This window comes from Enterobacter cloacae complex sp. SHL022 (assembly GCF_049237785.1).
GTDB lineage: Bacteria > Pseudomonadota > Gammaproteobacteria > Enterobacterales > Enterobacteriaceae > Enterobacter > Enterobacter hormaechei_C.
Genome location: NZ_JBMKJH010000006.1, coordinates 56,045 through 113,715, shown reverse-complemented (window position 1 = coordinate 113,715; position 57,671 = coordinate 56,045). Strand labels below are relative to the sequence as shown.

Annotated in this window: 40 protein-coding genes (1 of these 40 cut by a window edge); 18 read left to right on the top strand and 22 right to left on the bottom strand. The window is 56.9% G+C overall.

The genetic code is table 11. The features are described from left to right. From ACOTZD_RS13880 to ACOTZD_RS13870, 3 genes are all read right to left on the bottom strand, one after another. A protein-coding gene (locus ACOTZD_RS13880; protein WP_023324628.1) for a methyl-accepting chemotaxis protein crosses the window boundary here: on the bottom strand, positions 1–466 show its 5' portion. 1,226 nt of this gene lie to the left of the window's left edge; the window shows 466 of its 1,692 coding nt (coding positions 1–466); the start codon lies at positions 464–466; its stop codon lies off the left edge, out of view. 159 nt (positions 467–625) lie between these two features. Further along, the gene (locus tag ACOTZD_RS13875; RefSeq protein WP_174402324.1) at positions 626–1,744 is read right to left on the bottom strand and encodes an S-(hydroxymethyl)glutathione dehydrogenase/class III alcohol dehydrogenase; all 1,119 of its coding nucleotides are present in this window, start codon (positions 1,742–1,744) and stop codon (positions 626–628) included. 32 nt (positions 1,745–1,776) lie between these two features. Next, entirely contained in the window at positions 1,777–2,052 is a 276-nt protein-coding gene (locus ACOTZD_RS13870; protein WP_003857256.1) for a metal/formaldehyde-sensitive transcriptional repressor, read from the bottom strand. Between the two features lie 340 nt (positions 2,053–2,392). Here ACOTZD_RS13870 and ACOTZD_RS13865 point away from each other — a divergent pair, with 340 nt between their 5' ends. The 6 genes from ACOTZD_RS13865 (at position 2,393) to ACOTZD_RS13840 (ending at position 5,635) form a co-directional block, all read left to right on the top strand. Further along, positions 2,393–2,935: a hypothetical protein gene (locus ACOTZD_RS13865; RefSeq protein WP_126296783.1), complete on the top strand. Its 543-nt coding sequence runs from the start codon at positions 2,393–2,395 to the stop codon at positions 2,933–2,935. 487 nt (positions 2,936–3,422) lie between these two features. Next, on the top strand, positions 3,423–4,028 hold the full coding sequence (locus ACOTZD_RS13860; RefSeq protein WP_022651169.1) for a hypothetical protein: 606 nt from the start codon (positions 3,423–3,425) through the stop codon (positions 4,026–4,028). Between the two features lie 184 nt (positions 4,029–4,212). After that, on the top strand, positions 4,213–4,485 hold the full coding sequence (locus ACOTZD_RS13855) for a DUF883 family protein (RefSeq protein ID WP_003857263.1): 273 nt from the start codon (positions 4,213–4,215) through the stop codon (positions 4,483–4,485). Positions 4,486–4,675: 190 nt separating this feature from the next. After that, positions 4,676–4,915, top strand: coding sequence for a regulatory protein YcgZ (ycgZ, locus tag ACOTZD_RS13850; RefSeq protein ID WP_003857265.1), 240 nt, complete (start codon positions 4,676–4,678; stop codon positions 4,913–4,915). A gap of 118 nt (positions 4,916–5,033) precedes the next feature. Beyond that, positions 5,034–5,333 carry a hypothetical protein gene (locus ACOTZD_RS13845; protein WP_003857266.1) on the top strand — a complete coding sequence of 100 codons (300 nt, stop codon included), beginning with the start codon at positions 5,034–5,036 and terminating at the stop codon, positions 5,331–5,333. A gap of 23 nt (positions 5,334–5,356) precedes the next feature. Beyond that, entirely contained in the window at positions 5,357–5,635 is a 279-nt protein-coding gene (locus ACOTZD_RS13840) for a biofilm development regulator YmgB/AriR family protein (RefSeq protein ID WP_421636314.1), read from the top strand. An 83-nt stretch (positions 5,636–5,718) separates the two neighbouring features. Here the strand turns inward: ACOTZD_RS13840 and ACOTZD_RS13835 are convergent, their stop codons facing one another. Next, on the bottom strand, positions 5,719–7,176 hold the full coding sequence (locus ACOTZD_RS13835; protein WP_174402323.1) for an EAL domain-containing protein: 1,458 nt from the start codon (positions 7,174–7,176) through the stop codon (positions 5,719–5,721). Positions 7,177–7,461: 285 nt separating this feature from the next. Here ACOTZD_RS13835 and ACOTZD_RS13830 point away from each other — a divergent pair, with 285 nt between their 5' ends. After that, a complete protein-coding gene (locus ACOTZD_RS13830; RefSeq protein ID WP_045343007.1) occupies positions 7,462–8,346 on the top strand; it encodes a hypothetical protein in 885 nt (294 codons plus the stop codon). A gap of 33 nt (positions 8,347–8,379) precedes the next feature. Here the strand turns inward: ACOTZD_RS13830 and ACOTZD_RS13825 are convergent, their stop codons facing one another. From ACOTZD_RS13825 to ACOTZD_RS13810, 4 genes are all read right to left on the bottom strand, one after another. After that, positions 8,380–9,555, bottom strand: coding sequence for an HlyD family type I secretion periplasmic adaptor subunit (locus ACOTZD_RS13825; RefSeq protein WP_174402322.1), 1,176 nt, complete (start codon positions 9,553–9,555; stop codon positions 8,380–8,382). Beyond that, a complete protein-coding gene (locus ACOTZD_RS13820; RefSeq protein WP_045336224.1) occupies positions 9,552–11,717 on the bottom strand; it encodes a type I secretion system permease/ATPase in 2,166 nt (721 codons plus the stop codon). The genes ACOTZD_RS13825 and ACOTZD_RS13820 overlap by 4 nt, the downstream gene beginning before the upstream one ends. A gap of 176 nt (positions 11,718–11,893) precedes the next feature. After that, the gene (locus tag ACOTZD_RS13815; protein WP_174402321.1) at positions 11,894–29,947 is read right to left on the bottom strand and encodes an Ig-like domain-containing protein; all 18,054 of its coding nucleotides are present in this window, start codon (positions 29,945–29,947) and stop codon (positions 11,894–11,896) included. Positions 29,948–30,067: 120 nt separating this feature from the next. Continuing rightward, positions 30,068–31,405, bottom strand: coding sequence for a TolC family outer membrane protein (locus tag ACOTZD_RS13810; RefSeq protein ID WP_023324619.1), 1,338 nt, complete (start codon positions 31,403–31,405; stop codon positions 30,068–30,070). 733 nt (positions 31,406–32,138) lie between these two features. Here ACOTZD_RS13810 and ACOTZD_RS13805 point away from each other — a divergent pair. Beyond that, complete coding sequence (locus tag ACOTZD_RS13805; RefSeq protein WP_022651161.1) at positions 32,139–32,882, top strand: DeoR/GlpR family DNA-binding transcription regulator; 744 nt, start codon at positions 32,139–32,141, stop codon at positions 32,880–32,882. A 13-nt stretch (positions 32,883–32,895) separates the two neighbouring features. Then, the gene (locus tag ACOTZD_RS13800) at positions 32,896–33,963 is read left to right on the top strand and encodes an oxidoreductase (RefSeq protein ID WP_023314112.1); all 1,068 of its coding nucleotides are present in this window, start codon (positions 32,896–32,898) and stop codon (positions 33,961–33,963) included. A 41-nt stretch (positions 33,964–34,004) separates the two neighbouring features. On the opposite strand, the gene cybB is transcribed toward ACOTZD_RS13800, so the two are convergent. The 3 genes from cybB to ACOTZD_RS13785 form a co-directional block, all read right to left on the bottom strand. Then, a complete protein-coding gene (cybB, locus tag ACOTZD_RS13795; protein ID WP_003857288.1) occupies positions 34,005–34,535 on the bottom strand; it encodes a cytochrome b561 in 531 nt (176 codons plus the stop codon). Between the two features lie 87 nt (positions 34,536–34,622). Beyond that, entirely contained in the window at positions 34,623–36,062 is a 1,440-nt protein-coding gene (aldA, locus tag ACOTZD_RS13790) for an aldehyde dehydrogenase (RefSeq protein ID WP_174402348.1), read from the bottom strand. Positions 36,063–36,261: 199 nt separating this feature from the next. Then, positions 36,262–37,056, bottom strand: a complete 795-nt coding sequence (locus ACOTZD_RS13785; protein ID WP_421636313.1) for a YdcF family protein — start codon at positions 37,054–37,056, stop codon at positions 36,262–36,264. A gap of 214 nt (positions 37,057–37,270) precedes the next feature. Here ACOTZD_RS13785 and ACOTZD_RS13780 point away from each other — a divergent pair, with 214 nt between their 5' ends. Genes ACOTZD_RS13780 through ACOTZD_RS13770 form a run of 3 tightly spaced genes read left to right on the top strand, consistent with a single transcriptional unit; the run spans position 37,271 to position 41,404 of the window. Continuing rightward, entirely contained in the window at positions 37,271–38,923 is a 1,653-nt protein-coding gene (locus ACOTZD_RS13780) for an MFS transporter (RefSeq protein WP_003857293.1), read from the top strand. A gap of 22 nt (positions 38,924–38,945) precedes the next feature. Beyond that, positions 38,946–40,028, top strand: coding sequence for an HlyD family secretion protein (locus ACOTZD_RS13775; protein ID WP_003857294.1), 1,083 nt, complete (start codon positions 38,946–38,948; stop codon positions 40,026–40,028). Then, complete coding sequence (locus ACOTZD_RS13770; RefSeq protein WP_174402347.1) at positions 40,025–41,404, top strand: efflux transporter outer membrane subunit; 1,380 nt, start codon at positions 40,025–40,027, stop codon at positions 41,402–41,404. Before ACOTZD_RS13775 ends, ACOTZD_RS13770 begins: the two co-directional genes overlap by 4 nt. 84 nt (positions 41,405–41,488) lie before the next feature. Here ACOTZD_RS13770 and hrpA read toward each other — a convergent pair whose 3' ends face one another. Then, on the bottom strand, positions 41,489–45,391 hold the full coding sequence (gene hrpA, locus ACOTZD_RS13765) for an ATP-dependent RNA helicase HrpA (protein WP_174402346.1): 3,903 nt from the start codon (positions 45,389–45,391) through the stop codon (positions 41,489–41,491). 203 nt (positions 45,392–45,594) lie between these two features. Between hrpA and azoR the strand changes: the two genes are divergently transcribed. Both azoR and ACOTZD_RS13755 read left to right on the top strand, forming a co-directional pair. Beyond that, positions 45,595–46,200, top strand: a complete 606-nt coding sequence (azoR, locus tag ACOTZD_RS13760) for an FMN-dependent NADH-azoreductase (RefSeq protein ID WP_174402345.1) — start codon at positions 45,595–45,597, stop codon at positions 46,198–46,200. Between the two features lie 90 nt (positions 46,201–46,290). Beyond that, complete coding sequence (locus ACOTZD_RS13755) at positions 46,291–46,977, top strand: RluA family pseudouridine synthase (RefSeq protein WP_421636312.1); 687 nt, start codon at positions 46,291–46,293, stop codon at positions 46,975–46,977. A gap of 7 nt (positions 46,978–46,984) precedes the next feature. Here ACOTZD_RS13755 and ACOTZD_RS13750 read toward each other — a convergent pair whose 3' ends face one another. After that, the gene (locus ACOTZD_RS13750; RefSeq protein WP_003857300.1) at positions 46,985–47,524 is read right to left on the bottom strand and encodes a DUF2058 domain-containing protein; all 540 of its coding nucleotides are present in this window, start codon (positions 47,522–47,524) and stop codon (positions 46,985–46,987) included. Positions 47,525–47,692: 168 nt separating this feature from the next. On the opposite strand from ACOTZD_RS13750, the gene ACOTZD_RS13745 reads away from it, so the two are divergent. Both ACOTZD_RS13745 and ACOTZD_RS13740 read left to right on the top strand, forming a co-directional pair. Beyond that, positions 47,693–48,697 (top strand): DUF1852 domain-containing protein, encoded by a 1,005-nt coding sequence (locus ACOTZD_RS13745; protein WP_022651153.1) that lies wholly within the window; start codon positions 47,693–47,695, stop codon positions 48,695–48,697. Beyond that, positions 48,694–49,722, top strand: coding sequence for a methionine synthase (locus ACOTZD_RS13740; protein WP_003857302.1), 1,029 nt, complete (start codon positions 48,694–48,696; stop codon positions 49,720–49,722). Before ACOTZD_RS13745 ends, ACOTZD_RS13740 begins: the two co-directional genes overlap by 4 nt. A gap of 3 nt (positions 49,723–49,725) precedes the next feature. On the opposite strand, the gene ACOTZD_RS13735 is transcribed toward ACOTZD_RS13740, so the two are convergent. Continuing rightward, positions 49,726–50,658 carry a LysR family transcriptional regulator gene (locus tag ACOTZD_RS13735; protein ID WP_023324609.1) on the bottom strand — a complete coding sequence of 311 codons (933 nt, stop codon included), beginning with the start codon at positions 50,656–50,658 and terminating at the stop codon, positions 49,726–49,728. 98 nt (positions 50,659–50,756) lie between these two features. Here ACOTZD_RS13735 and ACOTZD_RS13730 point away from each other — a divergent pair, with 98 nt between their 5' ends. Both ACOTZD_RS13730 and ACOTZD_RS13725 read left to right on the top strand, forming a co-directional pair. After that, positions 50,757–51,191 carry a DMT family transporter gene (locus ACOTZD_RS13730; protein ID WP_003857304.1) on the top strand — a complete coding sequence of 145 codons (435 nt, stop codon included), beginning with the start codon at positions 50,757–50,759 and terminating at the stop codon, positions 51,189–51,191. A 4-nt stretch (positions 51,192–51,195) separates the two neighbouring features. Next, complete coding sequence (locus ACOTZD_RS13725; protein WP_045333015.1) at positions 51,196–51,654, top strand: DMT family transporter; 459 nt, start codon at positions 51,196–51,198, stop codon at positions 51,652–51,654. Here the strand turns inward: ACOTZD_RS13725 and ACOTZD_RS13720 are convergent. The 8 genes from ACOTZD_RS13720 to ACOTZD_RS13685 are packed head-to-tail and all read right to left on the bottom strand — an operon-like array spanning position 51,651 to position 57,531. Then, a complete protein-coding gene (locus tag ACOTZD_RS13720; protein WP_023314103.1) occupies positions 51,651–52,184 on the bottom strand; it encodes a DUF3833 domain-containing protein in 534 nt (177 codons plus the stop codon). The genes ACOTZD_RS13725 and ACOTZD_RS13720 overlap by 4 nt on opposite strands. Next, positions 52,181–52,705: a hypothetical protein gene (locus tag ACOTZD_RS13715; RefSeq protein WP_023314102.1), complete on the bottom strand. Its 525-nt coding sequence runs from the start codon at positions 52,703–52,705 to the stop codon at positions 52,181–52,183. Before ACOTZD_RS13715 ends, ACOTZD_RS13720 begins: the two co-directional genes overlap by 4 nt. Continuing rightward, positions 52,702–53,187: a DUF2878 domain-containing protein gene (locus ACOTZD_RS13710; protein WP_003857308.1), complete on the bottom strand. Its 486-nt coding sequence runs from the start codon at positions 53,185–53,187 to the stop codon at positions 52,702–52,704. Before ACOTZD_RS13710 ends, ACOTZD_RS13715 begins: the two co-directional genes overlap by 4 nt. Continuing rightward, complete coding sequence (locus tag ACOTZD_RS13705) at positions 53,184–54,404, bottom strand: SAM-dependent methyltransferase (protein ID WP_003857310.1); 1,221 nt, start codon at positions 54,402–54,404, stop codon at positions 53,184–53,186. Before ACOTZD_RS13705 ends, ACOTZD_RS13710 begins: the two co-directional genes overlap by 4 nt. Continuing rightward, positions 54,401–55,123 (bottom strand): DUF1365 domain-containing protein, encoded by a 723-nt coding sequence (locus ACOTZD_RS13700; RefSeq protein ID WP_032609137.1) that lies wholly within the window; start codon positions 55,121–55,123, stop codon positions 54,401–54,403. The genes ACOTZD_RS13705 and ACOTZD_RS13700 overlap by 4 nt, the downstream gene beginning before the upstream one ends. Before the next feature lies 1 nt (position 55,124). Next, positions 55,125–56,384, bottom strand: a complete 1,260-nt coding sequence (locus tag ACOTZD_RS13695) for an NAD(P)/FAD-dependent oxidoreductase (protein WP_174402344.1) — start codon at positions 56,382–56,384, stop codon at positions 55,125–55,127. Continuing rightward, positions 56,381–57,100: an SDR family NAD(P)-dependent oxidoreductase gene (locus tag ACOTZD_RS13690; RefSeq protein ID WP_023324604.1), complete on the bottom strand. Its 720-nt coding sequence runs from the start codon at positions 57,098–57,100 to the stop codon at positions 56,381–56,383. Before ACOTZD_RS13690 ends, ACOTZD_RS13695 begins: the two co-directional genes overlap by 4 nt. Next, entirely contained in the window at positions 57,097–57,531 is a 435-nt protein-coding gene (locus ACOTZD_RS13685; protein ID WP_032609132.1) for a nuclear transport factor 2 family protein, read from the bottom strand. The genes ACOTZD_RS13690 and ACOTZD_RS13685 overlap by 4 nt, the downstream gene beginning before the upstream one ends. Positions 57,532–57,671: the final 140 nt, after the last annotated feature.

Here is a 57,671-nt window from a genome sequence, read left to right as displayed (position 1 = left end):
TGCCGTTTTTGGCATATTTCAGCATCGGCTGCATACCGGCGATGTAGGCGTCATAGCGGGCTTTCAGATCGCCGTCCAGCGCTTCATCAGCCGGTGTGCGAATAGTGCGCTTCATATAGGCGGCAAATCCATCCTGCGACTGCCTGATGCGGGTCTCAGCCTCAGCGATGTTTTGTTTCATCGCCTCCATCTCCGCGATACGGCTCGCCGCCCCCGCGTGGATCATGTTGATACGGGCGGTGCGTAAATGGTTGGAACTGTTTGACAGCCCGGTGCGCACCTGGATTTCTGCCGTAACATCCTGCTGATCGTTATCGGCCTGGAGCAGGAAATAGCCTGCCAGACCCGAGCTCAATGCAAACAGGAGAATAATGCCACCGAGAATGGAGGAAAACAGCGGAACCAGCCGGATGTGGTGCAAGAAACTCAGCTTATGCTGCGCCTGCATCGATGTTGTGTTGTCCATGACCGTCGACTCTCTTATAGGTAAGATGCGTAAAAACACGCCTGTAAAAGAGTCATCGGCACGGCGTAGAATTAGATTACGGTTAAAAGCGCCAGACAGGTCACACTTTAGAAAAGATCAGGGAAGAAATGCCAGCGGAAAAAACCGCTGGCAGAATAATCAGTTGTCGCCGAAATGGATAACGGTACGAATAGATTTTCCTTCGTGCATCAGATCGAAGGCTTCGTTGATCTGCTCCAGCGGCAGGCGGTGCGTAATGAACGGGTCGAGCTGAATTTTATCGACCATCGCATCTTCAACCATGCCCGGCAGCTGGGTACGGCCTTTCACGCCGCCAAATGCCGACCCGCGCCATACGCGCCCTGTCACCAGCTGGAAGGGACGGGTTTTGATCTCCTGACCCGCGCCGGCCACACCGATAATGATGCTCTCGCCCCAGCCTTTGTGGCAGCACTCAAGCGCTGAGCGCATCACATCGACGTTGCCGATACATTCGAAGCTGAAGTCCACGCCGCCGTCGGTCAGCTCAACGATCACCTCCTGAACCGGTTTGTCGTAGTCTTTCGGGTTGATGAAATCGGTCGCGCCCATCTCACCTGCGAGCTTAAATTTTTCCGGGTTGGTATCCACAGCAATGATGCGGCCAGCTTTCGCCTGTACCGCGCCCTGGATGACTGCCAGACCGATCCCGCCGAGGCCGAACACCGCCACGGTGTCACCCTCTTTCACTTTCGCCGTGTTATGCACCGCGCCGATACCGGTGGTGACACCGCAGCCGAGCAGACAGACTTTATCCAGCGGGGCCTGCGGATTCACTTTCGCCAGTGAGATCTCGGCGCACACCGTGTATTCGCTAAAGGTGCTGGTCCCCATGTAGTGATAAATGGGCTCGCCGTTATAGGAGAAACGGGTGGTGCCGTCCGGCATAAGACCTTTACCCTGCGTGGCGCGCACGGCCTGGCAGAGGTTAGTTTTGCCGGATTTGCAGAACTTACACTCACCGCACTCTGCGGTGTAGAGCGGGATCACATGGTCGCCGGGCTTCAGGCTGGTGACGCCTTCACCCACTTCCACCACCACACCGCCCCCTTCGTGGCCGAGCACCGCCGGGAATACGCCTTCCGGATCGTCACCGGACAGGGTAAACGCATCGGTATGGCAAACGCCGGTGTGGGTAATTTTGATCAGCACTTCGCCTTTCTTCGGCGGAGCAACATCAATTTCAACGATTTTCAGCGGCTGGCCTGGGCCGAACGCGACAGCTGCGCGAGATTTCATGATGTCTTTCCCTTGTTGTGAGGTGTGTGGATTTATTTTAGATAAGAGCGCAGTAAATGGCCGACTTCCGCCATCCGCACAGCCCGCTGATCCGGGGTGGTCTCCCCCGTCACCAGCTCATCTTTGAGGTGAATTTCAACCATTTCCCCCATCAGGCCATTGGCAGCGCCGCGCACGGCGGCGATTTGCTGCAAAATGGCGAGACAGGGATCGCCCGATTCCAGGGCGCGTTCAAGGGCATCAACCTGGCCCCGAATGCGGCGGACGCGGGTCAGAATACGTTTTTTATCTTCGGGTGAATGCGGCATACGCCCTCCTGATACTATAGGGGGGTATTGTATCCTTCATGGGAAGTTAATGTAAACATTAAGTTTTATGAGGGTATCAGGTATCATGTAATTTATAGTGTGTTTCTTTTCTTAACTCGAACATCTGAACTAAGCTATGACACATTCTGTAAAAACATAGTTGTAATAAATACCGTCGTATCCGCATTTTTGAAGGTTTCTGCATTCACGCAAATTCCCGTCCCCACCAAAGACTGTAGGTTTCTTAAGAATACAATGAGGAATAGACTAATAGGCGATAGTTAACATTTTTAAATGTCAAATGCTTTTTATGAATGAAAACTTTTATTAAGGGCTTTTAATGAGCATTTTCTTAAGACGAAGTATAAATGCATTATGCAAAGATAGTTTATTTTTCTTTCTTCTTAGTCTGGTTGTATTGATACCTTTCAATTTCCTTAGTGATAAATATACTCAGGAGATAGAAACTATCATTGAAGAACATATGGCCCCTCATTCTCTTGCAGCAATGCTTGTAATAGCAACGTCTATTACGTCTCTGACACTTCGATTTGTCGGCAGCATAAATGTCAAGAAAAAATATAATAAACTCATATATACACTCATTATTTTCCCTGTTATCAAAGTAGGGAAAGCATATGCTTCTACGATGGTCGGCATGATGACAGGGTTAACCTTAATATTATCCTTCTCTGAAGGTATATCAAAAACAATAATGCCTTTATTTTTCATTGTTTGTATTTCTATGTACTGGTTTCTTTTTGAAGCGATATTGTATGTTAGTAAAAATGGCCTGCCATCAAACGTCAGTAAAAAAACAACAAATATTTTATTGCTAATAATAGTAATTATAATACCCGCAGTGTATTTCTACATTGTATGAAGTAGCTATCAATGAATTCAAAACCAGATGGCCATACCTAAAAATTGCGGCCAGTTTTAAACTCAAGTTAAGATCCGTATTGAGCAGGCAAAGGAGATCACTATAGCCTGTCTGTACAACTGCGGCCGCGGTGTTATTGGCCTTGCGGCATTTAGCACTTATACACGTGCTGGTCACCAGCTGCTGACTTAGCCACTCTTTCTTCGCCTGCCAGCTCGGGTGTGGAGAAGCGGAAATGCTGTATCTGGTATATTCGACCTGCTTCAACGAGTTCTATGTTGAGCAGCTACAGCTGTTTAACGAGCGGTTGGGGTTTACCCTTAACGTCTCTCTCAGAGATGGTGCAACCATATTTAGGGTTTACCCCCACCTCGACCAACCCTATTTAGCTCAAAATGTTAAAAATCCGCACTTATATGGCACATTGTGAACAGAAATAACATTCTCGTCACCTAACATACCCGCTACAAACAAAATGGTGGTGTTAATGATTGTACTAAAGAGCTTTTTATTCTTCGTTGGCGCGGCGGCCGCTTGCGCACTTATTGTACTGTGTCTTTGGGTTGATATGCGGTTTGTCGGCCATGATATTCCGGAATTATCACTGACCGAAATTATGCAGGAAACGGTATTAGCGAGTATTGTCTTTCTCCATTTTCGTCTGGCGAAAATGTACGAATCCATGCGTTACTGTAATATTCTGGTGGGCGGATTTTTCCTGACAATGCTAATTCGTGAGCTGGACGCGCTTTTTGATCTCATTTCTCATGGGAGTTGGGTGTGGTTCGCGCTGATTACCGCTGTGCTGGCGTTAATTCGCCCCGTTATGCATTTTCGTGCTACCCTGGAACAGCTGGCAAAATATACCCAATCCCCCTGGTACGGTATTCTGTTGAGCGGCCTGCTGGCTGTACTGGTCTTCTCCCGCCTCTTTGGAATGCAGGTGCTGTGGCACGCCATCCTGGAGCATGGCTATATGCGTGTCGTGAAAAACGCCGTGGAGGAAGGTTCGGAATCGTTCGGTTATATGCTGTGCCTGGCCGCATCCCTTGGTTATTACGTTACCTTTCCCGCTCACGCACGACAAAAATAATCTCTTCGCACTGCGTAGAGAGACGGCGAGGGAAATAGTGATCAACAACATCCTAAGGACGTTAGGGTTGTCATGTAAGAAAGACATATCCTAAAAAGGGGCAATCAGGCGTCGATTTCAGCGAATTCTCGCTCACGCCTGAAATCAGCGTCTATCCTTAGACTATCAACAAAAGGAGGCTGGAATGTCTGATTTCGACACTGATAAAAATGCACAATACGCTGGCGATAAAGCCAAAAACAAACTTGATGAATTATCCGGCTCTGCGCAGCAGCAGTTTGGTGAATTCGTTGACTCCCCTAAACACCAGGTGAAAGGTGCAGCGAAAAAATATGCTGCCCAGGCCAGTGATGCCGTCTCGGATGTTACTGAAGCCGTCAGAAATAACCCGTTAACGGGCTTAATCGCTGCGGGTGCGGTAGGTATCGTTCTGGGACTTCTGTTGGGACGTAAATAATTTCAGGCCCTCCGGGGCCTTTTCTTTTCCCCCTCTTTCCTTCTCTTCCCCCCCCCTAATCTTGATAGTTCTCCTGATAAAAGCTCAATCCATACGAAAAAGTTGTACAATTTTGATGTACAGATTTGACCATATAGTATAAATTCGATGCCAGTGATGTTACAAAATTGTTTGTTAACGGTGGAAAATTATGCGTCGCAACCATGCTCCCTCTACAGCAGAAAGCGCTATAACCTTGTATTTTAACAAGGATAACGTCCCAACACAGCAGGAAACCCTTGGTGCCATCGTCAGTGAGATCATCAAAGAAAATGTACAACTGAGCAGAATGACAATTTGTACAAAGCTGTTGCGCAGAATTGAAGAATCCACGTCTGACGTTGAGAAAGCGCACTACAACGGTTTGATAGCCCTCTTCTTCGAGCGTTAACCTGAACACTGTTTTTTAACTTACTAAGTTAGTCATGCTGAGTGAGAATAGAGCTTCTGAATGCGATGACTAACCCCATGCTACAGCCTGCCGCGTGTAGCAGAGTGAGATTGAAGGTATGCATAGAACTAAATTTGAACGACTTAAGGATGACCTTATCGGTGAGGCCGTATTATCCATACTGAAAGAGAACGGACCTATTACCTTTGTGTCTCTTGCTAATCGCCTGCGGGCGATGGCTAACGTTGAATCAAATGATGAACGTAAAAATGCATTGATTGCCGCTGAAGATGAAGTGCGCCAGCGTGTAACCGGCGTCTCGCACGACCGGGGAAGAGTGATGGGCAATTATGACATGGGTCGCATGCGATCTCTCTTTACTCACAACACGCTTTTGACCCCAGACAAGAAACACTAATTTTAACCGAAACGGTGACCACCATGAGTAAAGCGATTATGCAGCAGACGTATAATTTTGAAGCCTTGCACGATAAAGGACTGGCGGAACATTTTCTTAATGTAGGAAAACATCTCAGTGGTGAGGTTGAAGTGTTGGGCTCGGCAATACGCTGTATTATGCTGACCGGTGACAATCTCTCTAATAAAGAGATTATCCTGCAACTGATTCACGCCCTCGAAATTACCGAGGAGCCCGAAGCCTGCGATGTCATTCGAAATACGCTTGAAATTGTTGTCGGTTTTACGCGCGATGATATCTGATAACAGATTATTGCGCTGGTGAGTGACTGTTTTTGCTGGTGGTAGAAAAGTTTCTCTGTCGTACCACCAGCATAGTGAACCCATTAACTAAATAGCCGTACCATTCGATCAAGCTCTTCTTCTTTAACCGCCCGGGAAAGATAATATCCCTGAAAGCGTTTAACACCTAACGCGACAAGTTTTTCAAATTTTTCTTCGCTATCGACGCCTTCCGCAACGCATTCCCTTCCCGTCATGTCGCTGTATATCTGTATCGCTTTAATAATGCTATAGTCATTGTCGTTAGCAACAAAGTGCTCAACTATATCGCGGTCAAGCTTCAATCCGTCAACATTAATCTGTCGGATGGGTAACATAGCGTAATCTCTGGAAAAGCAATCATCCAGAAACAGCCGACACCCCTCGGCGCGTAAACGCTGAAGAGTGACAGGAATATTTGGATCCTTTGTCACATCAATCGCTTCAGCTAATTCAAAGACAAGTTTCCCGGCCCACTGCGGCTTCAGTAACATCTCAACGGCTTTTTTCGCCATTCCCGGCAGCGCGTTCCCGGTAGCCAGTGGAGGCGGAATATTAACCGAAAAATAATATTTCCCATTGTATCTGTTGATACCTGACACGGCCGCGTGGATGACTAACGCCGTCAGCTTGAGCCATATTTCGCCATTTTTCACCCCACCCAGAAATTGGGCAGCCTTCAGAACCTGACCGTTTTTATGCCAGCGCAGCAGAATTTCAAAGCCTACTCCTTTTTTATCGCCATCGGTAATAATTTGATAAGCCGCAAAGATTTCCCGCTTATGTAACGCCTGCAAAATATCAATTTCCGCATCCGAAAACCCCTGCGGATTATTTTTTACTGCACAGACTTTATCTCTGAAAACACGTGCATCGCTAAACCACACCCTGATAAGATATAATTTATCCAACCCCACTTTTCTATGGGTATAAATGGTTTTATCTGACAACCCTAACCTCGCAGACTGCTCTTTTATCGAAATACCCCGATAAAAATTCAGCAATACGGTTAATTCGCGCTTTGTTAAACCATTCAGACTTTCTTTACCTTCTTTCTCGGGTCCATCACGCAATATGCGTGACGAATCGGTATGCACGTCATAAATGTTGTCTGCACAGTCCATTACGTCTGAAATATTCGCTATCCTGATCATCGATAACGATTTGGTATTATTAACGAGACTACACAACGTGGCATAAAGCCATCTCTCTGGTATTGCGCCATACAGCGTCACGCTACAAATAACCGGCAGCGCATTCAGCACCGATACCAACTGCTTCAGGCTTTCAAGAAAGGCAGCGACGTCGCGACCAAGAAAAACAGCAACTTCAGGTGATTGATTTTGCATCATTTTATGAACATCACCTGAGCAAACTTCATCCTCTTCAAAATGGAGCCGCGTGGCGTTTACGCCACGTGACTTCAGAAGCAGGCTATACCCCTCGAAGGTGAAACCGCAGGCTGAAATAACAAACCGTTGCTTGTAGCACGTACCTTGTATAAAAGGTAAATTTTGAGACATAACCTGCTCCTGAGAATGCAAATAGTATTCCCATCTGTAATTAAAGCCAATACTCTTTGTCGCATTGAATAATTTTACCGCACCCTGTTTGGTTAATAAACCGTTATCAATGTTATGCACAGGAACATTTTTGCGTTAATCAACCGACTCATCCATATGCAGCATAAATATTACTTTCTTTTCATATAACGACAGTAAATATGCATTTCTCGAGGTATAATGAAAATTCCGAAAAAGAAGACCGGACACTTCATCTTATCGGCCCAGACAAAAAGAGAAAATGCTATGGATAATCACATCTCATCCAGGGCTTTGCTACATCGAAGGGATGTCATTAAAAACAACCCGCGATTTGGTAAAGCTATAACAGAACACTACAGAATTAATGATGCCATTTATAAAAAACAACCCTTGTTCTACAAAACGATGCTTCAGGAATCACGCTTCAACATAATACTGTCCATGTGTTGTTTTGTTTTTGGCAATCAGGCTGAGTCAGTTTCAGAGATTAAGGCGCTATGCACCCGTTATAATATCGCCAGCCCTAACAGTGTTATCGCGATCATTACCATACTTAAAACTACCGGGCGAATTAAGACCTGGCGCTGTAGTGAAGATCGCCGAAAAACAAAAATTGCGCCGACGGAAAAAGGACTCGATGAGCTTAAACGCTATATGTCCGGGGCGTTTACGCCTGTCAGCATTCTTTATCCGGCATTCAACATTAATGTTAACCTTCTGGACAATGACATTCTGAGGCACAACTTTTTCCGGCGCGCCGCAGAGTACCTTTTCCGCGGATTAACATTCAGGAAAGTGCTTCCGGAGGTGGGTTTATTTATTGATAAGGATGGTGGACGAATGATTATGCTCTATCTCTATTTGCAGGCCATTAAAAACAAAACAGCACACGGTGCCATAATAGCGTATTCAGCCAGCACGCTGGCAAAAGAATTTTTCGTCTCGCGTATTCACGTCAACCGCATTATCAAATCGGCGCAGGAGGCAGGTTATCTTAAAGATCGCGGCGATGGCCGGATGTCAATTTATCCGGCCTTTATCGAGCTTGTCGAAAATTATGCCGGATTATATTTTGCGTATGTCACACATTACATCAATGTGGTACCAAAAGAACGACGCCATGCTGTCAACATGACGCCTACACTCTGATCTGACGGGCGTTCGGTTTGCTGAACGCCTTTTTTACCGCTCGCGCAGCGCCTCTTTTGCCTTATTCAACGGTTTCAGCAGATAATCAATGACGGATTTACTGCCGGTTTTGATATCAACTGTGGCTATCATGCCCGGGAACACCGGGAACGCCTTGCCCTGCCTGTTGGTCAGATGGTTACTGTCTGTACGAATATAAACGCGATAATAATAAACATCCCGTTTCACCTCGTCCTGAAGGGTATCCGGGGAAATCATCGTCACCTCCCCTTCCAGCCCGCCGTAGATCGAGTAATCATAGGCGGTGATTTTCACCAGCGCTTTTTGCCCGGGATGGATAAACGCGACATCGCGCGGCGAGATTTTCGCTTCTATCACCATCTGGTCATCAAGCGGTACCAGGCTCATCAGTTTGCCGTTCGGCGGGATCACCCCGCCCACCGTCGTCACGTCAATATCCTTCACGATGCCACGCACCGGCGCATTAAACGTTAAGCGGGTGAGTGAATCTTCGCGTCCTTTCATGACCGAACGCTGCGCCTCTATTTCTGCGTTCGCTTTCGCCAGTTCTTCGCGGGCGCGAACGTAGTACTGGTTTTTCATCTCGGTGATTTTGCTCTCCAGCTCATTTTTTTGACGTTCAAGGCGTAAGACTTCGACCTTACTGGCCGCCCCCTGCGTCACCAGCGGGCGCGTTAATGCCAGTTCACGCTGCACGAGATCCGCTCCCTGGCGTAAACCCGCCAGCCCTTTTTCAAGGCTTTCGCGACGTGACTGATAAAGCGCCGTTTCCTGTTTGACCAGCTCAACGTCGTCATCCAGCTCTGCCGGGAATGTCAGCCCGGTGTCGTTCACCTCAGCATTCAGACGCGCGGCCGTCGCCATTGCAGCGTTTAATCGAGACTCGCTCTCCAGCACGCTGGACTCGGTTTTCGTCCGGTCCAGTTGGGCAAGCTGTTGACCACGCTCGACGATGTCGCCTTCGCGCACCATCAGACTGTGAATAATCCCCCCTTCCAGGGACTGGATCACCTGCTCGTGGGAGGACGGGATCACCTTGCCACTGCCCGTCGTGACCTCATCCAGCTGGAACAGGCTGGCCCAGGTAATAAACACCACCAGCAGGGCAAACAGCGACCATGCCACCAGCGACGAACGCGGCAGGCGGGGCTCCTTCAGTTGGCTATTAAAGCGGGAGAAATCATTCATGCCACGCCCTCCGTTTTCAGTTTAACCGTACGCTGCGGCGCCTGCTGCGGGGCCATTCCGTGCTGGCGTAAAATGGCATCACGAGGGCCATCCATCACCACTTTGCCGTTTTCCAGGACGATGATGCGGTCAACCAGGTCCAGAATCGGCAGGCGATGCGTCGCCACCACCAGCGTCCGGCGCTTACCGAGCCACTGGTGCAGATGCTGGATAAACTGCTTCTCGCTGACCTCATCCAGCCAGGCGGTGGGTTCATCCAGCAGCAGAATATTCGGCGAGGTGATCAGCGCGCGCGCCAGCAGCAGCGCCTGACGTTGCCCGCCGGAAAGCCCCGTTCCGCCCTCGTTGATGATGGTGTTTAGCCCCATTTTCTGCTTGCGCACAAACTCCAGCGCGCCGCTGTTGACCAGCGCCTGATGGATTTCCTCGTCTGTCGCCAGCGGATTACCCATCAGGATGTTGTCGCGTACGGAGCCGAAGAACAGCCGCGCCTGCTGGCTGAGCAACTGCATATCGCGGCGCACGTCGGCCGGGTCAAGATGATTGAGAGCAATATCGTCCAGCAAAATGCTGCCCTGCTGCGGCTCCTGCATTCCCGCGAGGAGGTGCAGCAAGGTGCTTTTCCCCGAACCATTCCGCCCGAGCACCGCCACGCGCTCCCCGGCGCGAATGCGCAGTTTGCTGATATTCAGCACGGTGAGCTTCTCTTCTTCGTCGTAATAAAACCCCACGTCGTCCAGCAGATAATCACCGCGCAGGTGGGCTTTATGCACCTTCTTTCCGTGCTGGGGATCGTCAATCGGGCGCTGCATCAGGTCATCCAGTCCCTTGCGGGCCACCTTTGCTGACTGCCAGCGGGAAAGCACGCCAGAAATTTGCGACAGCGGCGCAATGGTCCGGGACGCCAGAATCGAGGTGCCCACCAGCGCACCGGTGGTCATGTCACCGCTGATGACCAGGTAACACCCCACCAGCAGCACCACGGCGTAGACGATAGATTGCACCTCCTGGGTCCAGGTTAGCAGCAGCCCCGTCAGCCAGCGCTGCTTCATGCCGACGCTGGCGGCAACGTCATTGGTGTTATTCCACTGGTTCTGGAACCGCTGCTCAGCGCGCATCAGCTTGATGTCCTCAAGCCCCTGCACCGCTTCCACCAGCGTGGCGTTGCGAATCGCCGATTCACGCATCCCTTCGCTGGAGAGTTTCCCCAGCGGGCGCTGCACCAGCAGGCCAGGAATAAGCAACAGCGGCACGGCGAGCAGGACCACCAGCACCAGCGGACCACCAATCATCCACAGAATGAAGACGAACAGCAGGAAGAACGGCAGATCGGAGATAGCGGCAATGGTGGTGGAGGTGATCAGCTCCCGCACCGACTCCAGCTCGCGGATCTGCGCGATAAACGATCCGGTTGATTTCGAGCGTGCGCCGTTTTTAATCCGCAGCGCGTGGGCAAAGACGCGTTCAGAGATGCGCAGATCGGCGCGCTTCCCCACCACGTCAGAAATGTGCACGCGCAGCATGCGCATGATGAATTCGAACACGATGGCAATCATCACGCCGCCAAACAGCACCCACAGCGTGGCTTCTGACTGCGACGGTACCACCCTGTCGTAGACCTGCATGGAGAAGACCATGCCGGAAAGCGCCAGCACGTTGGCGACCAGCGCCACCAGCATAATATCGCTGTAACGACGCCAGTCTTTCAGCGCCAGCTGCCAGAACCAGTTTTTCTCATAGGGTTTGATGTAATCATCCACGCGCGCATCCGGCGTGGACTCCAGGGGACGCAGCACCATCAGCCCCTTTAACCGCGAACCGAGCTCGTCCCTCGTCAGCGTTGTCTCCAGGCCGCCGTCGCCGCTAAACTGCACGCTGACGTTCCCATCGTTGTCCATACGGTTGATGACCGCAATTTGCCCGCCGGTAAACTCCGCCAGCAGCGGTAAACGCCACGGATCGAGCGATAGGGCTTCCGCCGCCACCCAACGCATCCCCAGCCCAAGCTGGCGCGCCATCTCCTCCAGCACCAGCTGGCGTGGCGACTGGCTTTCATGGTTAATCGTGACCCGAACATGCTCCGCCGAAAAATCCAGCCGATAATATTTCGCGATGATGAGCATGCCCTGCAACCAGGGTTCGTACTGTGGATGTGTCTTCATAATGCTACGTCCTGTTCAGGGCGATGATTTCGCACTGAAATGATACCTTTCCGGGATGATTAGAAATCGAACACTGTCTAAACGAGCCCGCAAAATAATCTTGTGAAATATAGGGTTATGGCTATTCGTGTAAAGAAACGCAAAAAGCCGCGAGGATCGCTCCCCGCGGCAGTGTTTTACGCAATTAACAGCTGGTGGTTCGCCAGCAGCGTCGCCAGATCTGTCTGCACCCCGTTCAGCGTCACCAGCGTGGTGGGCGAGAACTGACCGCCGGTGCCGTCCAGGTCAACCTGGATCTCGGTGTTGCTGCCGTTCTGCACCACGCGGATGTAGTCGGCGATGTTGCCCGCGCTGCTGTCCAGCGTCGCCACGCCGTTGACGTAGCTCGCCGAGCCGGTGCCGGTATAACCGCTGTCGGAAAGCAGGTCGCGCAGGTCGATACGGTCCGTATCCGCCGTCCCTTCCCAGGTGCCGACGGTAAAGCCGTTCACCACATCGCTGCCGTTGCCGCCCGTCGCGTCAGACGCGTTGATCAGCTTATAGAGCAACGTATCGTGACCGCCGCTGCCGATGTTGAAGGTGTCGTTCCCGCCCCGGCCTTCGAACTGGTTATCACCGCTGTTGCCGGTGATCACGTCGTCATAGTCGGAGCCGTTGATGCCTTCAATATTCACCAGTGTCGCGGTATCGAATCCGGTACTCTGCGCCGTAGAGCGTCCTAAATCGACGGTGACGCCGGAAGTGGCGTTGCGATAATCCACGACATCCATGCCGCCCGTACTGCTCCACGTGTCGTGTTCAGAGGTCGTCGTCCAGCCACCGGAACCGTTGTAGGTATACGTCCCTGCTTCAGCGATAAAGGTATCGTTGTAGCCGGTTCCTGTCAGGGTGCCCTGGTGACCGCCCGTAGCAGCTTCAGCCGTCAGGGCGTAACTTTCTTTACCGTCTCCTGCCGTCAGCCCGTCCCAGGTTACGTTACTCGAAACACCGTTAACGGCACGAACCAGCACCGCGTGATACGTCTCGCTGGGATCCAGGCCGTAAAAACTGATGAGCGACGAGGAATCGTTAATGCCAATCCCGGACTGGGCATTGATGATTTCACTGGCGACCAGCTGGCCTGCCGCGTTGTACAGCTGGACAGTGTTGCCAAAGAAGGCGTTAATCCCTTCGCTGTCGACAATCTTCAGATGCAAGGCCGTACCTGGTGCGACCGTATTGGTATTCCGCTCCAGTAAAACCGTACCGTTTTGACGGAAAATGAGCAGATCCTGTGCGCCATCCCAGTCGTAATCAAGCAGAGCCGCGCCGGATACCTGAGTTGACGTAGCGGTACTGAATTTCGAAGCAGTAAAGCTTGCAGTACCTGCCAGTCCATCATTGGTGTAAAGATAAGACTGCCCGCTATTCGCCAGCTTGATGATGTCCATGTGACCGTCGAGGTTCCAGTCCACCGCCACGCTGACGTTACCCACAAACTTATCCGTGGTCGCCGTTCCAACCGCGGTGCCGGCCAGAAGGTTGCCGCTACCGTCGTTCAGCATTAACACCCCGCCCTGACTGGTTCCGCTGGAGGTACGGGACATGCTCATATACAGGTCCATGTAACCATCACCGTTAAAGTCGGCCCAGGTCATACTCACGGCATTGGACGCTGCGGCGGAACCATAGCCGCTGTACATGGTATTGGTGAAGTTTTGCCCCCACGTAAATGAGCCATTGCCCTGGTTAAACATGGTCGACAGGGCATAGTTGTTGCCCCCGTTGGTCGTATGCTGGGCAATATCCACTTTCCCGTCGTTGTTCAAATCCACACCGGACGTTTCAATCAGACTGTTGTAGTTACCTACCGTTGATCCCGATACGAAACTGGAGTACGTACCGGACTTCGAACTGCCCGTCAGCGTGCCGTTGTTATTGAGCATGACGGTGCTGGAATCAGGCCCGCCAGCATCGCCGATGACAAAGTCAGTGTAACCATCGCCCTTGATGTCAATGGCGACCACCGCGCCATACCACACCGCAGCCCCCATATTGGTCAGCGTACTGGAAGTGTATGTACCGTCTCCATTGTTAATCAGCTGCACCATGTACGAGTAACTTGTCCCTTCCGCCAGCACGTCAGCCAGCCCGTCGCGGTTGATATCCGCGTAAGTACCGGTTGTGTAACTCCCCGTCATTGAGAAATTGCCTGAAACGGTGTAAGCGTTACGGCTACTGGTATTGGCGGATGCGAATTGCTGGTTGGCCATAATCGTCCACAGCCCATCCGAATCCAGCATATAGCTGGCAGAATAGGAGTAGTTCGCGGCGGTAAATGACCAGGCCGGCGTCAATGATTCTTCACTCCCTACAATCAGGCTACCGGTGGTCAACCCAGCGGTATTACCGTTGCCGGCGCTGCTTTTCACCTGTGCCGTAACATCATAATTCTTCACGCTCAGCGCATCGCCGTCAGGGAGCTGCAAATACCATGTGTTGTTCTCCGGATCGACCACGACCGCACCGCCAGTCTCTGAGGTGTAGGTTTTATCGTTCACGGTGATAACCACGTACTCACCGTTGGTCAGTCCCGCCGATACAAGTCCACTCAGAATCGGGGTGCTATCTGTCGTCGTCTGAGGGTTAATGGTCACGGTGGTGGTCGGGATGCTCGTATCCACTTTCAGCACGAAATCATCTGAGTCGGTGAAGTTACCTGCCAGATCGGTAACACGCAGCATATAGACGTGATTACCGTCATTCAGACCACTGTCCTGGAAATACCAGCTGGCGGCGCCGTTCATCGTCACCTGTCCCAGCAGCACACCGTCACGATACAGTTGCACGATCTCGCCATTGTCCGGCGCACGGTTAAGCGTCCCGTTAATCACTGGAGAGTTGTCATCTGTTGCCACCGAAGCGCCGAAGCTGCCCTGACGTTCGCCTTCCCCGTCGGTATAGCTGACCACCGTTCCCACCGTATCAGGCGGCGTGGTATCAACCGTTACCACCTGCGAAGTGGTTGAGCCGACGTTGCCCGCCTGGTCGATGATCCGCACCTGGTAGTTGTAATCCCCGTCCGCCAGATCGCGGGTGTCCGTATAGCTCCAGCGCTGGTTAGTGACGGTAGCGTCAATCCAGGTATTGCCGCCGTCGAGGCTAATCTGTACGCGCTCGTCGCTGGCCAGCGCGCTGCCCAACGAACCGTTGATTGTCAGCGAGGTGTCCATGGTGATGAAATCACTTCCGGACTGCCCGGTATCTTCGCTGATGCTGTCAATGGTGATGCCGTACTGCGGCGCCTGGGTATCCACCGTCACGTCCTGCGTGGTGGTGGCCCCGACGTTGCCCGCCTGATCGACAACCCGCACCTGATAGCGGTAGTCGCCGTCGGCCAGGGTGCGCGCGTCGGTATAGCGCCACTGGGTACCGCTTACCGTGGCGTAAACCCAGGTGGTGCCGCCATCCATGCTCACCTGCACATACTCACCCGCCCCGAGTTCGGCCCCGAGCGTCCCGTTGAGCGTGTACGAGGTCGAACTGGTCAGGAAGTCATTGTTATCGAAACCGGTATCGACGGTGATGTTATCCACGGTCACCGTAATCGCCGCATCCGGCGCGACCGTATCGACCGTCACCTGCTGATGAGCGCTGGCACCCACGTTGCCCGCCGCATCCACTACGCGAACGTAGTAGTCATAGGTCTGGTTACCCAGCGTGCGGCCGTCCACGTAGTACCAGCTGTTGCCGGTGACGATCACGTTCTGCCAGGTGACGCCGCCGTCGATGCTGATCTGGGCATATTCGCCGTCGGCCAGCGTCGCGCCGAGTGAGCCGTGCAGGGTCAGGGACGTGTCGCGAGTGATAAAGTCGCTGCTGCTCAGGCCGGTATCGTCGCTGATGCTGTCGATAGCGATCGTTTTGCTGACGTCCGGCGCGACGGTATCAATGGTCACCACCTGGCTGGTGGTGGCGCTGATATTCCCCGCCTCGTCAATCACGCGCAGCTGGTAGTTGTAATCCCCGTCGGTCAGCGTACGGCCATCAATATACGTCCAGCTCAGGCCGCTAACGCTCACGTCAGTCCAGGTCGCGCCACCGTCCAGGCTGATCTGGGCGTGGTCGCCGCTGCTCAGGGCCGCGCCGAGCGTACCTTTCAGGCTGATCTGGTTGTCGCTGGTAATGAAGTCGCTGTCGGACAGGCCGGTATCCTGCGAGACGGAATCCACGGTAATGGTCGCCGCCGCAGGCTTCGTCAGATCGATTACCACGTCCTGGCTGTCCGTTGCCCCAACGTTGCCCGCGTTATCAATCACGCGTACCTGGTACTGATACGTACCGTCCGTCAGGGTGCGGCCATCAGTGTAGCGCCAGGTGGTGCCGGTGACGGTCAGGTCGATCCAGGTGACGCCGCCGTCAAGGCTGATCTGCGCCTTCTCGTTATTGCCGAGCTGCGCGGTCAGGGAACCATTCACCACCACCTGGCTGTCGTTGGTGATGAAGTCATTCGCGCTGAGGCCGGTATCGTTTTGCAGGGAATCAATGCTGATCCCCATCGACGGTGCGGTGAGATCCACGGTTACGGTGTGGTTATCGCTGGCGCTGTTGCCGATGGCGTTGCTCACCTGCGCGTTAATCACGTACGAACCGCCGTCCGCCAGCGCGGTCACGTCTGCGCTGCCGACCGTATAGCTCCAGGTGCCGTCATTTTGAACGGTAGCCGTGTAGGTTTTACCGTTAAGCGTAATTGTCACCGTCTGGCCCGCTGGCGCATCGGTGGTGCCGCTGATAACCAGTGGCGTGCCATGTTCGGCGGCATTTACGATATCGTCCTGCGCAAAGGTGTTAATGGCGATGGTCGGCACGTCGCCGTTAAGCGTCACGTCGTGCGTTGCGCTGCCCGGGTTACCTGCCTTATCGCTCACCGTAGCCGTAATGGTGTAATCCCCGTCGCTCAGGCCAAGGAAATCACGCCCCGGCACGAAGACCGACCAGGAGCCGTTAGCCGCCACGGTCGCCTGATAGCTGTGGCCGTTGAAGGAGACGGTCACCGTCTGGCCCTGTTCCGCGGTGGTGGTCCCGCTGATGGTCTGCCCCGCCAGCTGCTCGGCGTTGTTGACGATATCGTCATCGGCCACGGTGCTAATGGTGACGGCTGGCGCGATGGTATCGACCGTTAAGGTATGCGTCGTCTGGCCGCTGTTACCGGCTTTATCGTTGACCGAAGCGGTGACCGTCAGCGCGCCCTGGCTCAGGGCGGCCAGGTCGGCTGCCGGCACGTCGAGCGTCCAGGTGCCGTCGCTGCCGACAAGCGCAGTGTAGGTTTTTCCTCCCAGCGTCACGGTAACGGTCTGACCCGCCTCCGCGCTGGAAGATCCGTGCACGGTCAGCGGCTGCTGCGCTTCCGCGGCGTTCAGCATGTCGTCAACCGACAGCTTCCCAATGCTCACCACCGGCGCAGTGGTATCCACGCTGATGGTGTGCGTCGCCGAGGCGCTGTTCCCGGCGCTGTCCTGCGCCGAAACAGAAACCTGGTAGCTCGCGCCGTCGGCCAGGGTGCCCACGTCGGCGGCCGGTACGGTGGTTGTCCAGGAGCCATCGCTCTGGATAGTGGCCGTATAGCTCTTACCATTCAGGGTGATAGTGACCTGCGTACCGCTGGCGAACTGCGCGCTGGAGCCGTTGATGACCAGCGACGCGCCCGCTTCTGCCGCATTGATCACGTCATCACCGCTGAGGGTGTTGACGGTCAGCGCGACCGATGCGGTATTTACCACCACGTCATGAGTCTGAGTGCTGCTATTGCCTGCGCTGTCGGTGATAGTCGCGCTAAGGGTTACGGTGCCGTCGGTCAGCGCGGAAATCACGCTGGCCGGAACACCCACGCTCCATTTGCCGCTGGCGTCAACGGTGGTGGTGTACTGGTTCGAACCGATGGTGATGACCACCTTATCGCCGACGCTGGCGCCGGTTGCGGTGCCGCTGACGATCTGCGCCTGCCCGTGCTCCACGCTGTTGATGACGTCATCGCCCGCCACAACGTTAAAGCTGACGGTCGGCGGCGTGGTATCAAGCGTAATCGCTTTCCCCGCGCTGCCCGGATTACCCGCGGCGTCACTCACGCTGGCCTGCACGGTGTAACCGTTATCCGCCAGTGCGGAAAGGTCTGTGCCCGGCACGTTCACGCTCCAGACGCCGCCCTGCTGAACCTGTGCGGTGTAGCTGTTTCCGCCCAGCGTCACGGTGACCGTCTGACCGACTTCAGCCGTGGTGGTGCCGGAAATGGCCACGCCCGCAGCCGCTTCGCTGCCGTTGATCACGTTGTCGCCGGCTACCGTATCAATGGTCACGGTTGGCGCAGTCGCGTCCACGCTGTATTCGCGGCCCGCCGAGGCGCTGTTGCCGTGCGCGTTGGTGACGCTCACCTGCACGCTGGCGTCACCGTCCTTCAGGCCCGCGAGATCGGCGGAAGGCACGGTGGCCGTCCAGTTACCGTCAGCATCCACCTTCGCGGTGTACGTCTTGCCGCCGAAGGTAACGGTAACGGTCTGGTTTTCCTCAACGTTCGAGGTGCTGCCGGAGAGCACCAGATCCACGCCTTTCTCCGCCGCGTTAATCACGTCGTCGGTGGCAATCGCATCAATGCTGATAGCCACCGCCGCCAGATCGACGGTCACGTCATGGCTGATGGAGACCGGGTTGCCCGCCGTGCTCTGGCCCGCTACGGTGACGGTCATCGTGCCTGCGGCCAGAGCGCCCACGTCTGCCGCCGGGATCGCCGCGGTCCAGGAGCCGTCTGCCAGTACCGACGCGGCATAGGTCTTGCCATTCACGGTCACGGTGAGCGTTGTGCCTGCCGCCAGCCCGTCACTGGTGCCGGAGACGATCAGGTTTTGACCATGCTCAATGCTGTTGATCACGTCATCGCCCGCCACGGTATTCACGCGCAGCCCCGGCAGGCTGGCGTCGATGGTGACATCGCGCTCGCCCGTTCCCATGTTGCCGTGGCCGTTGGTCACAGTCGCAGACACCGTCAGGTCGCCGTTGCCCAGCGCCGTCAGGACGGATTCCGGCACGTTCACGGACCAGGTCAGATCGCTCTGCACTGTCGCGGTGTACGTGTTGCCGCCAATGGTCACGGTGACGGTATTGCCCGCCTCCGCGTTCGCTACCTTGCCGCTGAGGGTCTGACCCGCGGCCACTTCCGCCGCGTTGATGACGTTATCGCCCGCAATGGTGTTGATGGTGACGGTTGGCAGCGCGGTATCTACAAGCAGGTTCGCGGTGTTGCTCACGCTGTTGCCCACGCCGTTGGTGGCCGTCGCGTTCAGGGTGTAACTGGCCTGACCGAGACCGGTCAGATCCGCTGCCGGAACGGTCAGGCTCCAGGTGCCGTCTGCCGCCGTCGTGGCCGTGTAGTTTTTGCCGTTGAGGGTCACGGCCACCACGGTGCCTTCTGCCAGGTTGGCGCTGGTGCCGCTGACGCGCAGATCCTGACCCTTCTCTACCGCGTTCAGCACATTATCATCGCTGATGGCGTTGAAGCTGACCGACGGCAGACCGGTATCGACGGTCACATTATGCGTGCCGCTGCCGGTGTTGCCCGCCGCGTCGGTGACTGATGCAGTGATGGTCGCGGTACCGTCGCTGAGGCCTGAAATCACATTTGCCGGGACGCCCACGCTCCAGTTACCCGCCGCGTCCAGCACGGTGGTATAAGTCTGGCCGCCGATCGTGACGGTGACCTTATCGCCCGCCGCCGCGCCGGTGGCGGAGCCGCTGACGATCTGCGCCTGATTGTGTTCAGCCACGTTAATCACATCGTCGCCTGCAACGGTATGGATGGTCACCGCAGGTACGGTGACGTCCACCGTCAGGGTGTGGTCAACCGACGCCGGGTTACCCGCCTTGTCGCTCACGCTCGCGGTTACGGTGACGCTGCCGTCGGTTAATCCTGCCAGATCCGCCGCCGGAACGTTCAGCGTCCAGCTGCCGTTCGCGCTGACGGTTGTGGTGAAATCTTTGCCGTTCAGCGATACGGTCACCGTCTGGCCCGCTTCGGCTGTGCTGGTGCCGGAGATTGCCAGGTCTGACTGCGCTTCCGTGGCGTTCAGGATATCGTCGGTGGCAATCGTGTTGATGGTCACGGACGGCGCGGTAGCATCCACGCTGTACTCACGGCCCGCCGAGGCGCTATTGCCGTTCACGTTGGTGACGCTCACCTGTACGCTGGCGTCACCATCCTTCAGGCCAGCCAGATCCGCTGACGGCACGGTGTAAGTCCAGTTGCCGCTGTCGTCCACGGTGGTGGTGTAGATCCTGCCGTTCAGACTAATGGTCACGGTCTGCCCGGCTTCCACGTTGGTGGTCACACCGGACAGCACCAGATCCGCGCCCTTCTCCGCCGCGTTAATCACGTCGTCGGTGGCAAGCGCATTGATGCTGATGGCAACGGTAGCCAGATCCACGGTCACGTCGTGGCTGATGGTGATCGGATTACCCGCCGCGCTGTCACCGGTAACGCTGATTTTCACGGTGCCTTCCGGCCACGCGCTCACGTCGGTGGACGGGATCGCCGCGCGCCAGGTGCCGTCTGCCAGCACCGTTGCCGCGTAATCTTTACCGTTGACGGTAACCGTCAGCGCCGTGCCCGGCGCCAGCCCGTCGCTGGAGCCTGAAACAATCAGATTCTGCGCGTGCTCGATGGTGTTGAGCACGTCGTCACCCGCCACGGTATCGACGCGCAGCCCCGGCAGGTTAGCGTCGATAGCGATCTCGCGCTCGCCGGTGCCGGTGTTGCCGTGTCCGTTGGTGACGGTCGCCGTCACGCTCAGACTGCCGTTGCCGAGTGCGGTCAGCACGTCAGACGGCACGTTGACGGACCAGGACAAATTATTCTGCACCGTTGCGGTGTAGCTGTAGCCGCCGATAGTCACGGTCACGGTGTTGCCCGCTTCGGCATTCGCCACAGTGCCGCTCAGGGTCTGACCCGCGGCCACTTCCGCCGCGTTGATGACGTTGTCGCCCGCCACGGTGTTGATGGTGACGGTTGGCAGCGCGGTGTCGACAAGCAGGTTCGCAGAACTGCTCACGCTATTGCCCACGCCGTTGGTGGCCGTCGCGTTCAGGGTGTAACTGGCCTGACCGAGACCGGTCAGATCCGCAGCCGGAACCGTCAGGCTCCAGGTGCCGTCTGCCGCAGTTGTCGCCGTGTAGTTTTTACCGTTCAGGGTCACGGTGACCAGGGTGCCTTCCGCCAGGTTGGCGCTGGTGCCGCTGACGCTCAGATCCTGGCCTTTTTCAACGGCGTTCAGGACGTTGTCATCGCTGATGGCGTTGAAGCTGACCGATGGCAGACCGGTATCGACGGTCACATTATGCGTGCCGCTGCCGGTATTGCCCGCCGCGTCGGTGACTGACACAGAGACGGTCGCGGTGCCGTCGCTGAGGCCTGAAATCACATTCGCCGGAACGCCCACGCTCCAGTTACCCGCCGCGTCCAGCACGGTGGTATAAGTCTGGCCGCCGATCGTGACGGTGACCTTATCGCCCGCCGCCGCGCCGGTGGCGGAGCCGCTGATAATCTGCGCCTGATTGTGTTCAGCCACGTTAATCACGTCGTCGCCTGCCACGGTGTGGATGGTCACTGCCGGAACGGTGACGTCCACCGTCAGGTTGTGGTCCGCCGACGCCGGGTTACCCGCTTTGTCGCTGACGCTCGCGGTCACGGTGACGCTGCCGTCGCTTAATCCTGCCAGATCCGCCGCCGGAACGTTCAGCGTCCAGCTGCCGTTCGCGCTGACGGTTGTGGTGTAATCTTTGCCGTTCAGCGATACGGTCACCGTCTGGCCTGCTTCGGCTGTGCTGGTGCCGGAGATTGCAAGGTCGGACTGTGCTTCTGAGGCGTTGAGGATATCGTCGGTGGCAATCGTGTTGATGGTCACGGACGGCGCGGTAGCATCCACGCTGTACTCGCGGCCCGCAGACGCGCTGTTGCCGTTCACGTTGGTGACGCTCACCTGCACGCTGGCGTCACCGTCCTTCAGGCCAGCCAGATCCGCAGACGGCACCGTGGCGGTCCATTTACCCTCAGCGTCCACCGTGGCGGTGTAGCTCTTGCCGCCGAAGGTGATGGTGACGGTTTGATTTTCCTCTACATTCGCGGTGGTGCCGGAGAGCACCAGATCCGCACCCCTCTCGGCGGCGTTGATCACGTCGTCGGAAGCGATGGCGTCAATGCTGATCGCGACGTTTGCCAGATCCACCGTCACATCATGGTTGATAGTCACCGGATTGCCCGCGCTGCTCTGGCCTTCAACGTTCACGGTGACCGTGCCTGCGGCAAGGGCACTCACGTCCGCAGAAGGGATCGCCGCGCTCCAGGTGCCGTCTGCCAGCACCGTGGCTGCATAGGTTTTACCGTTTACGGTGACGGTCAGCGCTGTGCCCGCCGTCAGGCCGTCGCTTGAACCCGTGATAATCAGATTCTGCCCGTGTTCGATGCTGTTAATCACGTCATCGCCCGCTACGGTGTCCACGCGCAGGCCCGGCAGATTCGCGTCGATAGTGATATCGCGCTCTCCGCTGCCGCTGTTGCCCACGCCGTTCGTGACGCTGGCGGTCACGGTCAGATCGCCATTGCCCAGCGCGGTGAGCACAGATTCCGGTACGCTGACGGACCAGGTCAGATCGCTCTGCACCGTTGCGGTGTAGTTATGGCCGCCAACAGACACAGTCACGGTGTTGCCCGCTTCGGCATTCACCACTGTGCCGCTAATGGTCTGGCCGGTTGCCAGCTCCGCCGCGTTGATCACGTCGTCGCCCGCCACGGTGTTAATGATGACGCCAGGCAGCACGGATTCCACGTTCACGGTGTGCGAGGTGCTGGTGCTGTTGCCGACGCTGTCCGTTGCGGAGGCCGACACGGTGTAAAGCGCTTCACCCAGTTGCCCCACCTCGCTCGCCGGAACGGTTGTGGTCCATTGGCCATTGGTATCCACCGTGGCGCTGTACGCTTTGCCGTTGAGCATCACTGTGACCACCGCGCCCGCGGCCAGCCCGGAAGCCGTACCTGTGATGGTCAGATCCTGCGTTTTCTCGCTGCTGTTGATCACATCGTCGCCGGACACGGTGTCAATGGACAGCACCGGCGCAGTGAGGTTGACTTCAACCTCGTGCGTTGTGCTGTTGCTGTTTCCGGCTTTATCGGTCAGCGCCGCGGTGATGGTGTGATCCCCGGCGGTCAGGGCACTCACGTCCGCCGCAGGCACGCCCACGCTCCACCTGCCGGAAGCGTCCAGGGTCGCCGTGTAATCTTTGTTATTGATGGTGACGGTCACCACGTCGCCCGCCGCCGCACCGGTCACGGAACCGGTGACAATCAGCGCCTGCGCATGCTCGGCGCTGTTGATCACGTCGTCGTCGGAAACGGTGTTAATGGTCAGCTGTGGCACCGTGGTATCCACCAGCACATCGCGGTCCGCCAAGGCCGGGTTACCCGCCTTATCCGCGACGGCTGCCGTGATGGTGTAACTGCCGTCGGTAATCGCGCCGATATCCGCAGACGGTACGGTGACGCTCCAGCTGCCGTTCGCCTGTACGGTGGTGGTGTAGTCCACGCCGTTCAGCGTCACGGTGACGGTCTGGCCCGCTTCGGCGTTGGAGACACCGTTAACGACCAGATCCTGCTGCGCTTCGGCCGCGTTGATGATGTTGTTGTCGCTGACGATCTCGATGGACACCGTCGGCGCGGTGGCGTCCACGCTGTACTCGCGGCCCGCCGAGGCGCTGTTGCCGTTCACGTTGGTCACGCTCACCTGCACGCTGGCGTCGCCGTCTTTCAGGCTACCTAAATCGGCAGACGGTACGGTCGCCGTCCAGTGGCCGCTGGCATCCACCGTCGCGATATAGGTCTTACCGCCGAAAGTGATGGTAACGGTCTGGTTTTCTTCCACGTTGGTGGTGGCACCCGACAGCACCAGATCTGCGCCTTTTTCTGCCGCATTGATTACGTCGTCGGTAGCGATAGCGTCAATGCTGATAGCAACCGTCGCCAGGTCGATCTTCACGTCGTGGCTGATAGAAACCGGGTTGCCCGCTGCGCTCTGGCCTTCAACGGTCACGGTGACGGTGCCTTCGCTCAGCGCGCCGACGTCTGCTGCCGGAACGGCGGCCGTCCAGGTACCGTCTGCCAGTACGGTGGCCGCGTAGGTTTTACCGTTAACGGTCACCGTCAATGCTGAACCCGCTGCCAGACCGTCGCTGGAGCCGGTGATAATCAGGTTTTGTCCGTGTTCGATGCTGTTGATCACGTCGTCACCCGCCACCTTATTGACCCGCAGGCCAGGCAGGTTGGCATCAATCGTGATGTCGCGCTCGCCGGAGCCGGTATTACCGTGGCCGTTAGTGACGCTGGCGGATACGGTCAGGTCGCCGTTGCCGATGGCGGTTAACACGTCAGACGCGACGTTAACCGACCAGCTTAAATCGTCCTGCACGGTTGTCGTGTAGGTATTGCCACCCACCGAAATTGTGACAGTGTCACCACTCGCGGCACCGCTCACTTTCCCGCTCAGGGTTTGTCCGGAAGCCACTTCCGCCGCGTTAATCACGTCGTCGGTGGCAACCGCATTAATGGTGACCTGCGGCAGCGCGCTGTCGACCAGCACGCTATGGCTGGTGTTCGCACTATTACCCGCAGTATCGGTCACGCTGGCCGTCACGCTATAGCTCGCTTCGCCCAATGCCGAGACATTTGCCGCCGGAACGGTGACGCTCCAGTTACCGCTGGCATCGGTGGTGGCGGCGTAACTGATACCGTTCAGGGTTACGGTGATGCGGGTCCCGTCCGGCTGGTTGCTGGTACCGGAGATCAACAGGTCCTGGCCTTTCTCGGTCGCGTTGATCACGTCGTCAACCGCCAGGGTATTGATGGCAATCACCGGCGCGGTCAGGGAGACGTCAAACGCGTGCGTCGCGCTGGTGCTGTTGCCCGCTTTATCGGTGACCGTGGCGGAGATCGTCTGATCGCCGTTAGCCAGCGCGCCCACGTCTGCCGCCGGAACGCCCACGCTCCAGCTTCCGGCACCGTCCAGCATCGCTGTGTAGTCTTTGCCGTTCAGGGTCAAGGTAATCACATCGCCCGCCTGCGCGCCCGTCACCTTGCCGGTGACAATCAGCGCCTGGCCGTGCTCGGCAATATTAACAATGTCGTCGCCCGCCACAATGTTGAAGGTAATCTGCGGCACGGTAGTGTCGACCAGCACGGACGCCCCTGCACTGGCCGGGTTGCCCGCTTTATCGGACACGGTCACCGTGACCGCCGCGCTGCCGTCGGCGATGCCTGCCATATCCGCCGCCGGTACGTCCAGCGTCCAGCTGCCGTTTGCCTGCACCTGGGCGGTGTACTGATTGCCGTTGAAGGTCACGGTGACCGTCTGGCCTGCTTCGGCAGTAGACGTCCCGCTCAGGGTCAGATCCTGCGCCGCCTCTGCCGCATTCAGCATGTTGTCGCCGCTGATGGTGTTGATGGTGACCGCTGGCGCGGCGGTATCGACGCTGAATGCCTGCGAAGAAGAGGCCGCGTTGCCGTTCACGTTGGTTACGCTGACCTGTACGCTGGCGTCGCCGTCCTTCAGGCCGCTCAGATCGGCAGCCGGTACGGTGCAGGTCCAGTCACCGTTGGCATCGACCGTCGTGGTCCAGGTTTTACCCGCAAAGATAATGGTAACGGTCTGGCCCGCTTCAACGTTCGAGGAGGAGCCGGACAGCACCAGATCCTGGCCTTTTTCTGCCGCGTTCAGCACGTTGTCGTCCGTCACGCTGTTAATGCTTATCGCCACCGGGGCGAGATCGACATCCACCACGGTGCCGATGTTCACCGGGTTGCCGGAGGTATCCTGCGCGCTGGCGCTGATGGTGAGCGACCCGTCCGCCCACCGGGAGACGTCTGCGGCCGGAACCGCAGCCTGCCATGTGCCGTCCGCCAGTACCGATGCGGAATAACTCTTGCCGTTGATGCTCACGGTGACGGTGCTACCCGCCGCCAGGTCGGTGCTGGTGCCGGAGATAACCAGGTTCTGCGCGTGTTCAATTATGTTAATGACGTCGTCACCGGCGACGGTATCAATGCGCAGGCCGGGCAGCTCGGCGTCAATGGTGACATCCAGGGAAGACGATCCGGTATTGCCGTGCGCGTTCGTCACGCTGGCCGACACGGTCAGGTCGCCGTTGCCGAGCGCGGTTAACTGACTCTGGGTTAACGGCAGGCTCCAGGTGAGATCGTCCTGTACGGTAGCCGTGTATGTCTGCCCGCCGAGGATAATCGTGACGGTATCACCCGATGCCGCGTTAGAAACCTTTCCGGTCAGGGTTTGCCCTGCGGCCACTTCCGCCGCGTTGACGATATTGTCGCCCGCAAAGTTGTTGAGGGTAACAACCGGCAGCGAGCTGTCCACCAGCACATCGTGCGTGGCAGCGGCGCTATTGCCCACATTATCGGTGACGCTCGCCGTTACGGTGTAATTGGCTTCACCCAGCGCGCTCACCGCAGAGGCGGGTACGGTAACGCTCCAGTTGCCGCTGGCGTCGGTGGTGGCGGAGTAGTTGATACCGTTCAGATTAACAGTGATGGTGGTTCCTTCCGGCTGGTTGCTGGTACCGGAAAGCAGCAGATCTTCGCCCTTCTCTGCCGCATTGATCACGTCATCCGCTGCCAGCGTGTTAATACCGATAACGGGCGTCACAGTATTGACCACCACATCCGCTGAACTGCTGCCGGTGTTGCCGGACCGATCGGTCACGGAGACGTTAATAGTCCAGGTGCCGTCCGTCAGCCCCTGAATGACGGACGCAGGCAGGCCGAGACTCCAGTTTCCTGCCGCATCCACCACGGTGGTGTAGTCCACGTTATTGATGGTGATGGTGACCAAATCGCCCGCCGCCGCGCCGGTGACGGAGCCGCTCAGGATCTGCGCCTGAGCATGGGCCAGCTGGTTAACGGTGTTGGTGTCGGTGACGAAATCGTTGATGGTCACCTGCGGTACGGTGGCATCCACCAGCCCAACGCGGTCCGCGCTGCTGCTGTTGCCCGCCACGTCACTGACGGTGGCCGTCACGGTGACATTGCCATCGGTCAGCGCGCCCACGTCGGCGGCAGGCACGTTCAGCTGCCAGCGACCGTCCGCCTGTACCGTGGTCTGGTAGGATTTACCGTTCAGCGTCACGGTGACCGTCTGGCCCGTTTCAGCGGTTGTGCTGCCGCTGAGCACCAGATCCTGCTGCGCTTCTGCCGCATTAATGATGTTGTCGTCGGTCAGGTTATCAAGCGTAATGGCTGGCGGCTGCGTATCGACGATCACCACGCGTGAGGCGTCCGCGCTGTTGCCGTTGACGTTAGTCACGATAACGCTCACCTGCGCACGCCCGTCGATCAGCGTTTCCATCGCGCTCGCCGGAACGGTCAGGTGCCAGGAGCCGTCCTGCTGCACCTGTGCGGTAAAGGTTTGATCCGCGAATTTCACCACTACGGTCTGCCCGGCCTCCACGCCCTGCGTCTGACCAGAAAGCGTGACATCCGCGCCTTTTTCCGCCGCGTTGAGCATATCGTCAGTGGTTACGGTATCGATGGTGACAGCCACCGCATTCAGGTCAAGCTCGATCGGGTGTTCAGCCGCCACGGTGTTGCCCCAGGCATCTTCCGCGCTGACGCTGACGGTGATGCCTCCCGCCGTCCATGCCTGAAGGTCCGCCGCCGGCACGCCAATCTGCCAGCTGCCGCTGGCGTTAACCGTGGTGACGTATTCGACATTATTGATGGTGACGGTGATCTGTGTGCCTTCGGCCAGATGAGTGCTGGAGCCGGTGACGGCCAGATCCTGCTGCTGCTCGATGGCGTTAATCACGTCATCGCCAGAGATCGTGTTCACGCGCAGGCCCGGCAGTTCGGCGTTGATGTTGATATCACGTTCGCCGGTGCCGGTATTGCCGTGCGCATTGGTGACAGAGGCGCTGAAGGTTAAATCGCCGTCGCCAAACGCCTGGAGGTCGGCCGATGGGATCGTCACGCTCCATTTCAGGTCGCTGCCAACCGTCGCGGTGTAGCTCTTGCCGCCCACGGTGACTGAGACGGTATCACCCGCCGCCGCGCCGGTGACGCGTCCACTGAGGGTTTGGTCAACCGCCGCTTCGGCGTTATTGACCAGGTTATCCCCGGCAAAGGTGTTGACGATCACCTGCGGCAGCACGGTGTCTACCAGCAGATTCGCCTCGGCGGAGCCGCTGTTACCCACGCTGTCGGTGCCGCTGACGCTGACGGTGTAAAGGGTATTCGCCAGATCCAGCACGTCGGAAACCGGCACCTGAACGGACCAGCGACCGTTCTCAACGGTGGCCTGATAGTTAACGTTGTTCAGCGTCACGGTGACAGCGCTGCCGTTCGGCAGATTACTGGTCCCGCTCAGGCTCAGGGGCTGCATGGCCTCCTGCGCATTCAGGACGTTATCCTGGCTGATGGGATCAAGGGTAAATTCCGGCGGGTTGCCGCTCAGCGTAATGCCGTGCGTCGCGCTGCCGGTGTTGCCCGCCGCATCGGTCACGGCGACCGAAATGCTGTGGCTACCTTCCCCCAGCGCGCCAATGACGGAGGCAGGCACGCCGACGCTCCAGCTGCCGTCCGCCTGGACGACACCGGTAAAGGTCTTGCCGCCAACGGTCACGGTGACAACGTCGCCCTCCGCCGCGCCGTTCGCCTGGCCGGAAATAATCTGCGCCTGCCCCTGCTCGCTGGTGTTCAGAATGTCGTCGCCCGCGACGGTGTTGATAGTGACCACTGGCGCTGCGGTATCGACCGTGAAATCGGCGGTGATGGAGGACCCATTACCCGCTTTGTCGCTGACGTTTACCGTCAGGGTGTGCTCGCCGTTAGCCAGCGTCTGTACTTCACTGGCCGGAAGCGTAACGGACCAGCTGCCGTCGCTGCCCACGGTCGCCGTGTGATTTTTGCCGTTCAGCGTGACCGTCACAATCTGGCCCGCTTCCGCATCGGTTTTCCCCGTCAGCGTCAGCGGCTGATTATGTTCAGCCGCGTTGATGATGTTGTCCTGGGCGATCGTGTCGACAGAGATCACTGGCGAGGCGGTATCCACGCCAATCGTCTGGCTGCCGGACACGGTGTTGCCCGCCGCGTCTTTTCCGCTGACGTTGACCGTCCAGGTACCATCGCCCAGCGCCTGTGCGTCGGCAGCAGGCACCTTCACGCTCCATGCGCCGTTTGCTCCCACTTCTGCGGTATAGGTTTTACCGTTGAGCGTGACGGTAAGCGCCGTTCCCTGCGCCAGGTTTTTGCTGGTGCCGGACAGCGTAAAGCCCGCGGACTGTTCGCTGGCGTTGATCACGTTATCGCCCGCCGTGGTGGCGAGCGTCACGCTGGTATCCGCTGTAGAAACGGTTACGGTAATACTGCCCGCAGAGGTCGTTTTACTGCCGTCGATCTGTACGACGGACCAGGTATGTTCCCCGTCCGCCTGGGTCGGGAGTGTTACCGTCCAGGTGCCGTCCTTCGCGACCATGGTGCTGGCGATGGTGCTGCCGCTGCCGTCTTTAACCTGAATGGTCGCGCCCGGCTGCCCGGTACCGCTGAAGGTGGGGGTGTTATCATCCGTGACCTCTTTTGCACTCAGCACGCCCTGCTTGTCACCCGCGTTGTCCGCCAGCAAAAATGTCGGCGTAGCGCTTTCGACTTCTTTTGTATTATCAATAACCCTGGTTTTGGTTTCGCCATCGCCGCCGTGAGCCAGCAGTGCGCCGATCGCACCGCCCCCTAACGCCGCACCGGCAATCCAGCCCCACGGCGCATCGCTTAATACGCTTCCCTGCTCCAGGAAAGGTTCAATGCTGCTAATGGGTGCAGCCTGGGCGGTTAATTCGGTGGCGGCAACGCCTGATGCTTCGCCGGCATCGGCAAATGAAATATGCGTCAACGCCTGGTTATCGTTAAATACCAGTTCGGAATGATTATGGGTTTCCGTGTCTTCGACAAAATAATTATTGCAGCGGATCACGCTGCCATCTTTCATATAAATGAGGAGGTCATTCCCCTGGCGGACATAACGCACCACGTCCTGAGCAGAACCCTGAATTTCAATCACGCTCGGTGAGGAAATAGAAACCGAGAGATTCCCTTCACCGGTTAATTTCGTCTTCTCTGCCGTTTTGCGAATGATGACATCAACAACTTTTGCGGTACTCATATTCTTCTCCTTGCAGGTGCGCGTATTCCTGTGGATATGTCCACCAGAGGGATGTAGCTATCCTTGGGAAAAATCACCCATTATTGTCTGACTTATTTCGCGCAGAAAGGCGCGCCTTTTTTAACTTAAATCAGGTAATTTCGCGGCAGCGTTTTTCTCTATTCCGATAAGCGGCATGAGATTATCCACCGCAGAGGCGTAATTAATCGCCGCACTCCAGCCATCGTATTCAGCCATTATTTTCGCGGAGGTGGCAGACCAGACATCCTGCTCCACGCTGAGCAGATCGTTAATGCTGCGCTTGCTCAGGGTATATTCATTTTTGTAGACATCGCGGGCGCGCAACGCATTTTCCAGCTGACGTTTCCCGGCTTCCATTCGTCCACGCGCCCCGGTCCAGTCGGCCTGTGCGACGGAGGCTTTTTGCAGGACATCAAAACGGGCCTGATCGACCTGAGACGATGCCATTGCCCTTGCGCCCTCGGCCTGACGGACGCGCGCCGAGACCGCGCCGCCCTGATAAAGCGGTGCGTCAATATTGAGCTGGATCTGATCATCCCAGTACGCGCGATTATCCGACTCATACCGGGTCCGGCCCCCTTTCAGGCTTAAGGTCGGCCAGTGCTGAGACTTCGCGGTTTCTACGCCGTACTGGGCTGAACGCTCCATGTTCTGCGCGGCCATCACCGTTGGGATCAGTGAATAATCAATCCGATTGAGAGAATCCGGCTCCACGGCCAGACCACCCGGAACCGGTGAATAGCGTTCAGCCTGTATGCCAGTTAATACCGCCAGCCGCGCGCGGGCGCTGTTCAGGGATGCATTGTACTGCTCTACCGTCGCCTGCATCCCGGCAATACGGGTGCGGGTCTGAAGCTCATCAGAGGTGGAGCTTACGCCAGCGTCGGCGCGGAGTTTGGCCAGCTGCTCAACGTTTTTAAGCGCCTGCACGTTCTCTTTTGCCGCCTGCAACAGATCGCTGTAGCGTTTCACTTCCACATAGCTGAGCGCCGTTTTTTCCGCGACGGCAGACATCGTGCTCATCAGCTGGTAGCGATAGCTGTCACGCTGAGCTGAAGACTGGCTGATGCTGTTGTTGGTCTTGCCAAAATCGTACACCAGCTGCGTCAGACTCAGGCCCCAGGCTGCGGAATTTCGCAACGAGCCGCTTGAATCGGTGGTCTGGCTGTGACCTGTACTCCCGTTCAGGGCTATTTGTGGCATCCAGCCACTGCGCGCTTCGTCTATTTGTGCCTGGCCGATCCCCAGCTGTGCCGCCTGCTGACTCACCGAGGGGTCGCGATCGAGAGCGAAAAGAATACTTTCTTTCATCGTCATTGCCGCAACGGGAGATATCCCCGCCTGGCCGTTATTTGCATTAGCCGCAGTCACCACCAACGAAATTAAGGTCAGGGAGGCAGATAATCTGAGTAACCTGTTATTGCATTTCATCTTCATAATATCCCCCGACTCCAGGTGATAGCCAAATAAATACCCAGGAAGAGGTACAAATAATTCGCCAGAAATCCATTGCCCCTTCTCCATTAATTCCGGGCAAGAGTTCCCCTAACCCATTTCAATTGAGACGAGAGCCGTTCAATCCTTTTTTTCTTTTAAGAATTTACTTAAATATTTATTGATTCGCAGCATAACAAAATGTGATATAAGCAACCACACCCGCAATGTTAATGTGTTGTTACAAATAAGAAAAAAGATGGGGTTTCTGGACAAAACGTTATAAAAGACCTTTCAGATGAAACAAATAAACCCCCTGTAATATAAAGAAAATTCTAAAATACCCCGGTGTACATTTTTGCGTTAATTTCACCCCGAATCAGACACAAAGATTTTCAAAGAAATGTCAACTTAAGTAATCCACCGAATAAAACTGGATTATTTTACTTTATAAACACAGATTGTTAGATATATGCACTAATTTATAATTACAAATTAGTTATAAATATCAATTAGGCGCTGGAATGTGGCAGCTTAAGCCAAATTTATAAGTAAAACATAGCGATAACAACATACCTAAAAGATACATACATGTTTTTGATGACTGATTAATGCGATATCAATAATCACACCATTAAACTGTTTTTGGATAACATCCCGCGCCTGTCCCGATTCCCTTTTCTGCAAAATGCTGTAAAATGCGAAGTATTGCGACATTTTGCAGGATACTGCGCCCATGCATAAAACCGCCAGACAGAAATATGTGCTTGATATCATTACTGAACAAGGCCAGGCCAGCATTACCGAGCTGGCAGATCGATTGCAGGTTTCAGCGGACACTATCCGTCGCGATCTGACCGACCTGGAAAAACAGGGACTGGCACAAAAAAACCATGGTGGCGCCATCGCGCTGAATCTCTCGACGATGAACCGGGTTAGCAGGAATACCTTGCTGCCTGAAATCAAGCAGCGGCTGGGTAAACAGGTTGCGCAATGCGTGCCTGCGGGCTCGACGCTGTTTCTGGATGCCGGAAGCACACTGCTGGCCGTTGCCTCTTTCCTTCATGGGCCGCTGACCATCATCACCCCTTCTCTTGATATCGCCCAACAGGTGAGCGATCGGGAAGGTATCGACCTGATCCTGCTCGGTGGAAAGTGGGATCAGAAACAGCGCCTGTTTGCCGGAAGCGCCACCCTTTCACTGCTCTCTCGCTACCGGGCGGATATTGCCATCCTTGGCGCATGCGCCATCCATGCCGAACTCGGATTGAGCGCCAGTCAGGAGGCGGATGCCGAAGTGAAGCGTGCCATGCTGGCCGCAAGCCAGGCGCACTGGGTAGTCGCCGACCATCTAAAACTCAACCAGTGCGAACCGTATCTGGTGTCAGGGTTATCCGAGATTCATCAACTGTTTTTAGATCGTCCCTGGGCAGAGCTCGGGGACCATAGCGCCGTGCAGGTTACCGTTTGCGCACATTAACGTGGAGAAGGTCATGAATAAAGTGAAGACAATGAATATTGCGCTGATCGGGTATGGTTTTGTGGGTAAGACGTTCCATGCCCCGCTGATCCAGTCCGTTGACGGCCTGAAGCTGGCGGTGATCTCATCCCGGGATGAAGAGAAAGTGAAACGCGATCTGCCGGACGTGCTCGTTGTCGCCACGCCGGAAGAGGCCATTCAGCACCCGGATATCGATCTGGTGGTTATCGCCTCCCCTAACGCGACCCATGCGCCGCTGGCCACCCTGGCGCTCAATGCCGGCAAGCATGTGGTAGTAGATAAGCCGTTCACGCTGGATATGCAGGAAGCGCGGGATCTGATTGCGCTGGCTGAAGAAAAACAGCTGCTGCTTTCTGTCTTCCATAACCGCCGCTGGGACAGCGATTTTCTCGGCATTAAGCAGGTGATTGCGCAAGGCAGCATCGGCAAGGTGAAACATTTTGAGTCGCATATCGATCGTTTCCGCCCGGAGGTTCGCGTGCGCTGGAGAGAGCAAAACGTTCCCGGCAGCGGCCTGTGGTTCGACTTAGGCCCGCACATGATTGACCAGACGCTACAGCTTTTTGGTCTGCCGCAGTCGGTACAGGGCAACATCGCCACCCTGCGTGACGGCGCGGAGATTAACGACTGGGCGCACGTGGTGCTGAATTATCCGGAACACAAAGTGGTCCTCCATTGCAGCATGCTGGTGGCGGGCGGCGTATCCCGCTTTACCATTCACGGTGACAAGGCTAGCGTGGTGAAAGCGCGCATCGATCAGCAGGAAGCCCAGCTGCTGGCAGGCGTCATTCCGGGTAGTGAAAGCTGGGGTGAAGACAGCGACGCTATGGTGCTGCTTAATGCCCAGGGTGAAGCCAGCGCTATCCCTGCGCCAAAAGGCGACCAGCGGCAGTACTATATAAACGTGCGCGATGCCCTGAACGGCAAGATTGACAACCCGGTCCCGCCGGTGGAAGCCCTGGCGGTGATGGCGGTGCTGGAAGCGGCGGTAAAATCTTCAGAAACGGGTACAACTCAGGAACTGGACTTAACGGCGCAGGAGCGCGCGCAACTGCAATAAGCCGCAAAAAAATGCCCTGCGGGTTCGCAGGGCATTATCGGTTACTGACGCTTTTTTGGCATCATCCGCAGCAGCGTGTTGTCTTTCCAGAAATAGTGATGCATCAGCGCGGCAAAGGCGTGCAAACCAATCACGAAATATCCCAGATTCGCCAGCGTCACGTGCCACGCTTTTAGCGTATCCACCAGGTCAAAATTCCCCTCCGCCGCATGCGGCATCGTCAGGCCAAACGCAAACCAGTCATTTCCCCGGTTATACATCATCACCATGCCGATCAGCGGCAGCGCAATGAACAGCAGGTAGATAACCAGATGCCCCAGATGGGACAGCCCGGTGATCATCGCTTTTGGTTTCGGTTGAATAGGCGGAGCCGGGAATTTGAGGCGGATAAGCAGGCGCGCCACCATCAGCACCAGGATGCTGATCCCGCAGGAAACGTGGATCATATTAATGAGCGGACGATCGCTTCGCGGGAACCATCCCCTGAACTCCATGGCGCAATAGGCCATAATAACTAACAGAAAAACCAGCCAGTGAATGCTGATTTGCAGACCCGTATATTTTGTGCGCATGTTGTTTCCCGATAAATAACCATTATCGCGCCAACATAACCACCTTTCCTGAAAATGTGAACCCCCTCGCATGGAGGGGGCTCCTGATTACGACTGTAAATAGACCACCTGCGTCTGCAAATACTCATTCAGACCGTGTTTACCATCTGCCCCGCCGATTCCGGATTTCCGCCAGCCCGCATGGAAGCCCTGCATCGCTTCAAAGTTTTCACGGTTAATGTAGGTCTCGCCGAACTTAAGCCCCTTAATGGCTTTCATGGCGACGTTCAGGTCCTGCGTATAAACAGACGAGGTTAAACCGTAGTCGCTGTCGTTGGCCATGTTCAGGGCCTCTTCCAGGGTGTCGAAAGCCACCACCGGCAGCACCGGGCCAAAGGTCTCTTCGTGCATGATGGCCATATCCTGACGCACGTCCAGCAGCAGCGTTGGGGGATAAAAATACCCTTTACCTTCTGCCGCTTTACCGCCAAGGACCACTTTGGCCCCCTCCTGCACCGCGCGCGCCACCTTCTGCTCCACGCGCTCCAGCGCGGCGGCGTTGATCAGCGGCCCCATGGCAATATCCGTTCGCTCAGCCGGATTGCCAAACTGGACGGCTTTCATTGCCTCGCCCAGACGATTCACAAAGCGGTCGTAGATCCCCTTCTGGACATAGACACGTTCCGCGCAGTTACACACCTGCCCGGTATTGATGACGCGTGAATCCACAATGGCCTTCACGGCCAGCTCAAGATCGGCATCGTCCATCACGATGGCCGGGGCTTTACCGCCCAGCTCCAGCCCCACTTTGGTGATGTTTTTCGCAGCCGCAGCCATGATCTTTTCACCTGCCCCGACGCTGCCGGTCATGCTGACCATCGCCACTTTCGGATTCCCGGCCAGCTCCTGTCCGACGGTTTCACCCCGGCCCAGCACCAGGTTAAAGACGCCTTTCGGCAGGCCAATCTCATCGACGATTTTGGCAAACGCAATGGCGTTGTTTGGGGTAAATTCGCTCGGTTTGATAACGATGGTGTTGCCGGTGATCAGCGCGGGAGCAAGCTTACGGGCAATCAGGAAGAATGGAAAGTTCCACGGCAGAATGCCGGTGGTGACGCCAAGGGCACGCTTAAACACCAGAATATTCTCGCCCGGACGGTCGCTCTGAATGATTTCCCCTTCATACCGGCGCGCCCACTCGGCCATATAGTCGATATAGTCAGCGGTAAAGTTCACTTCCACTTCCGCCAGCGGCTGGATCTTGCCGCCTTCGGCCACAATCAACGCGCTGATTTCACTGACGCGCTCGCGGATCCCGGCGGAAATTTTGCGTAGCCAGCTGGCGCGTTCAATGGCTGGCAGCGCCTCCCAGCCAGCCTGCGCGCGCTCTGCCGCGTCAATGGCTTTGCGGGCGTCCTCGGCGGTGCCGTCGGGAATACGGGAAATGACCTCTTCCGTGGCCGGATTGATCACGTCAATCCATGCATCACCCTGCCAGGCAACAAACTGTCCATCAATATACATAGGATGTTGTACGGGTACTGTCATAACCTGCTCCTGTAATCACACTGTTTTTAACAAGTAAACTTATTGTTAAAAACTATAATTACCGGGGCAATTGCCTACTCTATGAGTCTGTTTTTGTGAGATATCTCATAAAAGATACGGGGCAGCCCGTTTCCAAAATCACAAATCGGCAACAAAGGCTGCCCGTTTGCGTAAAAGATGGCGCAAACGGGCAAGAGCATTACAGCAGAGAACGGCTCACCAGCGCGTCGGTGAGAATGACGTCGTTTCGCAGGATCTGCCACGCGGCGTCCACGTCGGCAGGGATATCGACATGGGCAATGAAATCACGTCCCGCCGGACCGTAGCCGTTGATGTCGTCCCTGAGTCGCGGAAATTCACCCAGCACCAGCGACAGGTAACGTTCTACCGGCCATAACCCCTCGGCCGGGCCGCTAAACACCAGACCGTCGTCGCTGTTTTGCAGCACGGGCGTCAGGCCGGGATGACTCACCCATGCGGGCGCTGCGGCCTCGTCGCGGCATACGCGGGCAAACGTAGCCATTGTGCGCCGCTGCATCGTCGGGTCCTGCACCACCAGCACCCGGGCGGCGTTCAGTCCGGATTGTTTCATCAACGCCCGGCTGAAGCGGGCGTTTTCACCACAGTTGGTCGACTGATCCTCAACGTGAAGATGCTCAGCCGGAATGTTCCAGAATTCACGGGCGATGTCGGCCAGAATAGCTGCCTCAGCCCGCCCGGTGGTGGGTATCCTGTTATAGCGGGGGTGTTTCGCAATCGCGGCGTAGAGGTAGGTCGTCGAGTGACCGATCCCGCCGCTGATGATCAGAGGAACACCCTGTTCAGCCGCGTTTTTACAGGCAGCATCAATCGCGGGGATCACCGCATTACCCGCCAGAATCACCAGATCAACGGGCTGATTGTCCTGATAGTCGTCCTGAGCAAGCCACGCCCCAACGGTATTCACGGCGTCGAGGGTTGTGCCAGGCAGACAGGGGAAAAGTGCCATTGTCATCGTTACCTCCTTACAGCATACAGAGCCATCGATTATCCCCCTTTCTGCGCGTCATGCTATGGCATGAATGCTGAAAAAACGGGCTGGAACGTTCTCAAAAAGCACTCACATTTGATTAACTTGAGAAAATCGTATTCACTTGAATTATGATTTGCGTCAGCCTTAGAATCATTAGCCCGCTCACAATTCAACATTTTGAAAGGTAAACCACGTTATGCGCCTGCCCCAACGCGACCCTTATGCTCCTCGCGAGTGGCAGCCACACGAGAAACCCGCCCTGCTGGGTTCCCCTTCCACCCCGGAACATCCAACCCCAAAACGGATCGCTTATGGCGTGGTCGGCCTGCTGGTATGTCTGACCGGGGCGCTGGGTAACGCGGTCGTCACCGCTAATCTGCAAAATCTGCAAGGCACTTTTGGCGCCTGGTCGACTGAAATCGCCTGGTTGCCTGCCGTCTATGTCATGACCAACGTTTCCATCAACCTGCTGCTGGTAAAGTTTCGCCAGCAGTACGGTTTGCGCGCCTTTACGGAAGGCTTCCTGGTGCTGTATGTGCTGGTCACCTTTTTCCACCTGTTTGTGAACGATCTTAGCTCGGCGCTGATGGTACGGGCGGCGCACGGGATGGTCGCCGCCGCGCTCAGCTCGCTCGGCATTTATTACCAGATACAGGCCTGGCCCGCGAAGCATCGACTGAAGGCGCTGACCATTGGCATTACCGGGTCGTCGCTGGCGATCCCGCTGGCGCGGCTGTTCTCCACCGAGCTGTTACAGCTTGATGAGTGGCGCGGGCTGTACTTCTTCGAGCTGGGTCTGGCCCTGATCTCCCTGGCCTGCGTGATGGTGCTAAAGCTGCCGCCGGGCGATCGGCGCAAAGTCTTCGAGAAAAAAGATTTCATCACCTTCTTTTTGCTTGCGCCCGGCATGGCGCTGCTGTGCGCGGTTCTTTCGCTAGGGCGTCTGGACTGGTGGTTTGAAGCGCCGTGGATCGGCTGGGCGCTGGCCCTCTCGCTGGTGCTGATTGTCTCTGCGATCGTGTTTGAACATAACCGCAGCAACCCGCTGCTTAATACCCGTTGGCTGTCCAGCGGCAGCATCGTACGCCTGGGGCTGATTATGCTGCTGATCCGCATCGTACTGGCGGAGCAGAACACGGGCGTCATCGGCTGGCTGCAATATGTGGGCCTACAGAATGAACAGATGACCCATCTGGCGTGGGCTATTTTCGCCGGGATCGTCTGCGGTATCGTCACCAGCTGTCTGACGATTAAGCCCACTAAACTGGCCTGGCCGATAATCACCTCGCTGGTGCTGATGATCGTCGCCTCGCTGCTGGACAGCCAGTCCAACAACCTGACCCGGCCGGATCAGCTTATTTTCAGCCAGTTCCTGCTGGGCTTCGGCAGCGCTTTCTTCCTCGCGCCTGCGATGCTGGCAGCCATTGGCGGGGTGATCGCCGACCCGCGCAACCTGGTCAGCTTTTCCGTGATGTTTGGCATGAGTCAGAACCTTGGGGGCCTGCTGGGTTCCGCGATCCTCGGCACCTTCCAGACCTGGCGCGAGAAGTACCATTCCAGCCTGCTGGCTGACCAGCTCACCACCCTTAACCCGCTGGTGAACGAACGCATTCAGCTTTACACCCAGATGTACAAAAGCCTGATTGGCGACAGTTCCCTGCTGGGAACCCAGGCCATTACCCAGCTCCAGACGGTGACGGCGCTTGAGGCAAACATTCTGGCTTACAACGATACTTATCTCCTGACGGCGAGCATTGCCACTGCCACGCTGGTCTGGATTTTATGGCGCTTGCTGCGCCTGCGCATCACCGCCCGTATGGCCCTTAAGAACGCCACTGGCAACAAGTAATGACTATTTTTCAGGAGAGGTTATGAGTCAGCAGGATGCCGCCAAAGAGCAGGCCAACACCCGTAAAAACGTGCGCGTCGTGTCCATTTTCACCGCCGCGGCTATCGGCATTGTCGGGGTACTGGTGATCCTTTATGCCTGGCAGCTGCCCCCGTTCACGCGTCATGCCCAGTTTACCGATAACGCCTACGTGCGCGGCCAGACTACGTTCATCAGTCCTCAGGTAAACGGCTACATTACCGAGGTCCATGTTCAGGATTTCGCGCAGGTTAAAAAAGGCGAGCTGCTGTTGCAGATAGATGACCGTATCTATCGCCAGCGCGTCCATCAGGCCGAGGCGCAGCTGGCAATGAAAATTGCAGCTCTTAATAACAACCTGCAACAGCGCAGAAGCGCGGAAGCGGTGATTGCCAAAAACGAGGCGGCGCTGAAAAACGCCCGTGCCCAAAGTCTGAAAACCCAGGCGGATTTGAAACGCGTGAAAGAGCTGACCGCGGACGGCTCCCTTTCCATTCGCGAGCGCGATTCGGCACTGGCCAGTGCCGCCCAGGGGAGCGCCGATATCGACCAGGCGAAAGCAACGCTTGAGATGTCGCGTCAGGATTTACAAACGGTTATCGTCAATCGCGGCTCGCTGGAGGCCGACGTTGAGAATGCAAAAGCCGCGCTGGAGCTGGCGCAGATCGATCTGCAAAACACCCGGATTGTCGCGCCGCGTGATGGTCAGCTCGGGCAGATTGCAGTGCGTCTGGGGGCTTACGTCGCCGCCGGGACGCACCTTACCACGCTGGTCCCGCCGCAGCACTGGGTGATCGCCAATATCAAAGAGACGCAGCTGGCGAATTTACGCGTCGGACAGCCGGTGAAATTCACCGTCGATGCCTTAAACGATAAAGCCTATCAGGGCCGCGTGGAGAGCATATCCCCGGCCACAGGCGTCGAGTTCAGCGCTATCACCCCGGATAACGCCACGGGCAACTTTGTTAAAATCGCCCAGCGCATCCCGGTACGCATTGAAGTACTCGGTGAGCCGGAGGCGTACCGGCTGCTGCGCCCTGGCATGTCGGTGCAGGTGACCATCGACACGCGGGAGGCGAAACAATGACGCTTCGCCCGATAGCCGGCCTGCTGATGATGGCTATCCTGGCGGGATGCCAGTCGGTTGACGTTGAGCCCGCCAAATCGTCCCTGCACATACCGGCCCAGTGGCGCGCGACGTCGGGGCCAGCCAGCCCGACAGAGCAGCTCTGGTGGCGAAATTTTCACGACAGCAATCTGAACCGCTATGTGGATCAGGCGCTGAAGAACAACAGCGACGTGCTGATTGCACGCGAGCGGATTAACGAGTACCAGGCCCGGGTGTTCGCCGCCGACGGCAGTCTGTTCCCGTCGCTTGACGCGGGCGTGACCGGGACGCGCGCACGCTCGCAGTCCGCCGCCACGGGGCTTCCGGTATACGGTACGTTGTACAAAGGCAGCCTGACCGCCAGCTACGACGTGGATATCTGGGGCGTAAACCGTAGCACCTCCCGTGCCGCTGAAGCATCGCTGGAGGCACAAAAGGCGGCGGCAGCGGCGGCTGATCTTACCGTCGCATCATCGGTGGCCTCCGGGTATGTCACCCTGCTGTCGCTGGATGAACAGCTTCGCGTTACCCAATCCACGCTGAAGTCGCGTGAAGAGGCGTTCAATCTCGCCAAACGACAATTTGAGACGGGATACAGCTCTCGCCTTGAGCTGATGCAATCGGATTCTGAGCTGCGCGCCACCCGCGCCCAGGTTCCACTGCTTCAGCACCAGATTGCACAGCAGGAAAATGCGCTTAGCCTGCTGCTGGGCAGCAACCCGGGTGACGTTGCGCGCGGTGAAAGCTTTGATGCCCTGACGCCGCTGAAACTGCCCTCCCAGCTGCCGTCGACACTACTCAACCGGCGCCCGGATATCGTTCAGGCGGAACGTCAGCTGATTGCGGCAGACGCGACGCTGGCGGCATCGCGCGCCAGCCTGCTGCCGTCAATCAACCTCACGGCCACGGGATCGGTGCAGGATCGCACGCTGTCGGGATTGCTGGATAACCCCCTACAGCTCTGGAGCGTGGGCGGCAGTATTCTTGCGCCGCTGCTGAACCGTCAGGCGCTGAATGCGCAGGTGGATATCTCCCAGTCCCAGCGGAATCAGGCTCTGTATAGCTACGAAAAAACCGTGCGTAACGCGTTTGCTGAGGTGAATGACAGCCTTGATGCCATCACCCGCTATCAGGAACAGCTTACCGAGCTGCTGGCACAGCAGGCGGTCGCGCAGGAGACGCTGCGGATTGCGCAAAACCGCTACCGCAACGGGTACTCTTCTTATCTGGATGCGCTCGATGCGCAGCGCACGCTGTTCTCGGTGCAGACCAGCGTGGTACAGGTGAAAAACAACCTGTTGCTGGCGCAAATTGATTTGTATAAAGCGCTGGGCGGCGGTTGGAGCAGTGCGTGAAAACATGCCGGGTGGCGCTGCGCCTTACCCGGCCCACATGCTCTCCCGTAGGCCCGGTAAGCGCAGCGCCACCGGGCAACGGTTTTAGCCGGAGATCTGCTCCATCGCCTGCAAGATACGCTTATCCGAAATCGGATACGGCGTACCGAGCTGCTGGGCGAAGAAGCTGACGCGCAGCTCCTCGATCATCCAGCGGATCTCCCGCACGTCGTCGTCATCGCGACGCGCTGGCGGCAGTTTGTTGAGCCACTGCTGCCACGCCTGCTGCACGTTTTCGACTTTCAGCATCTGCGCGCGATCGCGATGCGGATCGACCGCCATTTTCTCCAGACGCTTCTCAATCGCCTGCAAATAACGCAGCGTATCGCCCAGACGCTTAAAGCCGTTGCCGGTCACAAAGCCGCGATACACCAGCCCCGCCATCTGCGCCTTCACGTCCGACAGCCCCAGGGCCATGGTCATATCCACCCGACCCTTCAGGCGCTTGTTGATATTGAACACGGCGGTAAGGATCTGCTCGACCTGTTTGGCAATCTCCACCACGGTGTCGTTCAGCTCCGCGCGCACCTTTTCATGAAGCTGAGCAAAGCCCTCTTCCGTCCAGACCGGACCGCCCGCCTCGTGGATCAGCTTATCCACACCGCAGGAGATGCAGTCGTCGATCAGATCCAGCACCTTACCGTACGGGTTAAAGTAGAGCCCCAGCTTGGCTTTGTTCGGCAGCTTCTCGTGCAGATACTTAATCGGCGACGGGATGTTAAGCAGAAGCAGTCGACGCAGCCCGCGCCACATCATCTGCTGTTGTTCCTGCGGATTGTCAAAGAGCTTAATCGCCACGCTGTCGCGCTCATCCACCAGCGCGGGCCAGGCTTTGACCTTATAGTTCCCGCGCTTCTGCTCATAGCTTTCCGGAAGCTGACCAAAGCTCCAGATGTGCAGCCCGCTCTGCTCGATACCGTCGTCCGCCACGGCAGACAGGGTTTCCTGCACTTTGCCCTTCAGGGCGTCCTTCAGTTCCGAAAGCGAGCGGCCTTCCAGCAGCTTTTTGTTTTTATCGTCCACCACGCGGAAGGTGATTTTCAGGTGATCGGGCACCTGATCCCAGTTCCAGTCGTCGCGGTCGATGGTGGTCCCGGTCATGCGTCGGAACTCACGCTCCAGCGCGTCCAGCAGCGGCAGCTCCAGCGGCGTGACGCGGCCCAAAAACGCTTCGGCGTAGTTCGGCGCCGGCACAAAGTTACGCCGCACCGGTTTAGGCAGGGATTTGATTAACGCAATGACAAGCTCGCGGCGCAGGCCGGGAATTTGCCACTCAAACCCGCTCTCGTCGACCTGGTTTAACAGCGGCAGCGGAATATGAACGGTCACGCCGTCCGCGTCGGCCCCCGGCTCAAACTGATAGGTCAGACGCAGCTTGAGGTTGCCCTGATGCCAGAAGTTCGGGTAGTCGAGCTTGCTGACCGACTCCGCGCCCTCTTTGATCAGCATGCTCTTTTCAAAGTTGAGCAGGTCCGGGGTCTCTTTGCTGGCTTTCTTCCACCAGCTGTCGAAATGGCGCGCCGAGATCACATCGTGGCTGATGCGCTGGTCGTAAAACTCAAACAGCGTCTCGTCGTCCACCAGAATGTCGCGGCGGCGGGACTTGTGCTCAAGCTCTTCCACCTCGGCGCGCAGCTTGAGATTTTCGCGGAAGAACGCATGACGCGTCTGCCAGTCGCCCTCCACCAGCGCATGGCGGATAAACAGCTCGCGACTCAGCGCCGGATCGATCTGGCTGTAGTTAACCTTACGCGCAGCGACCACCGGCAGGCCATAGACGGTGACTTTTTCCGTCGCCATCACCGCGCCCTGCCCGCGCTCCCAGTGCGGCTCGCTGTATGAGCGTTTCAGCAGGTGCTGCGCCACCGGCTCAACCCACTCCGGATCGATACGCGCGGCGATACGCCCCCACAGACGGCTGGTTTCCACCAGCTCGGCGACCATGGTCCACTTCGGCGGCTTTTTAAACAACCCGGAGCCCGGGAAGATGGAGAAACGCGCGTTGCGTGCGCCGGTAAATTCCTGTTTATCCGCATCCTTCATCCCGATATGGGACAGCAGGCCGGTCAGCAAGGCGATATGAATTTCGCGGTACTCCGCCGGTTCACTGTTGACCGGAATGCCCAGCTCTTTTACCACCTGGCGCAGCTGGGTATAGATATCCTGCCACTCGCGCACGCGCAGGTAGTTGAGGAAATCCACCCGGCACTGACGGCGGAACTGATTTGAAGAGAGCGTTTTTTGCTGCTCGCCCAGGTAGTTCCACAGATTCACAAAGGCCAGGAAATCAGACTCTTTATCGTGGAAGCGACGGTGTTTTTCATCCGACGCCTGCTGCTTGTCCATTGGGCGCTCGCGCGGATCCTGAATGGAGAGCGCCGAGGTGATGATCATCGCCTCGCGCACGCAGCCGTGTTTTTGCGCCTCCAGCACCATGCGCGCCAGACGCGGGTCGACCGGCAACTGGCTAAGCTGGCCGCCCAATGGCGTTAGCTTGTAGGCCGTCGCCTGCTCGTCGGTGGTGATGGCCCCCAGCTCTTCCAGCAGGCGCACCCCGTCCTGAATATTGCGTTTATCCGGCGCTTCCACAAACGGGAAGGCGGCGATATCGCCCAGCCCCAGTGCGGTCATTTGCAGGATAACGGATGCCAGGTTGGTCCGCAGAATTTCCGGATCGGTAAACTCCGGGCGCGACAGGAAATCGTCTTCCGAATAAAGACGAATACAGATCCCTTCCGACACGCGGCCGCAGCGGCCCTTACGCTGATTAGCCGACGCCTGGGAAACCGGCTCAATCGGCAGGCGCTGAACTTTGGTTCGGTAGCTGTAGCGGCTGATGCGCGCCGTACCCGGGTCGATCACGTATTTAATGCCCGGCACGGTGAGCGAGGTTTCGGCCACGTTGGTCGCCAGCACGATGCGGCGTCCGCTGTGCGGCTGGAACACGCGGTTCTGCTCACTGTTGGACAGGCGCGCGTACAGCGGCAGGATCTCGGTATGGCGCAGATCGCGTTTGCTGAGCGCATCGGCGGTATCGCGGATCTCGCGCTCGCCGCTCATGAAGATCAGAATGTCGCCAGAACTCTCGTTGCCCAGCTCGTCGACGGCATCGAAGATGGCCTGAAGCTGGTCGCGCTCGGTATCGTCCGCCTCTTCCACAATCGGGCGATAGCGCACTTCAACCGGGTAGGTTCGGCCTGAGACTTCAATGATCGGCGCATTGTTGAAATGTTTTGAGAAACGCTCCGGGTCAATGGTCGCAGAGGTGATGATGATTTTCAGATCCGGACGCCGGGGCAGCAGCTCTTTCAGGTAGCCGAGCAGGAAGTCGATGTTCAGGCTGCGCTCGTGCGCTTCATCGATGATGATGGTGTCGTACTGCATCAGCAGACGATCCTGCTGGATTTCCGCCAGCAGGATACCGTCGGTCATCAGCTTAACCATGGTGTTATCGCTGACGTGGTCGCTGAATCGCACCTTGTAGCCGATGCAGCCGCCCGGCTCCGTTTGCAGCTCTTCCGCAATACGGTTCGCCACGGTGCGCGCCGCCAGACGACGCGGCTGGGTGTGACCGATCAGCCCTTTCAACCCGCGGCCCAGCTCCATGCAGATTTTCGGCAACTGAGTGGTTTTACCTGAACCGGTTTCCCCCGCGACGATCACCACCTGGTGGTCGCGTACGGCCTCAAGAATGTCCTGTTTCTTCTGGCTGACGGGCAGGTTTTCCGGATAGGTAATCTCCGGGCGTGCGGCTTCACGCAGCACAACTTTCCCTGCCGCCTGTTCAATCTCTTTGGCCATTTCCTGGTAAATGGCCTGTTGTGCATCAGGATTTTTAACCTTCTTAACGCCGTGCAGACGGCGCGCAAACCGCTGTTTATCGCGCAGCATCAGTGAATCAAGCTTTTGCATCAGCATGGAGAAGGTCAATTTTTGGTGTTCTGTCATAGCGTTAACGGGCAGTGCACTGCCGGATAAAATCTCTTTTTAATGATTGCTATAGAGTACCACATCAGCGCTTTGCGCGCCTTATTCAAAAAATTCGAACATAGGCTTCGATATATTGCGCTATCCCTGTGGCAGGATTGTGAATAAAGTGTCAACAAGCAACGGGGCAACCCCCTCAATCAAATACAAAACAGGAATTTCCCATGAGCAAAGTATTAGTGTTGAAATCCAGTATTCTGGCAGGGTATTCACAGTCTGGTCAGCTGTCTGACTATTTCGTTGAACAGTGGCGTGAACAGCACAACGCGGATGAAATCACCGTGCGTGACCTGGCGGCAAACCCAATTCCTGTGCTGGACGGCGAGCTGGTTGGCGCGCTGCGTCCGAGCGATGCGCCTCTTACCCCGCGTCAGCAGGAAGCCCTGGCGCTTTCCGACGAGCTGATTGCTGAATTGCAGGCGCACGACGTTATCGTGATCAACGCCCCAATGTACAACTTCAACATTCCTACCCAGCTGAAGAACTACTTCGACCTGGTGGCGCGCGCTGGCGTAACCTTCCGTTATACCGAGAACGGCCCGGAAGGTCTGGTAAAAGGTAAACGCGCTATCGTCCTGACCAGCCGCGGCGGTATTCACAAAGATACCCCAACCGACCTGGTGGCGCCGTACATGACGCTGTTCCTCGGCTTCATCGGCATTACCGACGTGAACTTTGTGTTCGCTGAAGGTATCGCTTACGGCCCGGAAGTGGCTACCAAAGCGCAGTCCGACGCGAAAGCCGCTATCGACAGCCTGGTCGCTGCCTAAGATCTCCCCCTCTCACCGCCCGGTGGGAGGGTTTTTCTTTTCCTGCATATTTCGTTATCATCCGCACCCACTCTCCAGCCCGGCGGCCTGATGTCTGTCATTATCGATACGTTTATTGCACCACCCTGTCACGACGACATTGAGATCCTCTGGCAGGACGAGCATCTGCTGCTGATCAACAAACCTTCCGGCCTGCTTAGCCTCTCGGGAAAAAATCCGCAAAACCGTGATTCCGTTCACCATCGTCTGGTGCAAACCTTTCCTGGCTGCACGCTGGTGCATCGCCTTGATTTTGGCACCTCGGGCCTGATGGTCATTGCGCGTAACAAGGCGGTTAACGCCGCGCTTTGCCACCAGTTCAGCCAGCGCGCCGTGAGCAAGGTTTACACCGCCCTGTTGTGCGGACATGTGGAACAGGACGAAGGGACCGTGGATGCCCCGATTGCCAAAGATCCGGCACTGTTTCCGCTGATGACGATCTGTGCCCGCACCGGTAAGCCCGCTCGCTCTCGCTATCGGGTGATGGAACGTATTTATCAGGATACGACAATGCCATTGACGCGGGTAGAGCTTACCCCGGAGACCGGGCGCACCCACCAGCTGCGCATTCACTGCCAGCAGTTAGGCCACCCTATTCTGGGGTGCGATCTGTATGGTGGTCTGGAATGGCCGGGCGCGGAAGAAACGCCCCGGCTGATGCTGCATGCCAGCGTTCTGAATTTTATTCATCCGCTGAGCGGCGAGACGATAAACGCCTGTCACGCCGCGCCATTCTGAGCGGGGATTACCACATTAAATCGTCAGGGATTTTAAAGTCTGCGTACGGATCGTCTTCGTCCTGCTCTTCCTGACTCAGCGCGCTGTTAAGCACAATGCTGTCCGCATCGCGTTGGGCAATTTTATCCGCCACCACCGCCGGGATAATCGCGTAATCACAGTCGCCCTTCGCATTAATCACCAGTCGGGCAATCGCCAGACGGCCGTTGATCAGCTGGGTTTGCGTCTGCTTATCGACCTCGATTTTTTTGATCAGGTTGCCGTCGGTAAAGTTAAAGGTAATGTTGCCCTTCGCCACGGTGATGCGGTTCATCTCAATCAGCTGCTTCACCTGCGCCCTGAACTCTTTTGCCAGCACTGCCTGTTTTTGCTGTTCGCTCAGCTGCTTATCACGCTCCAGCTGGGCTTTCTTGTTCTCTTCAACAGCCTCTCTCGCCTCGCGAGCCTGGACGCGGGATTTTTTCGCCGTGCGCTGGACCTTCGCCATCTTTTTACTGCTGACCAAGCCCGCTTTCAGCATCTGCTCTTGCAGGGTGAGTTTTGTCATGTTCGTTTAAACCGGTTGGAAATGTCGGGGGATTATACCTGAATCGCGCAGTTCATGAAGAACCCTCATGACGCAGTGAAATTAAGTCACTTCCCCTGCGCCAGTGGCTCAGGCATAAATTATGCATTGATAACGTTCCGGCAACATGAACTTAGGATGCATAACCAAATGAGTCAGGCTTTCACATTTACCCTTAAGCGCAGTTGCTTTGATGAAAATTATAACCCGTCAGAAAACACGCGTACCACCACCAACTTCGCCAACCTGGCGCGTGGCGAGAAGCGTCAGGAGAACCTGCGCAACACGCTGGTGATGATCAACAACCGCTTTAACGCGCTGGCGAGCTGGGATAACCCAAAGGCGGACCGCTATGCCGTCGAGCTGGAGATTATTTCAGTCGATATGAATATCGGCGGCGATTTTACCTTCCCGGCCATCGAAATTCTGCAAACGACGATTGTGGATAAAAAAACCCACGAGCGCATCGAAGGCATCGTCGGAAATAACTTCTCATCGTATGTTCGTGACTATGATTTCAGCGTCCTGCTGCTGGAGCATAATAAAGATCAACCCCGTTTTACCCTCCCTGAGAATTTTGGCGAGCTGCACGGTAATATTTTTAAAAGCTTCGTTCATTCTGAGGAATATCAGGCGAACTTCAAAAAAGCGCCGGTGATCTGCCTGAGCGTCTCCAGCAAAGACACCTATCGTCGTACCGGTAACCACCACCCGGTGCTGGGGTATGAGTACCAGCCGGACGGCGAGTCGCTAACGGAACAGTACTTCGCGAAGATGGGCCTGAAGGTTCGCTATTTCATGCCGGAAAACAGCGTCGCGCCTTTCGCCTTCTTCTTCACCGGCGATTTACTGCGTGATTACACCAATCTGGAGCTGATCGGCACCATCAGCACCATGGAGACGTTCCAGAAGATCTATCGACCGGAAATTTACAATGCCAATTCCGCTGCGGGACAGTGCTATCAGCCCGACCTGAATCAGCAAGATCACTCATTAACAAAAATCGTCTATGACCGTGAAGAGCGCAGCCGGCTGGCCATTGAACAGGGGAAATATACCGAAGAGCGGTTTATCAAACCCTACAAAACCCTTCTTGAGCAGTGGTCTCATCACTTCACGCTTTCATTTAATACGGATAAAAGGTTCTTCTCATGAAAACATTGCTCCCGACATCGACGGCTGGCAGCCTGCCGAAACCCACCTGGCTTGCGCAGCCGGAAACGCTCTGGTCGCCGTGGAAACTCCAGGACGAGGAATTACTTGCAGGGAAACAGGATGCGCTACGTTTGTCTCTGGATGAACAGATTCGCGCCGGGATTGATATCGTCAGCGACGGGGAACAAACTCGCCAGCATTTCGTCACCACCTTTATTGAACATCTCAGCGGCGTGGATTTTGAGAACCGTCAGACGGTACGCATCCGTAACCGTTACGATGCGAGCGTGCCGACCGTGGTAGACGCGGTGGCGCGTCAGAAACCGGTGTTTGTTGACGACGCGAAATACCTGCGCCAGCTGACGGACAAGCCGATCAAGTGGGCGCTGCCCGGCCCGATGACCATGATCGACACGCTATACGATGCTCACTATAAAAGCCGTGAAAAGCTGGCCTGGGAGTTCGCAAAAATCCTTAATCAGGAAGCCCGCGAGCTGGAGGCGGCCGGTGTCGACATTATTCAGTTCGATGAACCTGCCTTTAACGTCTTTTTCGACGAGGTGAATGACTGGGGCATTGCCGCGCTGGAGCGCGCCATTGAAGGACTGAAATGCGAAACCGCGGTACATATCTGTTACGGGTACGGCATCAAAGCCAATACGGACTGGAAAAAGACGCTCGGCTCCGAGTGGCGCCAGTATGAAGAGGCATTTCCAAAGTTGCAGACCTCAAAGATCGATATTATCTCGCTGGAGTGCCATAACTCGCGCGTACCAATGGATCTGCTGGAGCTTATCCGTGGTAAAAAAGTGATGGTCGGGGCAATTGACGTCGCCACCCAGACCATCGAAACGCCTGAAGAGGTCGCCGATACGCTGCGCAAGGCGTTGCAGTTTGTTGATGCAGATAAGCTCTATCCGTCCACCAACTGCGGTATGGCTCCCCTTTCCCGCCAGGTCGCCAACGGTAAGCTGAAGGCGTTAAGCGCCGGGGCTGACATTATCCGTCGCGAGCTTGCCCGCTAACCTTCAGGTTTGCCAGTACAGCGGCGTACCGAATCGCTCAATATAGTAATCAATCACCGCCCTGACGTTCAGGGGCGGATGACGCGCGTTCGGGTAAATCGCCGCAATCGTCAATGGCTCCGTATTAATTGAACACTCCATTTCCGGCAGCAGTGCCACCAGCTCACCGCTTTTGAGTCGTTCGCTCACCATCCAGTCCGGGAAAAGCACAACGCCCATACCGCCCAGCGCCGCAATCAGGAGCGTTTCCGCGTTATTGGAAGTCATCAGCGGTACGATGGGATAGTGAACCCACGCCTCGCCCGGCTGTCGGATCAGCCAGCGGTTAGGCCCGGACGAGCCGCGGTAAACCAGACAGTGGTGACGGCTGAGATCGTCCGGCCCCTCGGGTGCGCCATGTTTTTGCAGATAGTCCGGCGAGGCCGCCAGATGGTAGAACTGCTGCCCGAACACCCGGGCGTGAAACGAGGAGTCCGTCAGCGCGCCGATGCGGAAGATAACGTCCGCGGCGTCACGGTGCGGATCGATAAAATCGTCGGTGAGGGTCAGTTCAATGGAGAGGCGCGGGTAACGCGCCAGAAGCCCCGGCAGGCCCGGCGCGATGTGCCTCTGTCCGAAAAAGACCGGGCCATTGATACGCAGCGTGCCCGACGGCTCGCGGGCGCGTTCATCCAGCTCGCGTCGCGCGTCCTCCATATTCCCGGCCATCGCCCGGGCATAGCGCACAAAAAGATGCCCGCTCTCTGTGGGCATAATCGCCCGCGTGTTGCGGTAGAAAAGCTGTTGCCCGAGGGCGTCCTCAAGCTGGTGGATCACGCGTGAGACCTGCGACGCAGAAATCCCTTCCCGCCTCGCCACCACGGAGAAATTCTGCGTTTCATAAACATCGATGAAGATCAGCAGCGCGCGAATGCTGATATGTCCGGCATCTATCATTAATGCATTTCCTGCACAGGTGTTTCCTGCATTATGGCATTTTTCTCAATGATGTTCAGACGTAATCTTCACCGCCTGGAAAAAGGAGAAAAAGCGTTATGCACATTATTTTAATTTTACTGGTGATTGCCGGTGGCATGGGGCTGTCCGTGGAAGCCGGGCTGCTGGGGCCGCTGGGCGCAGAGGTGGGCGACCTGTGGGCGGCGTTCAGCATATTTAGCGTGGGAACGGGGCTAACGTTTCTGCTGATGCTGTTTTTCAGCCCCCGCAACAGTCCCTCATTTTTTGCGCAGCCTTCATGGCACCTGTTGGGCGGCGTGCTCGGCCCGGTTTACGTCATCATTCTCACCATTGCCACGCCTGCGATCGGCATTGCCATGACGATGATCGGCATTCTGGCAGGCCAGGTTTTTAAAAGCCTGATTATTGACCACTATGGCCTGCTGGGTACGCCGCACCGCAGGATCGATACAAAACGCATTATTGCGCTGGGATTTATCATCGCCGCGCTCATTCTCGTGGCGCAGGGGTAACGTTATGACAGTAATTATGATTATTCTGGCGGTGATTGGCGGCGCAACGCTGAGCATTCAGGCTGCCATTAACGGGCAATTAGGCAGCAGCGTGGGGGTATTTAAAAGCGCGTTTCTGACTTTTTCCGTCGGCGCGCTGGTGACCGCCCTGCTGATCTTCTTTTTTGAGCCGAAACAGGCGGTCAGCCTGATGGATGTACCCAAATGGCAGCTTCTGGGCGCCCTGTGCGGCGTGCCCTATATCGTGATTATGGTGCTCGCGGTGCAGCGCATCGGGACCGCTGTTGCCACGGTAGCGGTTATCCTGGGCCAGCTGGCCATGAGCATGCTGATTGATAACTTTGGCTGGCTGAACAATGAAGCCATTCCGTTTTCAGTGAGCCGTTTCGGGGCCGTCGTCTGCCTGAGTATTGCGCTCTTCTTCATTTACTCAAGCAGTAAACTTCAGCCCGAAGAGGATTAACCGCCCTCTTTGCGGGTAAAGAACAGCGTCACCGTGGCGACGGTGACGCCAAATTTCTTCATCTCAGTTTTATTGAACAGACGGGTGCTGTCCTGCAAATACATCCAGTCATCAAAGTGCAGCAGCCAGGTTTTGCCGTCCGCCTTCACGTTCATGCTGTAGCGCCAGTTAAGGGCATTGCCCGCCGCCTGGCCTGTCGCGACACCTTCTATGTCACCCGCCGTGCCTTCATAGCGATTCTGCCCAACGCGGCGGATATGCCAGACGCGCTGCTGCTTTTCGCCGTCATCGTAGACAAAATGCTCGTTCAGGGTCAGCGTATCGCCGATAACATCCCCGGCGATCTCGACGTGAAAACGGCGGATCTGCTTACCGCTGCGATCCTGCACCATCCCCCACGCCTCGGTTTTCCCCTGGAAGTAAGTAAAAATATCAAGCCGTGGCTGCTGCTGACGATACTCTGTCACCTCGGTGCTACATCCGGCCACCAGCATCGTCAGGGCAAGCGCCACTAGCAGGAAACGTTTCATTGTGCTCCTCCAGTTAACTGCTGACGCAGTTCAGGATATTCGGTGCGGGGATCGAGCCATATCGCCAGAAAGCGTGAGCTAAACGCTGCCGTCTGGCGTGGCCCGAGTGGCGTAAATTTTTTCTGCGACGCCGTGGGGCGATACCAGAATTGTCCCTGGCCGTTATTAACCACAAACGCGAGCTGCGTGCCGGGCGTGACGTCGGGCCAGAGCGTGGACAGCATGCGTAGCCAGGCTTCACTCTGCGGCTCCTGCTGCAAAATGCCCTGCGCCTGCCACTGGTCGCGGGTCGCCTCGACCAGGTCGTCACCATCGATGTCCCGGGCATAGGTGATAATCAGCGCATTATCGCCGTCTAATCCTGTATAGCTGCCGTCGGGCGTCAGAAGCTGAGAGGTATAGACGGTAAACGGCCCCCAGGTGAGGGTGGCGTCACCCACCTTGCGCCAGCTCAGCCAGTCTGCCGCCTGCACGGTACAGGTGAAGACGGATAACGCGAGCATCAGTACCAGATTTCTCATTGTTGTCTCCCCATCAACAGGTGGAAAAACAGCATCAGCACCAGCCAGCCGGGGAACATCCAGCTGACGACGATAAAGGTCGGCTCCTGAAACGTAATGGCCCCAAGATGCTCGCCGATCAGGTAGGCTACCGGTCCGCCCAGAGTCGCCAGCACCGTCAGCAACCATCCTGGCAAGGTGGTCGTGCGGGTCAGGTGCGTCCAGACGGTGGCAAACATTAGCCACAGCGCCACCATCCATAGCGGCATCAGGGACGCGCCTGTGAACGCAATCAGCCCCGTCAGCGCCCAGAGGGCGTCCAGCAGCGCACCCGACGCCGCCAGCACAAGGGCGTATACCCGGTGTGATGGCGGTAATAACAGCCAGGCAAGCACCGCCAGCGCGATCCAGATGACCAGCCCCTGCTCGCGAAACAGCACCACCAGCGTCCAGTAGAGATCAAAACCGATGGCCAACAGAAATACCTGCCCGTAACGCTTCATACGCGTTCCGCAGTCAGCTGCACCACGCTGATGGTGCGGGCATTAAACCCGGCTTCACAGTAGCCGAGGTAGTACAGCCACATCCGCCGGAAACGGTCATCAAACCCGAGCTTTTCAATCTCCTGCCAGGCGTGAACGAAACGCTGACGCCAGTGCGCCAACGTGCGGGCGTAGTCCGGCCCCATATCGAAGAGATTACGCACCACAAAATCGGTATGGCGGGTCATCAGTTCATTCATGGCGGTGATGCTGGGCAAAAAGCCGCCGGGGAAGATGTAGCGCTGAATAAAATCGACGCTTTTGCTGTAGTCGCGATAGCGTTGATCCTGAATGGTGATGGCCTGAATCGCCATCCGCCCGCCTGGACGCAGACGCGCCTGACAGGTACGGAAAAACGTTGGCAGGTAGCGTTGGCCGACGGCTTCGATCATCTCAACCGAGACCAGTTTGTCGTAAACCCCGGTCAGATCGCGGTAGTCGCAAAGCAGCACCTCAACGCGATCCTGCAACCCTGCCCGGGCGATCCGCGCGGTGGCCCAGTGGTACTGCTCCTGCGACAGCGTGGTGGTGGTCACCCGACAGCCGTAGTGACGGGCGGCGTACTCCGCCATCGCCCCCCAGCCGGTGCCAATCTCCAGCAGATGATCGTTTGCCGTGAGCGCCAGCTGGTCGCACAGCCTGGCCATTTTCGCCTGCTGAGCCGCGTTCAAATCCTGCTCGTCCCCGTTAAACAGCGCGCTGGAGTACAGCAGGTCTTCATCAAGGAAATGGGCGTAGAAGGCGTTGCCCAGATCGTAATGGGCGGCAATATTTTCACGCGCCTGAGCGCGGGAGTTGCGCCGCATCCAGTGCCGTAGCCGCTCCACCGGTTTCCCGAGCAGGCGAAACCCTTTTTCCAGTTGCCCGAGGATTTGGCTATTACGTGCAATCAGCTCCAGCAGCGGCGTCAGGTGGGGCGTCTCCCAGTCGCCATCCATCCACGCTTGTGCCGCGGCGAGGCTGCCCCCGGTTAAAATGCGCCAGTAGACGCCCGGAGCAAGTACCTGCACCTCAGCATGAAGCGCGGCGGAGGCGTCGCCGAACTGGAACGTCTGCGCGCCTTCACGCAGCGTCAGCGAGCCACCGCGCAGACCGTTCAGCAGGCGGAAGAGCAACCATCGCGCGACGCGGACGTTGCGCGGGATATCGGGTTCAAGCGCAAAGACGGGATCGGTCATGAGCGTTCACTCCTGCTGAGGGGATGGTTATGCAGCGGCACGCGCTTCAGCCACAGCCTGAGCGCCTGCCAGTAAATGGCGAAAACGGTTTTGAGGGTCATCAACGGGATCCGCGCCAGCAGCGAACGCAGCGCTGCGCGCGTCAGCGGCGCCCGGCGTAGCGTCAGGGTGGCATCAAACACCTTCGTCTCCTGATGGTTTTCGATATGCATGCGCAGCGTGCTGTCCGGGCTGTTGAAGCGCCAGTGGTAAACCATATCCATCGGATTAAAGGGCGAGACGTGAAACGCTTTCTGCGTCGGCGGGGCGTCCCGCCCCGCTACCGCGTAGTAATGTCGTTCATTCCACGGCGTGTTACGCACTTCGGCGAGAACCCAGCGCAGAGTGTCTTCGCCGTCATAGCAGTAGTAAAAATTGACCGGGTTGAAATGAAAACCGAAATAGCGCAGCTGAGTCAGAAGCATGACCCGCCCCGCCGGACGCTCGCCGGTCAGCTTTTCCAGACGCTCAAGGACGCGCTCTTTGAGCGGCGTGCCCAGCGGGTAGTCCGCATCATAAAATGCCGCGGGCGCAACGCGGTTACGACGCACGCCGACAGAGGGCAGCGCGTCCAGCTCATCCAGATCGAGCCAGGCCATAAAGACGCTGTAGGTAAAGTGGTGCGCTTTCGGCGCAAGCCGACGATGGCGCAATGTACCGTGGTAAAGGCAGCTGTTCATCTCAGTTGCCCTCCCCGGCCGCGATAGCGTTTACCACATCCAGCGCACTGCGTACGCCATCTTCGTGGAAGCCGTTGTACCAGTACGCGCCGCAGAACCAGCTCCGCTGGCGACCATTTATTTCGCCGCGCCGGGCCTGGGCTTGCCAGCTTTGCGGGTTAAAAAGCGGATGCTCATAGACAAAGCGGCGCAGCACATAGCGTTCTTCCACCGGCGTTTCCGGGTTGAGGGTGACGCAAAACAGCGGGCTACCCGGCGGCAGTCCCTGCAAGATATTCATGTTGTAGGTGACGCAGGCGCTGGCCCGATCCTGCTCGCTGAGGCGGTAGTTCCAGCTGGCCCACGCGCGTTCGCGCACCGGCAGCCAGCGCGGATCGCGGTGAAGCACCACCTCGTTACGCTGCCAGCCGATATCACCCAGCACCTCACGTTCAGCCTGCGTTGGGCTGGCGAGCATCGCCAGCGCCTGAGCAGAGTGACAGGCGAAGATCACCTGATCGAAGGTATGAGTGACGCCTTCCCGCTCAATATCGACGCCACGATCGTGGCGAACAACCTTCTGAACCGGCGCGTTGAGGTGCAGCGTCAGGCGATCGCCAAGCTTGTCCATCATCGCGCGGATATACTCCCGGGAGCCGCCTGGCACGACGTACCACTGCGGACGATGGGTAATGTCCAGCAGACCGTGGTTTTCAAAAAAGCGTAAAAAGAGCGGCAGCGGAAAGCGTTTCATCTCCTGTATCGACGACGACCAGATAGCCGCCCCCATTGGCAGGATGTAGTGGCGCGCAAAAAAGGGCGTAAAGCGGTGCTGGCGCAGGAACGTTTCCAGCGTGGCGGATCCATCGACTTCGCCCCGGAGCGTCTGTTTCGCCAGCCGGTTAAAGCGCACGATCTCCTTCAGTAGCGTCCAGAAGGCAGGGTTCAGCAGATTACGACGCTGGGCGAACAGCGACGTCAGCGTGTGCCCGTTATACTCCAGCCCGCTCTGCGGGTTCTGCACCGAAAAGCTCATCTGCGTTTTTTGCCCGCTGATGCCCAGTTCGCTGAGCAGCCCCATGAAGCGCGGATAGGTGCGGTCGTTGTAGACGATAAAACCGGTATCGATGGCAAAGGTGCCCTGGGGCGTGTCGACATCTACCGTTGCAGTATGGCCGCCCGGGGTGGCCTGCGCCTCGAACACCGTGATCTGATGATGTCCGGCGAGCCGCCAGGCACAGGTTAACCCGGCGATGCCGCTGCCGATAATTGCGATTTTCATGGTCGCACCATCCTGCGCAGCAGTGCGCGCTGAAGTACATCGGGCAGGCCGGAAAGCAGGCGCAGCGCCAGGCTGAACCCGGCGGGAAACGCGATGTGATCCTTCCCTTTTGCCAGACCGCGACGAATGGCGTGGACGGCGTCCCCCACGCTGACCCGGCCCGGCATCGGGAAATCGTTTTTGCGGGTCAGCGGCGTGTCGACAAAACCGGGTGAAACGACCGTGACGGCAATCCCTTTCGGTTCCCAGTCGAGGCGCAGCGTGTCGGCAAACCAGGTTAACGCCGCTTTAGAGGCCCCATAGGCTTCGGCTCGCGGGAAGTGAAGCCAGTGCGCCATCGAACTGACCAGCACCACGCGGTTGCCGGATACCAGCTGCGGCTGCAACGCCGCAAGGCAGTTTACCGGCCCCATGAAATTGGTGGTCATGACCCGCGCCACCAGCTCGGCATCCACCTCGCCGCGGTCGAGATACTCGCAGGTTCCGGCGCAGAGAATCACCGTGTCGGCAGCACAGTCCGCCAGCGCCTGGCGACAGGCGTCCCTGTCTGTCATATCGAACAGGCGCACCGTGATGTTGGGGCTGTGCTGATGCACAGCGGCCAGACGTTGCGCATCGCGCCCGCAGGCAATCACCCGGTAACCATCGTCGGCAAAAGATTTCGCCAGCCCCGCCCCGATGCCCGAGCTTGCGCCGGTGATCAGAACCGTTTTCATGATTTCACTCTCCGCTTCACGCCGCGTACGGCCCAGCCGAGTATCGGGAGATGTTCGTAAATCATCTCTCCGGCATCGTAGTAATCCCGCTGGCGAACAATGCGATCGTCGCGCATGTCTACCACGGAGCAGCCCGGCAGCTGTCGCACTGCACCCCGGGCAATACGCGGGTGCGACCAGTGCATTATCCAGGTGACCACAAAGCGATCGCCCTGCTGCAACGGCGCATCAACGGTAAAGCGACAGTGCTGGACGTTAGCCAGCAAGTGGGTGAAATAGCGCTGGATCGCGAACACCCCGCTATGTTCGCCAAAGGGATCGATAAGCGTGGCATCGGCGCGATAAATTCCCGCCAGCGCCGAAGGTGGCTGGGTATCCAGCGTGGCGTAGTACTCAACGAACCGACTGATGACGGACGGCAACGTGCTCATGGGTCACATCCTGGGTGTAAACAACGTAGCGAAATCGCATAATTTAAACTTACACAATTAACGTTATTTGTCCAAGTTTGCGCAGATATATTTTTTATTCTTATTATTTTTCAAAGACCTGAAATGTTACCTCGCGCAAC

Excerpts from the sequence above, each read along its gene's own strand:
- ACOTZD_RS13720 (WP_023314103.1), bottom strand. The coding sequence starts at position 52,184 with ATGAAACGTTTCCTGCTAGTGGCGCTTGCCCTGACGATGCTGGTGGCC.
- ACOTZD_RS13835 (WP_174402323.1), bottom strand. The coding sequence starts at position 7,176 with ATGTCTCAAAATTTACCTTTTATACAAGGTACGTGCTACAAGCAACGG.
- ACOTZD_RS13845 (WP_003857266.1), top strand. The coding sequence starts at position 5,034 with ATGCATAGAACTAAATTTGAACGACTTAAGGATGACCTTATCGGTGAG.
- ACOTZD_RS13805 (WP_022651161.1), top strand. The coding sequence starts at position 32,139 with ATGCATAAAACCGCCAGACAGAAATATGTGCTTGATATCATTACTGAA.
- cybB (WP_003857288.1), bottom strand. The coding sequence starts at position 34,535 with ATGCGCACAAAATATACGGGTCTGCAAATCAGCATTCACTGGCTGGTT.
- ACOTZD_RS13730 (WP_003857304.1), top strand. The coding sequence starts at position 50,757 with ATGCACATTATTTTAATTTTACTGGTGATTGCCGGTGGCATGGGGCTG.
- ACOTZD_RS13820 (WP_045336224.1), bottom strand. The coding sequence starts at position 11,717 with ATGAAGACACATCCACAGTACGAACCCTGGTTGCAGGGCATGCTCATC.
- ACOTZD_RS13870 (WP_003857256.1), bottom strand. The coding sequence starts at position 2,052 with ATGCCGCATTCACCCGAAGATAAAAAACGTATTCTGACCCGCGTCCGC.
- ycgZ (WP_003857265.1), top strand. The coding sequence starts at position 4,676 with ATGCGTCGCAACCATGCTCCCTCTACAGCAGAAAGCGCTATAACCTTG.
- ACOTZD_RS13840 (WP_421636314.1), top strand. The coding sequence starts at position 5,357 with ATGAGTAAAGCGATTATGCAGCAGACGTATAATTTTGAAGCCTTGCAC.
- azoR (WP_174402345.1), top strand. The coding sequence starts at position 45,595 with ATGAGCAAAGTATTAGTGTTGAAATCCAGTATTCTGGCAGGGTATTCA.
- ACOTZD_RS13735 (WP_023324609.1), bottom strand. The coding sequence starts at position 50,658 with ATGATAGATGCCGGACATATCAGCATTCGCGCGCTGCTGATCTTCATC.
- ACOTZD_RS13750 (WP_003857300.1), bottom strand. The coding sequence starts at position 47,524 with ATGACAAAACTCACCCTGCAAGAGCAGATGCTGAAAGCGGGCTTGGTC.
- ACOTZD_RS13800 (WP_023314112.1), top strand. The coding sequence starts at position 32,896 with ATGAATAAAGTGAAGACAATGAATATTGCGCTGATCGGGTATGGTTTT.
- ACOTZD_RS13700 (WP_032609137.1), bottom strand. The coding sequence starts at position 55,123 with ATGAACAGCTGCCTTTACCACGGTACATTGCGCCATCGTCGGCTTGCG.
- ACOTZD_RS13695 (WP_174402344.1), bottom strand. The coding sequence starts at position 56,384 with ATGAAAATCGCAATTATCGGCAGCGGCATCGCCGGGTTAACCTGTGCC.
- ACOTZD_RS13825 (WP_174402322.1), bottom strand. The coding sequence starts at position 9,555 with ATGAATGATTTCTCCCGCTTTAATAGCCAACTGAAGGAGCCCCGCCTG.
- ACOTZD_RS13725 (WP_045333015.1), top strand. The coding sequence starts at position 51,196 with ATGACAGTAATTATGATTATTCTGGCGGTGATTGGCGGCGCAACGCTG.
- ACOTZD_RS13740 (WP_003857302.1), top strand. The coding sequence starts at position 48,694 with ATGAAAACATTGCTCCCGACATCGACGGCTGGCAGCCTGCCGAAACCC.
- ACOTZD_RS13770 (WP_174402347.1), top strand. The coding sequence starts at position 40,025 with ATGACGCTTCGCCCGATAGCCGGCCTGCTGATGATGGCTATCCTGGCG.
- ACOTZD_RS13685 (WP_032609132.1), bottom strand. The coding sequence starts at position 57,531 with ATGAGCACGTTGCCGTCCGTCATCAGTCGGTTCGTTGAGTACTACGCC.
- ACOTZD_RS13855 (WP_003857263.1), top strand. The coding sequence starts at position 4,213 with ATGTCTGATTTCGACACTGATAAAAATGCACAATACGCTGGCGATAAA.
- ACOTZD_RS13715 (WP_023314102.1), bottom strand. The coding sequence starts at position 52,705 with ATGAGAAATCTGGTACTGATGCTCGCGTTATCCGTCTTCACCTGTACC.
- ACOTZD_RS13710 (WP_003857308.1), bottom strand. The coding sequence starts at position 53,187 with ATGAAGCGTTACGGGCAGGTATTTCTGTTGGCCATCGGTTTTGATCTC.
- ACOTZD_RS13690 (WP_023324604.1), bottom strand. The coding sequence starts at position 57,100 with ATGAAAACGGTTCTGATCACCGGCGCAAGCTCGGGCATCGGGGCGGGG.
- ACOTZD_RS13745 (WP_022651153.1), top strand. The coding sequence starts at position 47,693 with ATGAGTCAGGCTTTCACATTTACCCTTAAGCGCAGTTGCTTTGATGAA.
- ACOTZD_RS13755 (WP_421636312.1), top strand. The coding sequence starts at position 46,291 with ATGTCTGTCATTATCGATACGTTTATTGCACCACCCTGTCACGACGAC.
- ACOTZD_RS13785 (WP_421636313.1), bottom strand. The coding sequence starts at position 37,056 with ATGACAATGGCACTTTTCCCCTGTCTGCCTGGCACAACCCTCGACGCC.
- ACOTZD_RS13815 (WP_174402321.1), bottom strand. The coding sequence starts at position 29,947 with ATGAGTACCGCAAAAGTTGTTGATGTCATCATTCGCAAAACGGCAGAG.
- aldA (WP_174402348.1), bottom strand. The coding sequence starts at position 36,062 with ATGACAGTACCCGTACAACATCCTATGTATATTGATGGACAGTTTGTT.
- ACOTZD_RS13860 (WP_022651169.1), top strand. The coding sequence starts at position 3,423 with ATGATTGTACTAAAGAGCTTTTTATTCTTCGTTGGCGCGGCGGCCGCT.
- ACOTZD_RS13865 (WP_126296783.1), top strand. The coding sequence starts at position 2,393 with ATGAGCATTTTCTTAAGACGAAGTATAAATGCATTATGCAAAGATAGT.
- ACOTZD_RS13810 (WP_023324619.1), bottom strand. The coding sequence starts at position 31,405 with ATGAAGATGAAATGCAATAACAGGTTACTCAGATTATCTGCCTCCCTG.
- ACOTZD_RS13775 (WP_003857294.1), top strand. The coding sequence starts at position 38,946 with ATGAGTCAGCAGGATGCCGCCAAAGAGCAGGCCAACACCCGTAAAAAC.
- ACOTZD_RS13830 (WP_045343007.1), top strand. The coding sequence starts at position 7,462 with ATGGATAATCACATCTCATCCAGGGCTTTGCTACATCGAAGGGATGTC.
- hrpA (WP_174402346.1), bottom strand. The coding sequence starts at position 45,391 with ATGACAGAACACCAAAAATTGACCTTCTCCATGCTGATGCAAAAGCTT.
- ACOTZD_RS13705 (WP_003857310.1), bottom strand. The coding sequence starts at position 54,404 with ATGACCGATCCCGTCTTTGCGCTTGAACCCGATATCCCGCGCAACGTC.
- ACOTZD_RS13875 (WP_174402324.1), bottom strand. The coding sequence starts at position 1,744 with ATGAAATCTCGCGCAGCTGTCGCGTTCGGCCCAGGCCAGCCGCTGAAA.
- ACOTZD_RS13780 (WP_003857293.1), top strand. The coding sequence starts at position 37,271 with ATGCGCCTGCCCCAACGCGACCCTTATGCTCCTCGCGAGTGGCAGCCA.